The 57,671-nt window shown below is 36.8% G+C and carries 44 protein-coding genes (2 of these 44 running past the window's edge); 16 read left to right on the top strand and 28 right to left on the bottom strand.

Annotated elements, in window-relative coordinates; all coding sequences use genetic code 11:
* The 4 genes from uvrC to AC6CHH_RS04390 all read right to left on the bottom strand — a co-directional run.
* On the bottom strand, window positions 1-679 hold the 5' end (the start) of the coding sequence (gene uvrC / locus AC6CHH_RS04405) for an excinuclease ABC subunit UvrC (RefSeq protein ID WP_498280128.1). 1,133 nt of this gene lie to the left of the window's left edge; 679 of the gene's 1,812 nt are visible here — the first part of the coding sequence; the start codon lies at window positions 677-679; its stop codon lies off the left edge, out of view.
* Between the two features lie 69 nt (window positions 680-748).
* On the bottom strand, window positions 749-3,010 hold the full coding sequence (locus AC6CHH_RS04400) for a penicillin-binding protein 1A (protein WP_498280126.1): 2,262 nt from the start codon (window positions 3,008-3,010) through the stop codon (window positions 749-751).
* Between the two features lie 364 nt (window positions 3,011-3,374).
* The gene (gene ispF / locus AC6CHH_RS04395; RefSeq protein ID WP_498280394.1) at window positions 3,375-3,857 is read right to left on the bottom strand and encodes a 2-C-methyl-D-erythritol 2,4-cyclodiphosphate synthase; all 483 of its coding nucleotides are present in this window, start codon (window positions 3,855-3,857) and stop codon (window positions 3,375-3,377) included.
* A gap of 216 nt (window positions 3,858-4,073) precedes the next feature.
* Entirely contained in the window at window positions 4,074-4,895 is an 822-nt protein-coding gene (locus AC6CHH_RS04390; RefSeq protein WP_498280124.1) for a glycogen/starch synthase, read from the bottom strand.
* A 141-nt stretch (window positions 4,896-5,036) separates the two neighbouring features.
* Here AC6CHH_RS04390 and panC point away from each other — a divergent pair, with 141 nt between their 5' ends.
* The 6 genes from panC to AC6CHH_RS04360 all read left to right on the top strand — a co-directional run bounded on the left by panC (window position 5,037) and on the right by AC6CHH_RS04360 (window position 10,319).
* Window positions 5,037-5,882 carry a pantoate--beta-alanine ligase gene (panC, locus tag AC6CHH_RS04385; RefSeq protein WP_498280122.1) on the top strand — a complete coding sequence of 282 codons (846 nt, stop codon included), beginning with the start codon at window positions 5,037-5,039 and terminating at the stop codon, window positions 5,880-5,882.
* A 47-nt stretch (window positions 5,883-5,929) separates the two neighbouring features.
* Window positions 5,930-6,277: an aspartate 1-decarboxylase gene (panD, locus tag AC6CHH_RS04380; protein WP_498280120.1), complete on the top strand. Its 348-nt coding sequence runs from the start codon at window positions 5,930-5,932 to the stop codon at window positions 6,275-6,277.
* 57 nt (window positions 6,278-6,334) lie between these two features.
* A complete protein-coding gene (locus AC6CHH_RS04375; RefSeq protein ID WP_498280118.1) occupies window positions 6,335-6,697 on the top strand; it encodes a DUF8478 family putative metalloprotein in 363 nt (120 codons plus the stop codon).
* Between the two features lie 107 nt (window positions 6,698-6,804).
* Complete coding sequence (locus AC6CHH_RS04370) at window positions 6,805-9,147, top strand: TonB-dependent receptor (protein WP_498280116.1); 2,343 nt, start codon at window positions 6,805-6,807, stop codon at window positions 9,145-9,147.
* Window positions 9,147-9,620 carry a thioredoxin family protein gene (locus AC6CHH_RS04365; protein WP_498280114.1) on the top strand — a complete coding sequence of 158 codons (474 nt, stop codon included), beginning with the start codon at window positions 9,147-9,149 and terminating at the stop codon, window positions 9,618-9,620. Before AC6CHH_RS04370 ends, AC6CHH_RS04365 begins: the two co-directional genes overlap by 1 nt.
* Before the next feature lie 75 nt (window positions 9,621-9,695).
* Window positions 9,696-10,319: an FKBP-type peptidyl-prolyl cis-trans isomerase gene (locus tag AC6CHH_RS04360; protein ID WP_498280112.1), complete on the top strand. Its 624-nt coding sequence runs from the start codon at window positions 9,696-9,698 to the stop codon at window positions 10,317-10,319.
* A 234-nt stretch (window positions 10,320-10,553) separates the two neighbouring features.
* On the opposite strand, the gene AC6CHH_RS04355 is transcribed toward AC6CHH_RS04360, so the two are convergent.
* From AC6CHH_RS04355 to AC6CHH_RS04340, 4 genes are all read right to left on the bottom strand, one after another.
* Window positions 10,554-10,997, bottom strand: coding sequence for an SRPBCC family protein (locus tag AC6CHH_RS04355; RefSeq protein ID WP_498280110.1), 444 nt, complete (start codon window positions 10,995-10,997; stop codon window positions 10,554-10,556).
* A 5-nt stretch (window positions 10,998-11,002) separates the two neighbouring features.
* Window positions 11,003-11,458, bottom strand: a complete 456-nt coding sequence (locus AC6CHH_RS04350; RefSeq protein WP_498280108.1) for a DUF1801 domain-containing protein — start codon at window positions 11,456-11,458, stop codon at window positions 11,003-11,005.
* Window positions 11,459-11,470: 12 nt separating this feature from the next.
* Window positions 11,471-11,842, bottom strand: a complete 372-nt coding sequence (locus tag AC6CHH_RS04345; RefSeq protein ID WP_498280106.1) for a VOC family protein — start codon at window positions 11,840-11,842, stop codon at window positions 11,471-11,473.
* Window positions 11,843-12,541: 699 nt separating this feature from the next.
* Window positions 12,542-12,787 carry an Arm DNA-binding domain-containing protein gene (locus AC6CHH_RS04340; RefSeq protein ID WP_498280104.1) on the bottom strand — a complete coding sequence of 82 codons (246 nt, stop codon included), beginning with the start codon at window positions 12,785-12,787 and terminating at the stop codon, window positions 12,542-12,544.
* A gap of 308 nt (window positions 12,788-13,095) precedes the next feature.
* Between AC6CHH_RS04340 and AC6CHH_RS04335 the strand changes: the two genes are divergently transcribed.
* Together AC6CHH_RS04335 and AC6CHH_RS04330 are read left to right on the top strand one after the other, a co-directional pair.
* Window positions 13,096-14,745 carry an NAD+ synthase gene (locus AC6CHH_RS04335; protein ID WP_498280102.1) on the top strand — a complete coding sequence of 550 codons (1,650 nt, stop codon included), beginning with the start codon at window positions 13,096-13,098 and terminating at the stop codon, window positions 14,743-14,745.
* Between the two features lie 41 nt (window positions 14,746-14,786).
* Window positions 14,787-15,338 carry a DUF4136 domain-containing protein gene (locus AC6CHH_RS04330; protein ID WP_498280100.1) on the top strand — a complete coding sequence of 184 codons (552 nt, stop codon included), beginning with the start codon at window positions 14,787-14,789 and terminating at the stop codon, window positions 15,336-15,338.
* Window positions 15,339-15,470: 132 nt separating this feature from the next.
* Here AC6CHH_RS04330 and AC6CHH_RS04325 read toward each other — a convergent pair whose 3' ends face one another.
* The 20 genes from AC6CHH_RS04325 to AC6CHH_RS04230 all read right to left on the bottom strand — a co-directional run bounded on the left by AC6CHH_RS04325 (window position 15,471) and on the right by AC6CHH_RS04230 (window position 45,352).
* A complete protein-coding gene (locus AC6CHH_RS04325) occupies window positions 15,471-16,553 on the bottom strand; it encodes a GntR family transcriptional regulator (RefSeq protein WP_498280098.1) in 1,083 nt (360 codons plus the stop codon).
* Between the two features lies 1 nt (window position 16,554).
* Window positions 16,555-16,869, bottom strand: a complete 315-nt coding sequence (locus tag AC6CHH_RS04320; protein ID WP_498280096.1) for an L-rhamnose mutarotase — start codon at window positions 16,867-16,869, stop codon at window positions 16,555-16,557.
* Window positions 16,870-16,872: 3 nt separating this feature from the next.
* The gene (locus tag AC6CHH_RS04315) at window positions 16,873-19,737 is read right to left on the bottom strand and encodes an alpha-L-rhamnosidase (protein ID WP_498280094.1); all 2,865 of its coding nucleotides are present in this window, start codon (window positions 19,735-19,737) and stop codon (window positions 16,873-16,875) included.
* On the bottom strand, window positions 19,737-21,473 hold the full coding sequence (locus AC6CHH_RS04310) for an alpha-L-rhamnosidase-related protein (protein WP_498280092.1): 1,737 nt from the start codon (window positions 21,471-21,473) through the stop codon (window positions 19,737-19,739). Before AC6CHH_RS04310 ends, AC6CHH_RS04315 begins: the two co-directional genes overlap by 1 nt.
* A 128-nt stretch (window positions 21,474-21,601) precedes the next feature.
* On the bottom strand, window positions 21,602-24,394 hold the full coding sequence (locus tag AC6CHH_RS04305; RefSeq protein WP_498280090.1) for a family 78 glycoside hydrolase catalytic domain: 2,793 nt from the start codon (window positions 24,392-24,394) through the stop codon (window positions 21,602-21,604).
* A gap of 214 nt (window positions 24,395-24,608) precedes the next feature.
* Entirely contained in the window at window positions 24,609-25,961 is a 1,353-nt protein-coding gene (locus tag AC6CHH_RS04300; RefSeq protein ID WP_498280088.1) for an alkaline phosphatase family protein, read from the bottom strand.
* The gene (gene eboE, locus AC6CHH_RS04295) at window positions 25,961-27,178 is read right to left on the bottom strand and encodes a metabolite traffic protein EboE (RefSeq protein WP_498280086.1); all 1,218 of its coding nucleotides are present in this window, start codon (window positions 27,176-27,178) and stop codon (window positions 25,961-25,963) included. The genes AC6CHH_RS04300 and eboE overlap by 1 nt, the downstream gene beginning before the upstream one ends.
* Window positions 27,165-28,346, bottom strand: coding sequence for a 3-dehydroquinate synthase (locus AC6CHH_RS04290; protein WP_498280084.1), 1,182 nt, complete (start codon window positions 28,344-28,346; stop codon window positions 27,165-27,167). Before AC6CHH_RS04290 ends, eboE begins: the two co-directional genes overlap by 14 nt.
* Before the next feature lie 16 nt (window positions 28,347-28,362).
* Window positions 28,363-29,238, bottom strand: coding sequence for a UbiA-like protein EboC (gene eboC / locus AC6CHH_RS04285; protein WP_498280082.1), 876 nt, complete (start codon window positions 29,236-29,238; stop codon window positions 28,363-28,365).
* Between the two features lies 1 nt (window position 29,239).
* Window positions 29,240-30,220, bottom strand: coding sequence for a TatD family hydrolase (locus AC6CHH_RS04280; RefSeq protein ID WP_498280080.1), 981 nt, complete (start codon window positions 30,218-30,220; stop codon window positions 29,240-29,242).
* The gene (locus tag AC6CHH_RS04275; protein WP_498280078.1) at window positions 30,205-31,005 is read right to left on the bottom strand and encodes an EboA domain-containing protein; all 801 of its coding nucleotides are present in this window, start codon (window positions 31,003-31,005) and stop codon (window positions 30,205-30,207) included. Before AC6CHH_RS04275 ends, AC6CHH_RS04280 begins: the two co-directional genes overlap by 16 nt.
* A gap of 40 nt (window positions 31,006-31,045) precedes the next feature.
* A complete protein-coding gene (locus AC6CHH_RS04270; RefSeq protein ID WP_498280076.1) occupies window positions 31,046-31,834 on the bottom strand; it encodes a 3-keto-disaccharide hydrolase in 789 nt (262 codons plus the stop codon).
* Between the two features lie 19 nt (window positions 31,835-31,853).
* A complete protein-coding gene (locus AC6CHH_RS04265; RefSeq protein WP_498280074.1) occupies window positions 31,854-33,011 on the bottom strand; it encodes a Gfo/Idh/MocA family protein in 1,158 nt (385 codons plus the stop codon).
* 13 nt (window positions 33,012-33,024) lie between these two features.
* The gene (locus AC6CHH_RS04260; RefSeq protein ID WP_498280072.1) at window positions 33,025-34,062 is read right to left on the bottom strand and encodes a sugar phosphate isomerase/epimerase family protein; all 1,038 of its coding nucleotides are present in this window, start codon (window positions 34,060-34,062) and stop codon (window positions 33,025-33,027) included.
* A 24-nt stretch (window positions 34,063-34,086) separates the two neighbouring features.
* Window positions 34,087-35,301 carry a hypothetical protein gene (locus AC6CHH_RS04255; protein ID WP_498280070.1) on the bottom strand — a complete coding sequence of 405 codons (1,215 nt, stop codon included), beginning with the start codon at window positions 35,299-35,301 and terminating at the stop codon, window positions 34,087-34,089.
* Window positions 35,302-35,320: 19 nt separating this feature from the next.
* On the bottom strand, window positions 35,321-36,385 hold the full coding sequence (locus tag AC6CHH_RS04250) for an aldose 1-epimerase family protein (protein ID WP_498280068.1): 1,065 nt from the start codon (window positions 36,383-36,385) through the stop codon (window positions 35,321-35,323).
* A 7-nt stretch (window positions 36,386-36,392) separates the two neighbouring features.
* The gene (locus AC6CHH_RS04245) at window positions 36,393-39,083 is read right to left on the bottom strand and encodes a c-type cytochrome (protein WP_498280066.1); all 2,691 of its coding nucleotides are present in this window, start codon (window positions 39,081-39,083) and stop codon (window positions 36,393-36,395) included.
* Window positions 39,084-39,126: 43 nt separating this feature from the next.
* The gene (locus AC6CHH_RS04240; RefSeq protein WP_498280064.1) at window positions 39,127-40,608 is read right to left on the bottom strand and encodes a RagB/SusD family nutrient uptake outer membrane protein; all 1,482 of its coding nucleotides are present in this window, start codon (window positions 40,606-40,608) and stop codon (window positions 39,127-39,129) included.
* 10 nt (window positions 40,609-40,618) lie between these two features.
* Complete coding sequence (locus AC6CHH_RS04235) at window positions 40,619-43,879, bottom strand: SusC/RagA family TonB-linked outer membrane protein (protein ID WP_498280062.1); 3,261 nt, start codon at window positions 43,877-43,879, stop codon at window positions 40,619-40,621.
* 741 nt (window positions 43,880-44,620) lie between these two features.
* The gene (locus tag AC6CHH_RS04230; protein ID WP_498280060.1) at window positions 44,621-45,352 is read right to left on the bottom strand and encodes a FadR/GntR family transcriptional regulator; all 732 of its coding nucleotides are present in this window, start codon (window positions 45,350-45,352) and stop codon (window positions 44,621-44,623) included.
* Window positions 45,353-45,473: 121 nt separating this feature from the next.
* On the opposite strand from AC6CHH_RS04230, the gene AC6CHH_RS04225 reads away from it, so the two are divergent.
* The 8 genes from AC6CHH_RS04225 to AC6CHH_RS04190 form a co-directional block, all read left to right on the top strand.
* On the top strand, window positions 45,474-48,764 hold the full coding sequence (locus tag AC6CHH_RS04225) for a SusC/RagA family TonB-linked outer membrane protein (RefSeq protein ID WP_498280058.1): 3,291 nt from the start codon (window positions 45,474-45,476) through the stop codon (window positions 48,762-48,764).
* 10 nt (window positions 48,765-48,774) lie between these two features.
* Entirely contained in the window at window positions 48,775-50,349 is a 1,575-nt protein-coding gene (locus AC6CHH_RS04220) for a RagB/SusD family nutrient uptake outer membrane protein (protein WP_498280056.1), read from the top strand.
* A 68-nt stretch (window positions 50,350-50,417) separates the two neighbouring features.
* Window positions 50,418-51,335 carry a dihydrodipicolinate synthase family protein gene (locus AC6CHH_RS04215; protein WP_498280054.1) on the top strand — a complete coding sequence of 306 codons (918 nt, stop codon included), beginning with the start codon at window positions 50,418-50,420 and terminating at the stop codon, window positions 51,333-51,335.
* Window positions 51,336-51,340: 5 nt separating this feature from the next.
* Window positions 51,341-52,468, top strand: coding sequence for a hypothetical protein (locus tag AC6CHH_RS04210; RefSeq protein WP_498280052.1), 1,128 nt, complete (start codon window positions 51,341-51,343; stop codon window positions 52,466-52,468).
* A gap of 6 nt (window positions 52,469-52,474) precedes the next feature.
* Complete coding sequence (locus AC6CHH_RS04205; RefSeq protein ID WP_498280050.1) at window positions 52,475-53,701, top strand: MFS transporter; 1,227 nt, start codon at window positions 52,475-52,477, stop codon at window positions 53,699-53,701.
* Complete coding sequence (locus AC6CHH_RS04200; RefSeq protein ID WP_498280048.1) at window positions 53,688-55,751, top strand: GDSL-type esterase/lipase family protein; 2,064 nt, start codon at window positions 53,688-53,690, stop codon at window positions 55,749-55,751. The genes AC6CHH_RS04205 and AC6CHH_RS04200 overlap by 14 nt, the downstream gene beginning before the upstream one ends.
* A gap of 17 nt (window positions 55,752-55,768) precedes the next feature.
* Window positions 55,769-56,959, top strand: a complete 1,191-nt coding sequence (locus AC6CHH_RS04195) for an AGE family epimerase/isomerase (protein WP_498280046.1) — start codon at window positions 55,769-55,771, stop codon at window positions 56,957-56,959.
* On the top strand, window positions 56,952-57,671 hold the 5' portion of the coding sequence (locus AC6CHH_RS04190; RefSeq protein ID WP_498280044.1) for a family 20 glycosylhydrolase. 1,239 nt of this gene lie beyond the right edge of the window; 720 of the gene's 1,959 nt are visible here — the first part of the coding sequence; the start codon lies at window positions 56,952-56,954; its stop codon lies beyond the right edge, outside the window. Before AC6CHH_RS04195 ends, AC6CHH_RS04190 begins: the two co-directional genes overlap by 8 nt.

Here is a 57,671-nt window from a genome sequence, read left to right as displayed (position 1 = left end):
CAAAGTTCATATCCTGAACTGCTTGTTGCATCTGATTTTTTAAACGATTGGTGACAACAGAAATCTTACCATTCAAGATATCTTTAATATCAGATAGATTCTGGTCATAATCCTCTACCGATTGATAGCCCTGACAAGGACCTTTACAATTCCCTATTTGGTATTCCAAACACACTTTGTATTTACCTGAAGCGATATTCTCAGCAGAGAGATTGAGGCTGCATGTTCGCAATGGAAATAATTCTCTAATCATATCCAAAACCACATGCATCATACCGACAGATGCGTATGGGCCATAATATTTCGAACCGTCCTTGATGTGTTTTCTCGTCCAGAACACCCTTGGAAAAGGTTCATTCTTAATAACAATCCAAGGATAAGTTTTATCATCCTTTAGCATGACATTGTATCTGGGCTGATGCTTTTTGATAAGGTTGTTTTCTAACAACCATGCATCAATTTCGGTATCTACAATCGTAAATGCAATTCTATGGATTTTGCGAACTAAGACTCTAGTCTTACTATTGAGTTGTTGTTCATTGACAAAATAAGACCCCACCCTATTTCTTAGGTTTTTTGCTTTTCCTACATAAATAAGCGTGTCTTCTTTATCAAAATATTGATAAACACCTGGTTTATGCGGGATTTTTGTAAGTTCCAATTTAAAGTCAAATTCCATTTTTACTCATAAAAAAAACCAGACCAAAAATAATAATATAGGTCTGGTCTAAATGTATAAAAGATAGATTTAAAAACCTAACCGTTCATCTTCAATTAATTCGGGTTCTTGTTTATTCGGATCATTGCCATAGAATTGAGAAAAATTAGCACAATCCATCTCAAATCGTGTAATTCCACCTTCAGGCATCGGAAAATCTTCCTGAGAATAATTTAAATCTTTATCCGCATATACTTTTTTCATAAACAAGCCAAATACCGGCATTGCTGCTGCTGCTCCTTGACCATAACGCATGCTACTAAAGCTAATACCACGATCTTCTGCTCCAGTCCATACTCCGGTTACCAGTTCAGGTGTAATACCAATGAACCAAGCATCTGAATTATCATTTGTGGTTCCTGTTTTTCCTCCAATAGGGTTTTTCAGCCCGCCAAAATTAGGATCCCATCTCAATCTCGATGCAGTACCCCCATCGACAACTCCCTTTAGCATTTCGACCATTGCATAAGCTGTTTCACTATTTAAAGCTTTTAGAACTTTTGGTGCTTTATCATAAATAGAAGTCCCATTCTTATCTTCTACGCGTAATATCATGGTTGGTTCAACCCATGTCCCTTGATTTACAAAAGCAGAATAAGCGCCCACCATATCAAAAAGCGAGGCGTCATACGATCCTAAAGCAATGGATAAATTGCTAGGAATATTCGAGGTCACCCCCATGCGTTTGGTTAAATCCGCGACATTTGCCGCCCCGACTTCCGAAATAAGATAAGCCGTTGCATAGTTTTGAGAATACTTAATCGCATTTTTCAAAGTAACCGGGTCTCCTCCCTGAACAGTACCTTTGGGGTCCCAATCACCATATCGTCGTCTATGATTAGGAATTGAAACACACGGCCCATACCCATTATCAATTGCATAAGCATACACAAATGGTTTCGCTGTCGAACCTACCTGCCGGGTACCCAATCGAACTTGATCATATTTAAAGTGCTCAAAATCAATACCACCAACCCAAGCTCGAATATAGCCTGTTTTAGGTTCCATAGACATCATTGCATTCCGCAAAAACAGTTTCGTAAACTTAATGGAATCCATTGGGGTCATTGTTGTATCAACAACACCTTTCCAAGTAAACAATGACATTTGAACCTTTTTATCAAATTCCTTTACAATTTCAGCCTCGGACATTCCGTCAGCTTTTAAAATACGATAACGGTCTGAACGCCTCATACCCGTTTTTAGCAAATTTGCGTTTTTGCCACTGAAAGCGTTCCTGCTTTTCCATTGTTTATCGAATTCTTGTTGTAAACGTTTCATCCACTCCGCCTGAGCATCTTCTGCATATTTTTGCATCTTATAATTGATTGGCGTGTAGACCTTTAACCCATCTCTATCCAAATCGTATGGGGTTCCATCTGGTTTGGTAATGGCTAAACGTTGAAATTCTTTTTTGATCACATCTTTCAGTTCCGCTCTAAAATAGGGAGCCAAACCTTCTCCATAATTGGAAATGGTCAATTTTAGACCTAATGGTTCCTCCTTATATTTTTCAAATTCCTCGCTCGAAATAAAATTTTGATTCCTCATATTTTGAAGAACCAAGTTACGCCGTCTGAGTGCATTTTCAGGGTAGCGTACAGGGGAATATGCACCAGGTCCTTTTAACATACCAACCAAAAGAGCCGCCTGTGCCGGGTTCAATTTGTCAGGTGTCGTATTAAAATAGGTACGTGCTGCGGATTTAATCCCAAATGTATTATATGCCCCAAAGTCAACTGTATTGAAATACATCATAACAATTTCTTCCTTGGTATAATTCCGTTCCAATCGCACTGCAGTTAACCATTCCTGAAACTTTTGCATGATACGCTTCAACGAATTCCTTGCACGTTGTTCCCCAAATAGATTTAAAGCTAATTGCTGAGTAATAGTACTTCCGCCTTGTTTATTTCCTGAAAGTGTTAATAGTACGGTTGTAATTGTTCTTGAGTAATCAATACCTGAGTGCTCATAAAACCGTTTATCTTCTGTTGAGACCAATGCATGAACCAAAAAAGGTGAGAGTTGGCTGTATTTAACATTAGACCGGTTATGAACATAATAAGTACCTAATACATGATTGTCGTCTGTGATAATCTCGGTAGCGAGGTTACTTTTTGGATTTTCAAGATCTTTGAACGTAGGTAATTTACCAAAAACACCGATTCTTACACTCAACAAAAAAATTGCTCCTAAAAACACCAACCCAATTAAAATCTTCCATATATTTCTGGAATATTTTTTTATATCCTCTTCTGTAAGCTTATTATTTTTTGATTCTCTCTTCATTTGTCAATTTAATGAAACCATGAAATTCTCGTTTTGGAACAATGCCCTATTTTGGCATAAAATACATTAAACATGCCAAATTTTCTCAATCTGATACAAAAGTATCATATTTTTCCAATATAATTCATTCGAGGTTGAAACTGAAGTCCAATTTAACTACACAATTTCCCTCCAACAAACTATATAAATTTGAATAATAAGTACAATATTCACCATGCGTATGTGTTATATCATTTGAAATACGGATTATGAGAGGGCACAATACGAAGAAAATTCGTCCGCTAGGATCGTCTGAGTGTTCTATTTTCAGGCTGTCCGACTTCTAAACTTATCTAAGATCATTGATAGTTAATTTAGCAGATTGTTACCTCATTTTTTGAATAAGACAAACGGCATAGGCAACCACCCCCTCTTCCCTTCCAATAAACCCCATGGTTTCATTAGTTGTTGCCTTAATCGAAATATCTTCAATAGACATACCAGCGGCAAGGGCAATATTCTCTTTCATTTGAGCGATATAAGGTTTAATTTTAGGGGCTTCCAAACACAACATTCCATCAATATTGCCAAGCTCCCATCCTTTTTGCTGAATTAATTTAACGCAATGACTCAATAATGCTAAACTATTAGCACCTTTCCATTTATCATCAGTATTTGGAAAATGATAACCAATATCTTCCATATTTGCAGCGCCCAGAATCGCATCACAAATAGCATGAGCTAAAACATCAGCATCTGAATGTCCAAAAGCACCTGAATGGTGATCTAAAGTTACTCCACCAACTACAAACGGATGTCCTGTTTTCATTTGATGAACATCGAATCCGAAACCTACTTTTATTTTCATCATATCACGAAGATACAGAGTAAATCCTTAGGTTTAAAACGAAATAAATGCGTAAAAAAAGGTTGATGCAATTTGGTTCAATAGAAATAAAATTCCTAACCTCTAGCGCTAAATTTATATGCACTCGCGAGCTCTCTTTCGCTTGATAAAAAATAGACATCAAAAAGGGGCTTTGAATCTATCCAAAGCCCCTTTTTGATATCTTAATGTTGTGATTTACACAGATACTTCTTCGTTTACAAATTCGTCATATAATTCACCAAAAGCTTCATAATCTACATCAGAAGCAGGTTCGAAGATACGGATATTGTTTTTCTGAATGTAATCGTTAATCTGAGGATCAGTTTCCGTTTCAAATTTAACCACCACATCGGTAAAAGACAATGCTCCTTTGCAAACGTCTACATAACTACCAGAGCCGTATTCCTTTAACTTTTCTGCCTCAATGTCTGTTTGAGCAGCCATCTCAGCATACCTACTTCCTAAAGAGTCTGCGTCAAAATCCTCTTTATATAGAGAATAAAAAACTTTAGCATCCTTAAAGGTAGGATCGTTTTGGTATACTGTCTTTAAATACGCAGGTACCATAGCAGTAAACCAACCGTGACAATGTACAACATCAGGCGACCATCCTAGTTTTTTCACTGTTTCCAATGCTCCTTTACAGAAGAACAAGGATCGTTCATTGTTGTCATCAAAAAATTTCCCACTTTCATCCCGAAAAACTTTTTTCCGATGGAAATATTCTTCATTGTCCAAAAAGTATACCTGCATCCTTGCCGCCGGCAATGATGCAACTTTAATAATTAGTGGATTGTCATTATTATCCACCACAATGTTCATTCCCGACAACCTTATCACTTCATGAAGACGATTTCTGCGCTCATTTATGTTACCAAAACGCGGCATAAGGATTCGAATTTCAAATCCTTTTTCTTGCATAGCATGTGGCAACTGGCGTGTTATTTCAGAAATTTTACTTAATTCAAGGAAAGGCGACATTTCATGGGTTACAAACAAGATTTTCGTTTTTGCCATCTCCAACTGTTTTTTTTATTGAATAGTAAAATCGGTCCACAAAGATAGTAATAATATATCAATTTATCAATTGATTAATAATCATGCATTTTATAATTTAAAATTAATTCGTCACTTTTGCCCTAATTTTAACTACCAATCGTGAAAATATTTCATAGTAAAAAAGCGCTACAGCAAGAACTAGATCAGTTACGCAAAAATGATAAAATCATTACTCTCATTCCAACCATGGGTGCTTTACATCAAGGCCATCTTTCCTTGATAAACTTTGCCAAACCAAATACGGATATCACTGTAGCAAGTATTTTCGTCAATCCAACCCAGTTTAATGATCCAAAAGATTTAGCTAATTACCCACGACCAATCCAAAGGGATATTGAATTACTAGAATCTGTTGGGTGCGATATATTATTTCTGCCAGAAATTCAGGAAATGTACCCGGAAAGTGACACCCCATGGCACATTGATTTAGGAAATCTCGACAAAATTTGGGAAGGCGAACATAGACCAGGACACTTTAAAGGTGTTACACAAATTGTTTACAAACTTTTTCGTTTGGTGCAACCTAATAAAGCTTGTTTTGGGCAAAAAGATTTTCAACAGGTAATGGTCATTGAAAAAATGATCAAAATCAAAAATTTGGCTATTGAACTAGTAATATGTCCAATTGTTAGAAATGAAAAGGGATTGGCACTGAGCTCTAGAAACGAGCGTTTATCCGATAAAGGTAGAGAAGATGCACTTGCAATTTTTCAAACTTTAACGTACATAAAAAATCATTTTACAGAAAAACCTATCGAGATCCTTCTACAAGAGGCCCAAGATATTATACAAGCAAATCCCTCGGTTGAACTGGAATATCTAAGCATTTGCGAAACAAGCACATTAAAACAAGCTCAGATTATTGAAAACGACGAATCGTATGTTGCATTAATTGTGGCCTGGGTGGAAAAAGTACGATTAATTGACAATATATTACTAACCTAATACAGAAAGATTAGCGCTGTATTGATACAAAAGATTAACTTTGCATTATGATGATCGAAGTAATGAAATCAAAAATTCATAGAGCTCGAGTGACACAAGCTGAATTGAATTATGTGGGAAGTATAACAATTGACCAAGACTTAATGGATGCTGCTGACATCATAGCAAATGAAAGAGTCCAAATTGTTAATAACAACAATGGTGCACGTTTGGAAACTTACGTAATACCTGGGGAAAGAGGAACTGGGACCATTTGTTTGAATGGGGCTGCAGCTCGTCTAGTTCAGGTTGGTGATATTGTTATTATCATCTCCTATGCTTTTATGGAGCGTGAGGAAGCAAAAAGCTATTCTCCTGCACTAGTTTTTCCTGATGAACATAACAAATTAATATAGTGAAAAACCCCCTAAATAATCACAACCTTAAACGGTCAGAAAATAATTAATAACCGTATGCATAAGCATCGCTCATATCGCCTGATTATTGCCCAATTCCTACTCGTATGGATGTGCGGAATAATCACTAGCGGAGTTATATTTATGCACAAAGAAGTCACCGCTCAAGGGGAAGTTGTAACGCATATTCACCCTTATGATCTGGGCGAAAAAAAACACCACAAACATCAATCGGATGATGAAATCCGTTTTCTCGACGTTGTATTTCAAGGGAGTTATCTTAACTGGAACTCCGTTATCTTTTCTGCTCCGATTGACCAAATCCTTTTTTATATAGATTTTGCCCACGACATAAAAAACGAAATCAAACAAGCCGTTTTTACTGTTGGTGGTCGCGCCCCTCCTATCCATTTAGCTTAATTTATTTTTTATTAACCCCAGAGACCTCATACTTTCTGGATTAGATTACAAATGCCGAGACTAGTACGTTAGGCAATGTTGTACAGTATATTTATAGCTAAATACTCATGATATTTTCACACTTCAGGAATTTCCTGATTACAATAACCCTGTGCTCAGGGGTCCAATTCGCTTATGGCCAGATTTCCGGTAAAATTGTGGATGATAAACAAGAACCGATTTCAAATGCGACAATTTTATTAGAGGGTACAAAAATAGGTACTTCCTCTGATAGTTTAGGAAATTTTGAGATCCAAGCCGCCTCGAATTCAGCAAACAAATTGGTTGTTAGTGCCCAAGGTTTTCAAACGAGTAAAAAGCACTTGACGAACTCAGAGAACCAACCTTTAATTATTCAGCTTCTAACAGACAATTTAAACCTCAATGAAGTTGTAGTCAGTGCATCTAGATACGGAATGGAACGAAAAAAAGCTCCAGTAATTGTTAATGTACTGAGTCCAAAACTATTCAATGCAACCCAATCAGTTGCCATGTCTGAAACCTTAAATTATCAACCAGGTGTCCGAGTTGAAAACAACTGTCAAAATTGTGGATTTACTCAAGTTAGACTGAATGGAATGGAAGGTGCTTATTCGCAAATACTAATCAATAGTCGTTCAGTATTTAGTGCTCTGAACAGTGTTTATGGGTTAGACCAAATTCCCACAAGTATGATTGATCGAATAGAAGTTGTCAGAAGTGGCGGATCAGCTCTATTCGGAGCAAATGCTATTGCTGGAACAATTAATATAATTACCAAAGATCCCGTTGAAAATGACTGGCAAATAAAGACTACAAATTCGCTAATAGAAGGAAAAGCATGGGATCATAGTATAGACTTTAACACCTCGTATGTAGACCATGATTTACTCGCCGGGGTTACCTTTTATGGAATGCATCGTAATCGTGAAGCTTATGATGCTAACAACGATGGGTTTTCTGAAATGACCAAATTAAAGAATCTTACTTTTGGCACAAAAGTATTTTATAAACCATCTGAATATAACAAAATCACCTTAGATCTAAGCGTGCTTGATGAATTCCGCAGGGGCGGTGATCAATTGGACTTAGCACCACATTTCACCAAGGTCACCGAACAATTGCAAACCAACTCTCTAATTGGCGGTATTACATTTGATCAATATTCAAAAGACTATAAGCATAAGCTTTCACTGTATACTTCTGCTCAATTTACAGATCGAGAAAGTTTCTATGGGGGGTTAGGAGTTGGAAATACTCATCAAGACTCAGTTTTGGCAGCTAATTCATATGGATTAACGGATGATTTTGCCATGGTTGCCGGTAGTCAATATACGTATACGTTCGATAGCGATGTGATCACCGCAGGTATTGAATTTAATAGTAATCGGACCAAAGACAACATCCCTGGTTATAAAAGAACCATAGATCAAAAAACCCATGCCTTAGGTTCCTATGCTCAATATGAGTGGCATATAATTGAAAATTTAAAATCATTGTTAGGTGCCCGATATGACTACACTTACGTAGATGGAAATTACAAGTTAGGCGAATTCAACCGCAATTCTTCTGAAAGTTTTGGGACCTTCAGCCCTCGGATTACCTTACTTTATGATATTACCGAATATTTACAATTTAGAGGGGGATACGCCAAAGGCTTTAGGGCTCCCCAGGCATTCAATGAGGATATGCATGTTAGTTCTATAGCGGGTCAGCAAGTATTTGTTTTGATTGGAGAAAATTTAAAGACAGAATATTCGAACGCCTATACAGGTTCTTTTAATTTTACACAAAACATAGGATCGGTTCAGACCAGTTTACTATTAGAAGGCTTCTACACAGATTTAAAAAATCCATTTACAAATATTATGACCTCAAATCAAGATGATCTTATTATCGAGGAAATGCGTAATGGTACCGGGGCTAAAGTCTACGGATCTAATATTGAATTAAATGTGGCACCATCAGCAAATTTCACATTTCAGACAGGTGGTACCGTTCAAAGGTCCATGTTTATAGATGAACAGCTATTATTTGAGGGAGAAGACCCATCTCAAAATATAAGTTCAAAACGCTTTGTTCGTACGCCAAACATCTATGGTTACATGAATGCCAATTGGAAACCAGTTGAGTCTTTTAGCCTTGACCTCACAGGTATTTATACAGGCAGTATGATTGTCCCTCATTTAATCGCCAAAGATCAAATGCAGTTAAAATCGTCTAAGGACTTTATAGAATTAAATTTGCGACTTGGTTATACCTTCTCTTTGAAAGAGAATTTCAACATGGAGGTTTTTGGTGGGGTGCAAAATATGTTCAACGCATTCCAAAGAGATTTTGATCATGGCCCGCTTCGGGACTCCAAATATATTTATGGTCCGTCAAAACCTAGGACAATCACTTTTGGCGTTAAAATTGGGCATTTTCACTAATGTATTTCCGGTATATATATCTTTTGCCAGTGTTTGTGCTCGCCCTATTCTTAAGAGCGAATGCGCAGTCTGAACCGCAAATAAATTGGTTAACATTTGAACAGTTGGACGATTCATTAACGAACAATCCAAAACCTGTTTTAATTTTCTTCCAAACTGAATGGTGTAGCTACTGCAAAAAAATGTTGGCTGAAACCTTTTCAGATGAAAAAGTTGCAGAACGACTAACGTCCACTTATTATGCTGTAAAATTTGACGCAGAATCTGTCGATACGATTTTTTTTGATGGAATTCATTACACCAATAGTGTCAAAAGAAAAACTACAGGAAAAAATCACCAGATAGCCAAAATTTTAACGGGGATGCAAAAAAACCTAGTTTTCCCTGTCACAATACTATTAAATGATGATTTCACAATAAGGAGTAGAAAATTTAACTATTTAAGTAGGAAGCAAATATTAAATATTTTATAAATTTACAACAATTAGTGTAGCGATACCTATAAACCTATCGTATTCACTTACATTATTTACGATACTAAAAATTTTATGAAAAACTTTAAATTACTCTTAGTTGCAATTGTAGCCCTATTGAGCGTTAGTTCATGTATGAAAAATGAATATGTGGAAGATAACTCTTGGGAAGAAAACCAAGCAAGAATTGATTCTGTTTTAAAAGCGCAAAAACCAATATTAGAAGCATATGCAATGGAAAACTTCGGTGAAAACCGTCAATATGATGATTCAACGGGTTTTTGGTTTGAGGTTCTAGCAACACCTGAAGAAGGAACAGAAGACGATTTTGAATATTCAATTTCACCTCAAGGTTCTTTCGTTACCCCAAGTGCAAAAGTTAAATACAAGGGACAATTGTTAGACGGAACGGTATTTGACGAGCCATCCTTAGCAACTGATATGCTTATTCGCGTTGGAAGTTCTTATCAACAAGGTGTTATTGCAGCCTGGACTATCGCATTTTACCCAAAAACAGTTATGTTTAATGGAAAAGAATATCATACAGGATTAATTCCTGATGGATTGAAAAAAGGTCACAAAATTAGATTTGTAGCCCCTTCTCCTTACTGCTACGACAATGCGAAACGAGAAAAAATTCCTGCAAACTCTCCACTAGATTTCACTATTGAGGTTGTCGATATTAAAGAAGCTAATTAATAATAGTTAGACTTTTTAAAAAGGGTGTTCCATATGGACTGTCCCCAAAAGTTTGGACAAATTTAGTTATTAGATTTGTAATAATGAGCCCGATATTCCGTCGGGCTCATTCCATTTAAATTCAATTTTTTTATCCGTTTGTTATTGTGTTATCGTATATACTTTATAATATCTCATTTCAATTGATCTGTCGATTCATATCTGTTTAGATAGAAAAGTTCTGACTTTGCTAAGTCATTTTTTTTCAATCATTTTTTTTAATTCCTGCAAAGCTAATGGGAAGGATTTATTCATAGAATTTATATACTCATCTATCGTATCAACCTTAACAATCAGTTCTATCCCGTTTTCGTTCGGCGTAAGTTCGTAACTTTCCAGAGCGTTAGTCCATTTTTCTGTAGCATCATCCATAGGTTGTTCTTCAAAATTTTTTAATTCACCAATATGCCTAAAAACTAACTTTTGTGGAACTATGATTTGGTTTAATATACTGTACATTCCGTCACCCTGTGGTGTAAGTAGATGTATTTTATTTCCCTGCGAAAAACTATCGGTTTTATAATAGCTGCCTTTACAAAAACTATGAGTCCATTTTGTATAACTTTCTTGTTCCCACAGATTATCCCACACTTCATTGGCAGTAGCATCAATCTGTATTTTAAATTGTAAAGTTTGCATTTTTATTATTTTTTCAATTTACTTTCATATAATTTAATCCACTGTTTTACACTAATTTTTGTCATCAATTCGCCAATAAGTGTAAACGGGATTTCTTCTATGTTTTTAAATCGGATGCAGGATTTACCCATATCCAATTTTTGCTTACTGTGTTTAGGATATTCTACCACAAACCAATCCAATAGCTCAAGGTTAGAATAGATACCCATATGATAGAAATTAATCGAGTTTTTTTGCGAAGCAACTCCGGCAAAAGGTAGGGGTTCGGACGGTTTGCAATGATAACCCGCAGGATATATACTATGTGGTACTACATAGCCCAATCCACCATAACTAATCGCAGGTTCAAAACCTTCTGGAAGATTTTTTAAAATAGTGTTATGTAATTTGTTGAAGGCTTCTGCTCGTTCTGGTGGAACTTTTGATAATATTTCTTCTACTGTGTTTCCTTCTGTTTTCATAAATAAGTCAATTTATCTATGTTGATCTATTAAAATATTGTTTAAGTCCGGGTCTGTCAAAGTAATGTGAGCTGGTCCAGTGGTGTTTGTGTCCGCTTCTGTTGATAATACAATGCCACATCTTTTTAAATGCTCTTGAATTGCTCTTACGTCATCAAATCCTTCAATATTTTGTGCGTTTTCGTCCCAACCTGGATTAAAGGTGATAATGTTGTTTTCAAACATCCCCTCAAATAATCCGATGATGGCGTTTCCATTTTTCATTATGAGCCATTTTTGATTGATGTCGCCACCCAAGTCTGAAAACCCCAAATTTTCGTAAAATCTTTTTGATTTATGAATGTCTTTTACTGCAAGACTGATTGAAAATGCTCCTAATTTCATTGTTGTATTCATTTTTATTAAATTCAAAACCCATTTAAATGTTTGTAAAAGCATTATTTACAAATATATAAAAGTGAAAAAATTATTTAGAGTTTTCATAAGCCTTTTTTAGCCATTTTATTATCTAGCGGTCAATCATGTCAAATTGCTTTTTTCTTCGCACACTCACATAAGTGTTATTATGGGTAATTTCAATATCTTCTCAAGTTGAAATTTCAAAAATAAGTTTGTCGTAAATAGGTTTGAAATGTTCTTTGCCTTGATATTGAGTAATAATTAAATCGTCTGTTTTTTAGGCAGAATCGCCATCTGAATTTCTTACTTTATGAGTCACCAGATTGGTAAAACCGTAAGTGAAGTCGTGTTTTTCTTTAAAGAATTTGATGATTTCCCCGTACTTTTCAAAGGTTTATCCATGTTTATGAACAGGTTATCAATCATTGTTTATGTTGCTTGTTCCATATAGTTTTGTTTGCAGTAATTGTTAAAATGATTTAAGGAACTTCTTAAAGTTTGTTTTGAATACTTTTGGGACAACCATCTACGGCTCTTATCCGCTGTATCGCTCCCAATTTTCCGCTTAGCGATACTACTGTGAGCATTACTGTACCGTTGTCGTGGTTCAGCATTGCTTTATTGGTTGCCATAGCTGCTGTTTATGATAGGTTACCACCATTTAAACTAGTAGCCGGTGGCTATTTAATTAAGGTTCAGGATTTCTGCACCGTCCAAAGCAAATGCGGTACACAATTCAAATGCTTTCTGTGATTTGAGTTTGGCAATGTCCAATGCTTGTCCGCTTTTGCCTCCAACTCTTCCATATTTTAAATCCCAATTATTGACGTTTATTTCTAACTTTGTTCCGAAAATTTTAGCTGTTCCCTCAATGGTAATACGTGCCATAATCGGAGCATAACTATTCTTTTTCAGTTCGTTCTTTTTCAAATATAAAAGTAGTTTGAACGTGGACTTTTTTTTCTGTTCTATAACTCAAATGTTTAAAATTAAACATTTGAGTTATAGGGACCATAAAATGGTTATTAAATACTGAAATACAATCAGTTAATCCATATGGTTACCTTTGTTAATCGGCCATGAATTAGTTACCTGACCTTGTATTTTCAAGCCCAAAATCCATCAAACACCGAGTTCCAAACTAAGACTACTATTTTATAAAGCATTGTATAGTAACGGTTTTAATCGTTTTGCTTATTTTTGCTGTTTATTAATCTTTTTACATAAAAGTCTAACACATGAAAATTGCTTTAGCGCAACTAAACTACCATATCGGAAATTTTGAACTAAATAATCAAAAGATAATACATGCAATCTCGCAAGCTAAAAGCAACGGAGCAGATCTCATCGTTTTTGCTGAACTCGCTATTGGAGGGTACCCAGCTAAAGATTTGCTTCGAAATCCAGCATTTCTAAAAAGTTGTCAAGAAAGCCTCAATGAGATAGCCACGCATTGTAAAGACATTGCTTGCATTATTGGAGCTCCAACTGCCAATCAAGATGGTGAGGGCAAAACGCTCTATAATTCGGCGGTATTGATCGAGAACGCAGTAGTGACCCATATTACAAATAAGAGTTTATTACCAGATTATGATGTCTTTGATGAATATCGATATTTCGAACCAAATAAAACAGTTAAATGTATTGAATTTAAATCCAAAACTATTGCCTTAACTATCTGCGAGGATTTATGGGACGATGACGGATTGAATTCATATGTAGGGGATTTGATGCTTGATTTGGCTAGTCAAAATCCTGACCTGATCATCAACATTGCCGCGTCTCCATTCTCCTACTCTCATTTTGAAAATAGAAAAAGAATTCTACAAAAAAACATAAGCAAGGGAGATGCTCCTTTGATCTATGTGAATCAAATTGGAGCTCAAACAGATATTATTTTTGATGGTAGATCACTTGCTTTTAATAGAAACGGAGAAATTATTCAAGAATTAAAGGGATTCCAAGAAGACTTGCAATATGTGTATTTTCAAGACAAGGAGTTAACTAACCAAGATCAACCTAAAGATTACAAAGAGCCCACAGAAATTTCCTTAATACATGACGCTCTTATCCTTGGTTTAAGTGATTATTTCAGTAAATCTGGATTTAAAAAAGCAGTTATAGGGTTGTCAGGGGGGATAGATTCCGCCTTAGTAGCGACATTAGCATCTAAAGCATTAGGAGCTGAGAATGTACTTTGTGTTTTGATGCCATCGATTTATTCTAGCGATCACTCTATTAAAGATGCCTTGGATTTAGTAGCGAATCTAGGTTGTAATCATCGAATAATTCCAATTAAAGATATTGCTTCTGCGTTCGAGAGTTCCTTGGAAGAAACATTTGCTAATTTACCAAAAGATACTACAGAGGAAAACATACAAGCACGGAGCCGTGGAACATTATTGATGGCTATTTCCAATAAATTTGGTCATATTTTATTGAATACATCAAACAAAAGCGAAGCTGCCGTAGGTTATGGTACCCTATATGGAGACATGGCAGGTTCATTAGCTGTCATTGGAGATATTTATAAAACCCAGGTGTATCAACTTGCCCAGTATATCAATAAAGAGCAAGTAATTATTCCGATAAATAGCATTGTTAAACCCCCTTCTGCGGAATTAAGGCCTGGCCAAAAAGATTCCGATTCACTCCCTGATTATGATCTATTGGATTCTATACTGTTTCAACTTATTGAAAAGGAAAAATCCACTCAAGAAGTTCTTAATTTAGGATTCCAACACGATGTTGTTAGGAGAATCAACAAACTTCTTAACAATGCCGAGTTTAAACGTTTTCAAGGCCCACCTATCCTAAGAGTGAGCTCCAAAGCATTTGGATCAGGAAGGGTCATGCCGTTGGTAATGAAACATTCATTTGGAGATTAAACTTTCATAAAGATTTTTAGTCAAAAAGTAAAACGAGAATTATGAAAACTATTTGGTCCTTTTTCATTACAGGAGTGCTGATTTTATTCGCATCTTGTAGCGGGTATAAATACAATACAACTCGGGTACAGAGTTTAGATTTTTCCCAATATAAAACCTATGGTTGGTTGCCCCCAGTGGACTCTGAATCAAAAAACTATTTTACAAGCGATATAGCAAGAGATAATATCTTATCAACTGCAAATCGAGAAATTGAAACTCGAGGATTAACATATAGTAAAGAAAATCCTGATATTTTATTTCGATATGTAGCTATCGTTAATAATAAAAGCCGAATGGTGTATAGCAATTCAGGTTATTACGGCATGGGTTGGGGTCGTCCTTTTGGATATGGTTGGGGCTTTGGTACCGGATTTCCAATTGGGAAAGAAAAGGTTCGTTATTCCCACCTGATCATTGAAGCACTTGACCGGAATAAAAATTCCGTAATATGGCAAGCTAGAGGTTCAGGAATAATTGACTCGCCGGAAAAATCCATTAATAAATTACCAGAAGTGGTAAAGGGTATTTTTAAAGAATATCCATTAAAATAAAGGACTCAATAGAAGAATAAATGTTTTTTTAGACTCTAATTCTGAAGGATTCAAACTTTTAGTATAAGATTAAAGAGTTTCCCCTTAAATAGTTAAGGGGAAACTCTTTTTTTATGACCAATTGAAAACAGGCTAAATTGATGGACGTTGCTTCAAATAAAATGGGACTTCAACATGATCTTTGGATTTATTTTTAATAAGTTCCGCAGCCAATTTCCCCATTTTTTCAAAGTCAGTGGAAATAGTTGTAATTCCATTCAAAATAAATTGTTTCAAAGGTGTTTCATTGTATGAGATAACACCTACGTCTTTGCCAATTTGCCGTTTCTTACTAATGATCATATCAAGTAATTTAACAAGATCGTCCTCAGCAATATTTATATAACACGTTCCATTGGATATCTTTTCTTTATCTAATTCGCTAACTAAACTATGGTTAAACGCGTATTGTTGAGCAAATTTGTAGAAGCCTTTGATAATGGCTTTGGGATAATCACTATTGTCAGGGAAAATTAATTTTATAGTGTCATATTTACTTAACGCCGGCAAAGCCTCTTCCAAGGCGCCATAAATATCCTTTTCATAATTTTCGTAAACTGCAGCAAAATCTCCGGCTATGTCACCTATGAATTTACCAAGCAACACGAGCTTTTCTTTCGGAATGAGTTTATTGATTACTTCGGAGGCTTGGTCTCTCCCCTCTTTAAAATGAGGGAATAACACATAGTAATCGTAAGTTTTCGTGAAATTCCCTAATAAGGTTCGCAGATACGATATATCACTATTGTAAACAAAAAGATCGATTGCAGCGTCATCTTTTAACTCCTCTGCAAATGAATCATAAACTATCTTCTTATGAGCACTTAGCTTATTGAGCAACAGCGCAATCTTCTGCCTTTGTTTTACATCAATGGTTGCTACATAATACCCTTTTCCAGGAATAGAAGCTATTACCTCAGAATTCTTTAAAAACTTATATGCCTTCTCAACAGTGTCTCTAGAAATATCCACATAAACACTCAGTTCATTAATAGATGGCAACATATCGTCCTTTTCAAGGGTACCGTGTTTTACAGCATCTATAATTGCACTGGCTAATTGTTGATATTTTGGTGTGGCCGAAAAATCACTAATTTGAATAGTTTTCAAAAAATCATTTACCTTACTTGTCATGTTCTGGTCAGAGATTCGATATAGGTTTATACTCTTTTCCATCCTAAGGTAAGTAAAATACTTGTTTTAATGGAGTACAAAGAGGAGAATTATCTGAATTTGTTTCCATCAAATCTTTCATATATGCCCACCATTCCTTCATAATAGGATCTTCTTTTAAAGAATCCTCGTTAAAATAATCGTGTCTTTTTTGTATAGCAAAGAGGTCCAGTGTTTTGGGATCAAGAAATATTGCATAGTCATAAATGCCATTTTCTTCAAGAAGTGTTAATAGTTTAGGCCATATTTCCTGATGTCTCCGAAAATATTCACTTTCAAATCCATTCTTAAGTTTCATTTTAAATGCAATTTGTTGCATAGCCTATCCTTTAGAATCAACATTAAATTCATATTTACCAGACCCCAATTCGACGATTACGAATCCGTCCTTTTGGCTAATTGATCGAACGTAGGATTGTTTATTTAGTCCTTTTCCATTCAATAAGATAGCACTAGGTTTATCCGTTTTAATGTAGCAAAATGCGGTAATATTTATCGGGATTTCAATATTTTGAACACGCTTACCCTTTGAAACTTTCCACGAACTTGAGATTTCCCCTGCAATAGAACGGTAACTTCCTTCAACTTTAGTTACACTATAATCACCAATCTCAGGCTTGATTATGATTTGTTGGTATCCATTTTGAATGGCTTTAATACCAATCATATTTTCGAACATCCATTCATTCACAGATCCAAAGGCATAATGGCTAAAAGAATTCATTGCGGCATTATGGACAAATCCCTTATCCTTAGTAAAACTATCCCAACGTTCCCAAATGGATGTTGCTCCATTAGCAACCTCATAACCCAAAGAAGGATATTCAGTACTCAACATCAGACTATACGCTTTATCTGTTGATCCTGAAAGCGATAATGCTGGTAATAAGGGCTTAAAACCTAAGAAACCAGTACTAAGTTTATTTCCATTTTTTTCAACTAATTCTCTCAAATATTTACCCGCAATTTCAGAATCCTTGTGGTCTAGTATTCCAAAATAAAGTGCATTAGCATAAGCAGTTTGAGTATGACCGTAGAATCCATTCTGTCCTTCTACATACCCTGCTCCATTTCCATAAACTTTGGCATCAGTCTTTAATGTGCCATTCTCTTGCATATAATGTTTTTTAAATCCTTGACGAACCAATTCCATTTCATTTTCATAGGTTTTTGCAAGATTTTGTTCATCAATAGAATGGCACATTTCTGCCATAAGTTTATTACAATAATAGTAATACATAGTGGCCAGTAAATCAGGACTGGTTTTATCTCCAACAGACAACCAATCACCAAAACCACCCTTAGGTGTAACGTCCTCAAAGGACCCCTCTACCAGAACGTGGTCTTTGGTTCTTTTCTTTAAAAACTCCATAAACTTGCGCATATATGGAAGTGATTCTTTGACGATTAGACGGTCATCATAGGCTTTAAAAATCTCATAAGTACAAATGATGCCGGCCTCAGACCAACCTGGTGAAAAAGCATCATCTGCACGAATGGCAGCTACGCCCTTTTCATTAACTGGCATTGGAGCATAAACAGGGAATGCCCCATTTGGCCATTGTGCATCATTTAAATCTTTGATCCATTTTTTATGGAAAGGTGCTACATCAGCATTATAGATTGCTGATCGCATATAAATTTGTGCATCCCCTGTCCAGCCCAAACGTTCATCACGTTGCGGACAATCGGTAGGTACATCCAAATAGTTAGCCCATTGCGTCCAAACGATATTACTGTATAACTGATTTAACATTTCGCTATCTGAGGAAAACTTCCCGACTTGCTGAAGGTTAGAACTCAGCGCAAGACCTGTTAAAAAATCCTTTTGAGGAGCAGATTTCAACCCGGAGATTTCTACATATTGAAATCCATGAAAAGTAAAACTAGGGCTCCATATCTCTTCCTTGTCCTGTCCAGAAAAAACATACGTGTCTGTTCCACGCGCCCTTCTTAGATTCTCTGTCATCAAACTCCCATCAGTATGTAACATTTCGCCATATCGAAAAACTAATGAATCCCCTGCTAAGCCCTTCATCTTCAACCGAACTATTCCAGCAAAGTTTTGACCGAAATCAACTATATACTTTCCTTGGGCATTTTTTGTAATGGATTTGGCAGATAACTCTTTAATCACCCGTACTGGATTACTCGGATATAGCTCTAATAACTGATTTTGTTGATTTGGAAATTCATTCACATTTTCCCAATTCTTATCATTAAAACCGATGAGATTCCAACCATCAGGTTCTTTGTTAGCATCGTGTGTTTCACCTTCTAAGAAATCAGATTCCTGTACTGCTCCTGTCGAGGTCTTCCAAGAATCATCCGTGTAAAAAATTTCCTTTGAACCATCTTTATATACAACATCTATTTGTGCTTTTAATAAGGGAAATTTTCCGTAAAATTGATTTACCTGTGGAGAGCCAACTAATAATGCATACCCCAGATAACCTGCATACCAACCGTTTGAAAGAATAGCGCCTAAAGCATTTTCGCCAGATTTTAAATGATGACTCACATCATAAACATTATAATAAACTCGTTTATTATAATCTGACCAACCTGAAGCAAAGTAATCATCGCCTATTTTTTCTCCATTAATATAAAAATTATGTAGGCCTAAAGAACTAATATAGAGGCGAGCAGATTTAATCTCTTTTTTAATCTGAACTTCTTTCCGGATATATGGTGATGGGGGTAAATGGTACTCTCCTTTCTTCGCTAGATAATTCAAATCCTTACCGATCCATTTAGCTTGCCATTGTGTGGCATTAAGTTTTGCCATCTCCCAGCTTGAAGATTCACTCCAAGCTCCTGATTGATCCTTTTGGTTCCAGGCCATAGTTTTCCAATAGACCTTTTGTCCTGATTCTAGAGGTTTTCCAGCATATGGGATCTGATTAGTCCTTGTACTAATTATTTTCTTCGTATCCCAAAGATCCCCTTGGTTCTGCTTGATTTTTTCAATAGAAGAGGCGACAATGATTCGATAAGCCGATTGATACAAGTTATACCCATTTCCTTTAAGTTCCCAACTCAATCTTGGACTTATCTGCTCAATAAATGGTTGCTCCTTATACTCTACCCTAAGATAGGATGGTTGAATTCCCTGGGCAAAACTTTCAGCAGTAACTACCCAAAAAATTAAGGAAAGTAATAGGTAGAAAAAATTCTTCAAATTCATTATTTTATAATTTTAATTTCTTTAGGAGCATCTATTTCAGAAATAATTTTTCCGTTTGCATCCTTGGTATGTTTAACTCGAATGGTTCCATATTTTGTCGGAAATGTACCTTCGGCATAACTCAAATGGCCAAGATTTGGTTTAATACGATACGCCTTTCCACCTGGCTGAACAACCTTTATTCCTAAGACATGCTCCGATAACCAGATTGTAGGACCAGATGCCCATCCATGGGCAAAACTATGGCGATGTCCAACATAACAATAAGCGCCAAAATCACCATGGATATCCACCTTACCTTCCGGCACTAGCTCATCTATTCGGCTAGCATTCGGCAGCCAATCCATATTAAAATCCTCCCAGAAAGTTGTTGCCCCTAAATCCAACATCGCTCCCCAGTATTCTGAAATGATATCCATTGCTTCGTCATATTTCCCGGCTTTTGCCATAGCCTCCAACATATAATACCCATAAAAAGTTGAAAACTTCTTAGCGCCTCCTATTTTTAGAACTTCATGATAAGCTTTGTCCTTATCCATCAACCCCACCAATGACATCAACGCAGCCGCCTGTTTGGAATTATTATGCTTAGGCACCACTTTTCTCATTTCCAAAACCGTTTGATCGCATAATTTTTTCGTTTGTTGATCGTTCAAAAACGAACTAATTTCTGACGCTTTTTCCAACGCCAATATGGTCATCGCTTGCAATCCAGCATGAACAGCTAAACTATCCTCACTAGATGGCCAATCCAAAAATCGAGTTCCATCCATATGTTCTTTACCATCAACTACTTTAGTCAGAATTTGCTTTACAAGACCCTGCAAATAAGGCTTTTGAGCCTTCAAGTATTCTAAATCCCCATGAGCCATATACCAATCATAATGCAGAACTATCCACCACATGGAATACGTACTTATTCCGCACATCCATCCAGGTAAAGGAGTTGACTCTCTTGCTAAATCCAAACTTTTTGGTACAACCTCATTATAGCCAAATACAGTATTAACGGTTGCAACCTCTGGATGCAGGTCACCGACCCAAACCAATCGGTCCCGCTTAATAGCATCCCATAAGTAGTCTTGCATATTTAAATGCACTGTATATGCTCCTACGTCCCATATTTTATTCAGCCGTTCGTCACTGCTTTTAAAAGAACCTATATAAGGTAGGTCACGATAAGTAGAAATCACTCGAACCTCTCTTAAATGAAGCTCCGCTTCCGAATCCAAAAAATCAATTCTGACAAATCTGAACCCAGATTCACCACTCTGATTTTTACCTAACCAAGGAAGTTGCATTTTAAAATCGCGCATTGCATGATCATTTGTTGCACCTTTATCACCAATATTTGACATGGCCTCACTAACCGATTCACCAAAGCGAATACGAACATTCCGCGGAACATTTCCACCTGACCACATTCCAGTAACGATTTCAACAGCGCCATTAAGTTCCTTTCCAAAATCCAACAGAATCGAGCTTTTTTGCTCTCCCTTGTTCTTTAAGATTGTGATTTGATCATTCGTAAGATTTGCCTGCCCATCTCCATCAAGCATAAGATTTTCACCTTTTTGAATATCACCTTGTTGCCATATAATCCGAGTGGGGTAAACATATTCCCTTGTTAAAGGGCTGATATGTTTGGCATTATCGCTTAATTTGGTTTGTGCATGCCCACTCAGGGCGATAAAAAAAATACAATAAATAAGAATAAATATAGAATTTGTCTTCATGGTTACTATAGGTTTGATCAGCATTAATGCCTAAATGTATACATTGAAAATGATATGACTATCCTGCACCCTCATGACGAAACAGGAGCTTAATGAATTGGGAGCTTCAAAACTAATATTCAGAAGTCTTACAAACTGTACTTCCCAGAAAGTACTTCGTACGTTTTAAATCCCTCTTCCTGAGAAGGCAGTTCTTTAATGCTTTTGGGATAGCCAGATATATTTACATTTTCATTCTTTGGAATTTTTAAGATAGCGGTTGAATTCACGGGAACATTAATTTCCAAGAATAAACGTTCTTTTGTTCTCTTCCAATGACAGGTAATTAAGCCAACAGGTGAATTAAAACTTGCATTCACCCAATCTAGGTGTGTTTCTTGCCCAGTGGGTGGTTGTACCAGAAATTTTGTATACCCTGGTTCCAACATTTTGATACCTCCTAAACCGTCTATCATCCATGCCCCTGGGTAGAGATAGGAACTATGAAGTAACGAATGTCCAGGTAAATCCTTTTCCCACATTTCCCAAATTGTTGTGGCATCATTTTCTTTCATATAACCCCAACTTGGATAATCCGTTTTACTGGTCATACTGTATATTAAATCATTACGATTATTGTCTCGGAGCCATTTAAAAAGCAACGCACCGCCGGTAATTCCTGCATGAATATGTCCTTTACGGGTTACTAAAATTTCCTTCTCCAAACTCGCTATTATTCTAGGTTTTTCAAAATCTGGAGGTACATCGGCTAATAATGCTGCCGCTAAGTTTGCCATTGACCCATCGGCATAGTTGGCTTCTTCTTGATTGTAGAATCTTGCATGGATAGCCGCCGAAGATGCTTCAGCTTTATCAATCCAGGTTTTGGCTTGTATTTCCTCCCCTAACAAAGTGGCAATTTTTGCCGCTGTACGTAAATTATATACCCGATAGGAATTATTTAAGGCCAGTGTTTCTTCTTTGTCATTATTCATACCCTCTGCTGTTGCATTTGGCCATAACCAATCCCCAAGAAAATCCCAGGTGCCCCCAAAGCGTTGCAATAGATCATTTTTTACCTCAGTATCTAAAAAAGCAAGCCAAGCTTTTATTAGCTCATAATTTTCGCTCAGCACTTTTTTATCTCCATAATGCTGATACATAAAATATGGGAGAGAAACGACAATTCCACCCCATGATGGACCTCCACCACCCCAATAGGTTGGTGCAGTATGTGGTAATATGCCATTATTCATAACCCTTCCACTTGTTACAGCCTTTCGTGCATAATTTTTATCACGCATATTTCCAACCATTGGTTCTGTGCCCTGAACATCTCTCCAATCCTGCATCCATTTAGAATAAAAAGCCCCAAGTTGATAATTCATCATTCCGGTCTCACTGGTGGCGTGAGCATCACCTCCATAGCCCATTCTTTCCCTTTGCGGGCAGTCTACAATAAAACCTCCAATTGATAAATTTTCGAATGTCCACTTTATGCGCTCGTATAACCAATTTTGCAATTCATCTGAACTTTGAAAGGTTGATGCATTCTGAAAATCAGTTCGGATCATCCATCCTTTAATGTCTTCTAAATCTGGCTTCTCAGAGAGCCCTTTAATGGTGATCCAACGCCCTGAACTATAATTGAAACGGTTTCTAAATACTCCTTTTAATCCCTCACCAATAATAAAGGCACTGTGTAGATTAAATGTCTTTTCCTCTAATTCTCGTTCGGAATATAAAAACTCAACGGTATCTCCGGGGTTACCTTTCACCTTTATTTGCGTCCATCCTGCAAAGTTTTCTCCCATGTCAACACGAAAACTGCCATCGTTTTGCTCTTTAATACTAATGGGTTTGATTTCTTTTGCTTTTATATTCCCATGGGTATTGGACGCTGAAATATTTAAGTTTAGTGTATACTCCTTGGCATTTCTCCATTTGCTATCATCAAATTCAGGGGTATTCCAATCGTGTTCATTTTTTCTATCATCCCATAATTCTCCTCCCATTTTGCCAAAATCCCATGAACCAATTAGTCGGTTTGGAGAATCTTGATGTTTCCAACTATTGTCAGAAACTAATTTATGCATTACTGTATTTGCTTGCTCTCCTTTTGAATACAGATTAGCTTGAGCAGTAAACATTGGCAGCAAAGGTCTAGAACCATCTAAATCATAGGCAGGAAATATCGACCAGGAGGTCCCCAGCCATACGCCAATCACATTCTTGCCTTTTTTAAGAAATGGTGCTATATCATATACCACATAACGAGCTCTTTTGGTATGATCGCTCACCGTCGGAGCTAAAACTTCATCGCCCACCCGAACACCGTTCACATACAGTTCGTGATAACCAATTGAGGCCAAATAAAAATTTGCTTTTTCAACAGATTTCGGCAGTTCGAATGTTTTTCTAAACCATGGATCCCAAATGTTACAATCAACCTGATTTGGATCATAAAGCTCAGTTCCGCCAATCCATTTACCTTCCCATAAATTATTTTCCATTAACCCAGTTGTCCATTTTGAGATCTGACTCCAAGCGGATTGCTGATCATCCTGGTCTTTAACCGACACTTTCCAATAATAGGTTTGGTCAGAAAGCAAATCAGCTCCCTGATAGGTAATCTGACTCATGTCATTGGAACTAATCCAACCCGAATCCCAAGATTCTGCTTTATCAGCCAAAAGGTATTCCTTTGACTTTGAAACCAAGATTCGGAAGGAACGTTGATTTTGCGCAAATTTATTTTTTTTCTGACTCAGTAAAGTCCAGCTAAAACGTGGTCTTGGTTGATCTAGTCCAATGGGGTTTGTTAAGTATTCTATTTTCAGATCCACAGGTAATAGTGGAGATTTTGCAACACTCATTCCATAAATACTGAACAATAAAAGTATGATAATAAAACATTTGTTTGGACGATTTACTTCAAGCATGGTATTAGAATTAGGTTAGATTCCTAAAAATATAAAATCCAACCAACAAATGTTCGAAATCTTAAATTTTGTACAGCAGGATAGTACATGATAGATGCTGGCAAACAAGGGGAAGAATGCAAATTTGTTTATTACAAAAATGAGTTGATTGACTGGTTAAAAAAAACAGTACGATCAACTCATAATTTGGTTTACCCAAAATATTCAAAAACGCTTAGGCAAATATTCTATCCAATATTATTTGTTTAATATGGCAAGGGTCAACAGTAGCATCCTCAATATGTTCCTTTGTAATTAAAACTGGATAATATTGGGGTTCAATATCAATGCTTCCATGAGAGCCTTTTACTAAGTTGGCATCCAAAGGAATTATATCTAAAACTGCACGGAATCCAGCTTTTTTCATTAAAAGTTTAAAAATAGCTCTTGATTTGGAACTCATAAACATTTCTACAGGGTCATATCCGGGTTTTTTGTGGATATCAACCATACGGGCATAATCCGGAGCCAATTCATCATTCATCCAAAAATAATAGGTAAACCAGGAATCTTGATCACTTAATAACACTAAATCTCCAGATCGTTCATGCGCAATTCCATATTCTTTTTGTTCCTTTTTATCCAACACCTTACCAATCCCCTTAATCGTTTTTAAGAGGTCTTTAAGATGGTCTCTAACTTTTTCGGTTTTTGTGTATACATGGGCAATCTGATGGTCAGAAACTGCAAAAGCCGCTGAAGCTCCCGCATCTAGGAGTTCTAGACCTCTTTCAATTCGTATATCTAACAGACCTTCTTGACGCAAAATCCGATTAATGTGAATTGGGTTATTGACAGGTGAAATACCATATTCTGATAAAAGAATTACCTCTACATCTCTAGATTCAAAAAAATTCACAAGATTTTCAAGGAGCTGATCTATCTTGAGAAGCTCAGGTTTAATTTCCTCTCTATTAGGACCAAATTTTTGCAAGCAATAATCCAAGTGTGGCAGGTAAATTAAGTTCAATGTTGGCTGATGTGTTTCCTCCACATACATTGAGGCATCAGCTATCCATTTTGAGGATGCAATATTTGCATTCGGCCCCCAAAAACTAAAGAGGGGAAATGGTCCTAACTTTGCTGTTAACTCGTCCCTTAGCGTACTTGGAAAAGCATAACAATCCGGAATCTTACGACCATCTGCTAAATAATTAGGTCTAGGGGTTACCGAAAAATCAGTTTCATTGTACATGTTATACCACCAAAACATTTGAGCGCACGTAAAATCAGGATTAATCTTTTTTGCGGTAACCCAAATGTTTTCTCCAGAAACTAATTTATTAGATTGTTTCCAAAATTTTATCTCAGAATCTACATGATCATACCAGCCATTTCCCACTATCCCATGTTCACTTGGCAAAGATCCCGTTAAATAGCTCGTCTGAGTTGAAGTAGTTAAAGCCGGTAATACCGGTTTAATCTTCTTCAACTTATTCTTGGCTATATATTTTTTTATAAATGGTGTGTGATCACCAATAATTGAACTGGATAATCCAACTACGTCAATAACGGCAATTCTATTCATTAATCTTTTTTTAAATATTCAAGCATCCAATTAATTTCACGTGAAATTGAATCTTCAATTGGGATTTGTAATCCTTTTGGCAGCACATTCCAAGTGTACGTTTCAACTTCGATATGGGCTGTTCTAGCGCTTTGCTTTTGAAGATTCAATACGTCTAAAATATCCGATTGAGTTGAGGAAATCTTCCCGTAATTCTCCAAAAAAATAGGAACGTGGAAATGACTGCGCCATTCAATTTGGTTCAGATCAGTTAAATAAGGTAAGGCTTCCGAGAGATCACGATATTTTATAAGTTCGCTTTGGTTTGTTTTTGCAATAACTTGATGCAAATAAATAGGTTCATCAAATTCCTGAAGAATTGATTTTATTGCAATGCGTTCATCTATCGAGTTACGCAAATTAACCTTTAATGCCGAACTAACCTGGAATTTTCCAATGTTAATACCGTGACTTTCTATTTCTTGAATAATTTCTTGATGATTCTCGTATTCTAACGCAAAATGGCAAACATCATAACAAATACAGATATAACGGTTAATCAGGACCTGGATTTGCTGCTTATCTAAATTGTATTTTCTATTAAAATAAGAAATAGCTTCCGTAAGCAAATCATTTTGATACCATTCTATAAATTCCTTTCCATTTTCCAAAACCCCATCTGGCTCAGGCTCAATATCAAGGTGCATATAACAAGCAGTTTTTAACTCCTTTTGATAGAGGTAATCAGCAATTTCCACGATGTGCCTCGTCGCACTTGCTCTCATTTGCTGCCATTGGATAGATTTTTCATCAAACCAATAGCGATAAGACAATGGCGATGTAGAAATACCACCTTGTATACCATCCTTTAATAGAGTGCTAAGAATCTCAAATAGCTCTAATGTATACTCTAAACGCTCCCTTGTCGTCCAATCTGGAAAATGCACTTTATCTTTAACTCGATTAAGGTGAAAATCTCCAAAAGGGAATCCATTAAGGGTAAAAATATAAAGATCGTTATCTGTTAACCAATCGCTAAACTCCTTCAAGGTTGAAGCCTTCATCAATTCTTTGGCTCCCTTTGCTGACAATCTTAATCCTAATCCAAAGGATTGATTAGGTGAAACCGACTTTTTAATAGATGGCACAAATGCCTTGAGTTCCCGAAAATGATCCAACCAAGATTCTCCTCCATGGATATTGGTACAGTATGAAATATGTGTCTTAGCTAACTTCATGAAGACGTTTATAATCTTGCTGAAAAATTTTCAAAAAATTTAAACAGGTAAGGATCTTCTCAAAGTCCAATTCATGGTAATCCTTCCCTTTTCCTAAATCCTCCAACAATACAACAGTTAATCGACCTCCTAAATGCTCTTGAAAATCCAATAATCCTGACAGTAATAATTTCCTACTTTCAGTTGAATCAAGAATGGAATGGTAAATAGGCAGTCCCAGTTTGTGTATTAAATTAATAACGCGGACGGCCTGACTTTCCGTAATATTCCCAATTAAAAAAGAATAATATACATCAATAGCAAGTCCAATTGCAACGGCCTCACCATGCAATAATTTGAAATCAGTCATTTGTTCCAACTTATGGGCACTCCAATGTCCAAAATCCAATGGTCGTGAGGATCCTAATTCAAATGGATCTCCATTTCGAATATGAGTCAGGTGTAAGTCTGCACATCTAAAGATTAAATCTTTCATCTCGACAGAAGAACGTAAAGGCAATACAGTTGCTTTTTGCTCAATCCATTCAAAAAAAGATAAATCCTTTATTAAAGCAACTTTAATTGCCTCTGATATTCCCGCCAACCAAGAACGATCATCTAGGGTTTTCAAAAAATTGAAATCATTAAAAACAGCTACCGCTGGAGTAAAAGTTCCAATAAAATTCTTCTTTCCCTTGTAATTAATTGAATTCTTGACCCCAACACCTGAATCATTTTGTGATAAAACCGTGGTTGGAATTCTAATATGACGTATTCCTCGATGAGATATAGCTGCCGCATAACCCACTAAATCGAGTAAGGCACCCCCACCAATTCCTACTACATAAGAATGTCGATCTATTCCGTATTGATCAACAGCTTGAATAATTAGATCAAGGCATTCAGGTGAATTTTTACAGTACTCTCCTCCGGGAATTATTACAGGATCTAATACCAAATCAATGGAATCAAGCTCCATTAAATACCCTGAAATATCTTCTTTTAAATTTGGAAATTCCTTCCAGACAGATTCATCGATTATAAAAAGAATTCTTTGTTTAAAATTTGAATTAGAATTGGCAGACAAAAACTCTTTAAACAAACCATTTGAGGTTGAAAAAAGATTTTCTGTAAATAAGATATCATAAGTATAGTTTATGGCAAAACTTTGTTTCAATACGCGATTCATGAGAAATAATTTTATTTTAAGTTACTGCATATTTTTTAGCTAAAAAAATAGAAATTGGAAGAATTGCACAAATACAAATTGCTAACAATGAAAATCCTGAAAGTGCAATCCAACTTGCATTCATAAGTATTAAGGCCAATACCCCGGATTTTACCGCAGCACGAATATCATCCGTTTTTTGAGATTTAAGGGCCTTAAACAATGGTCGGAAAATCATAATAGCAAAAACAAAAATGAATGCAAAGGCATAAAAATGATCGCTTAAAAATGCACAGTATACCAAAGCCAAGACAACCAAAGAATATAAAAAGACAGAAACCAGCATGGCCGTTCGATTATTTCCATACACCTCGCCTCGACTGACGTTGGTTACAGAAGCAATATAGATAATTGGAACTATGGCTATATACCAATAAGATAATGCATTAGGAATGAAGGACACTCCTAACAACAAATTTAATCCCCTGCACGCTCCCATCACAAGAGGACCTAATATGTAATGATGCTTAGCTTTCCCATTATATAAAAGACACATCAGTACAATTGCTAACGAAATCAAAAAAACCGTTGAGTTTACGAAATAAGCTAAAATACAACCTAAACCAAATGCTGTGCTAGCCAATATAATCGCTGCTTTTTTTCTTACTTTAGCGGATGGTATTGGCCTTTCAGGACGCTCAATAGCATCCAATTTTGCATCAAATACATCATTAAAAACAATTCCACCCGTGTATAAAAACATGCTGGATAAACTGATGCACGCTAACAGCGAATAATCGGGAAGTCCTATTTGAAACAATAGACAAGCTATGGCCACTCCTGCTAAAACATCTGAAATTGCTGTAAGGACGTTTGAGGGTCTAATTAGCTGAATCCAAGCCTTAATTTGCATATTAGGATATAATAATAGAGCTTTTATCTAGCTTAGGTTGTTGACCTCCCCTAAGAATTGTATTTCCCTCAAATTTCTCATTTGGATCTGCATTTAAAGTTTCATTCAGCAAGTCCAATTCAATGTGTTTATTCAATTGAAATGCCTCAATAGCATTTGAATAAGTTGTTTTTTCAACATCTTCCCGACTGACTTGTTTTTGCAACATCAAGGCGGCTGTTTTAGGTACGGCAAGTGGATCACTAATTCCCCAGTCCGCGGCAGAATTTACCATGATTCGGTCTGAACCATAGGTTTTAACAATGTCTACCATTCTTTCATTTCCCATTTTGGTAAAAGGGTAAATCGTAAAGCCCGCCCAAAAACCTCTATCTAAGACTTCTTTTACGGTCTCTTCAGAATTATGATCAATGATAACCATAGAAGGATCTAAGCCATGTTCTAATGCGATATCCATGCTCCGGGTAGTCCCACGAGTTTTATCACGATGAGGTGTATGGACCTGAACAGGAATTTGAGCGATCTTTGCCAACTCTAATTGCGCCCTGTAATATTTTTCCTCGGCGGCAGTCTGATCATCAAAACCTATTTCTCCAATCCCCAAAACACCTTCTTTATAAATAAAATGGGAGAGTAAATCCATAACTTGTTCTGCTAAAGGTTCGTTATTTGCCTCTCTTGAATTTAATCCAATGGTGCAAAAATGTCTAATGCCAAATTGTGAGGCGCGGAATCTTTCCCAACCAATCAAACTACTATAATAATCTTTAAATGTATCCAGACCTGTACGCGGCTGACCAACCCAAAAAGCAGGTTCAACTACGACCAATACCCCGGCATCAAATAAGGCTTGGTAATCGTCTGTGGTTCTAGATACCATATGAATATGAGGATCAACAAATTTCATCCCCTTAATTATTTCCAAATCCAGTGGCATGGGTTTACCCATACTAGCAAAATCTCTATTTAATTCTGTGCACATACACTTTTGCTTTTAATATCATCTAACAGTCCTTCTGCCATTTCTGTTAGGTTATCTTGTTTAAATTTCTTAATATTCAGTAAAAATTCTTCCTGTATTGAAAATAGAATACTGCAAGCTCTCTTTGGCAAATGATCTTTAGCTAACAGCCATAATACAGGGTGAATTTCTCTTTTGGCCGAATCTCTTTCGTAAATATAGTCAACAACAGAGTCCGATAAAGATTGATTATTTTTTTCAAATAACCCATAAATATTTAAAACCTCTCTTGCTGTAAAAAAACTTTTTAAAACCATTTGGTTCCAAGCCTCTTTGCTCAGATATTGAAAGGGGTATCGGTTATTTTCAATAATAGCTTCTTGAACTAAGCCTATATTACTGCGAATTCCCTCTTGGCACCTGGCTTCCCACGATTTTGGATGATCCAAAATACTAAGAGCAGAATATAAAGCCACTAATTCCTGCATATCTGCATAGGCAAATAACTTGTCTATGAATTTACAATAAGAATCTTGCTCATCATTAATTAAACTTAATAACCACACTCTTGCTAACCGAAGAACACTCCAATTTTTAATAATAAGCACATCAGCATCCCCAATGGGGATGCTGATAATTTTCTCTCTATTTGTAACTGATATCTTACGGTTTAACGTAGAAAATAGGCGAACAAAATGTGTCTTATAATCTTGTTTAATTTGCTCGCTAGCCAATGCTAAATATGTTTTCTCTTCACTATTTAAATTTTGCATTAGCTGCTCTACCACTCTATCATTCAACTTCATAGCTTTTACTCTATCACTTTAGGCCTTCAATTTAAAAATATTATTTCAGAATTTTAATTTTCATCTCTTTATATTCTATTTTCATTGGCGGACCAACATGAACTTGCACGCCAATGAGCCCCCTTTCCTTGCGATTTACTTGGTCATTATCAACAACTTCGGAAATCAATTGCCCATTTACAAAATGTGACAATTTATTGCCTTTAGCCACAATTTCGATTTCATTCCAATCTTCAGCTTTTATTGCAGCTTTCAATTCAGCATCACTTGCAACAGTATCTGTTACTTGGAGCGTAGACCAAGCATTCCCTTTAGACTCACCTTTGTTTTGCTCGGTAGGGTTTGGGATTTGGGTTTGTTGACCACGGTAAGCTAAAGTTGTTCTGTTGCGCTCTTCATAATTTTGACCAGTGTAATTGTTTTTCCCATCAATATCTGCCTGGTAGCCCTTTAGAGCAAATGGAATTTCAGTATAACGCTCACTACGGTAATTTATACCACTATTGCCATTGGCAGAAATTCGGAATTGAGATTTTAAAATAAAATCACCAACATCCTCATTTTTCCAAATTAAGAAGGTATTATTTTTTAATGGTTCAGCATCCGCCTTTATCTCTCCAGTTAATACTCCATTTTTTACGTTCCAAATTAATGAATCTCCTTCCCAACCCGCTAAAGAGTTTGGGTCTAACATTGTAACAAAACCATCTTGTGAACTTGTTGAATCAGACTGGGTTTGGCTCTCAGTTTGTTTTGCATTGCCATTGCAGGAAGCCATTAATATAACTGCTGCAAGGCTAAAACAGCTGGATTTTATAATCTTGTTCATTATCTTATGCTTAAATTTATCAATCGTTCCAGTTCACTTCTGTATTTTCCCAACGTCTGTTTTTAGCAGAAGAAAGGACCGCTTCACATACTTTTTGCGTTTCGTAGGCATCTTTAAAGGTTGGGTGACATTCTTCTCCAGTTTCAATTGACTTTAGAAAATCAGCTACCTGATGGATAAACGAATGCTCATAACCAATAGATAAACCTGGAACCCACCATTTGCTCATGTAAGGTTGATCACCGTCGGTTACATGGATTGATCGCCAACCTCTCACTGTAGAATCATCAGCATTATCAAAGAATTCTAAGCGGTTCAAATCATGTAAATCCCAACGTAAGGAACCATGCTCACCATTAATTTCAAAAGTAAACAAGGCTTTGTGTCCCCTTGCATACCTTGTAGATTCAAATAAACCCAATGAACCATTTTCAAAATGGCAATGAAAAAGGCAAGCATCGTCTATTTTTACCTCTTCCATTTTACCGGTTTCCTCATGTAGCCTTTGCTTTACGAAAATCTCAGTCATGGAAGAAACATCTTTAATTCCTCCATTTAACCACATCGCTAAATCAATACAATGCGCCAATAGGTCACCTGTTACCCCAGATCCCGCAGCTTCGGCATCCATCCGCCAAAATGCAGCACCACCTTGTGGTAAATTTTCATTAATTGTCCAATCTTGAAGAAAATTGGTTCGATAATGAAAAATCTTTCCTAATTTACCACTATCAACAATCTGCTTTGCTAAAGTAACCGCTGGTAATCTGCGGTAGTTATACCAAATTGTATTTTTAACTTTAGCTTCATCAACAGCCTGGACCATTTCTTTTCCTTCATTCAATGTTCTGGACAAAGGTTTTTCGCATAGAACCATTTTCCCAGCTGCTGCTGCAGCGACAGCGATCTCTTTGTGCATATTATTAGGTGTACAGATATCAACCGCATCTATATCATCTCGATTAATTAATTGCCTCCAGTCAGTCTCATAGGATTCATATCCCCATTGCTCAGCAAATGCTTTTACTTTATCCTCGCTTCTAGAGCATACAGCCTTCAATATTGGTGTATATTCCAGTTCTGGAAAAAAATTACTGACTCTTCTATACCCATTGGAATGGGTTCTTCCCATAAATCCGCATCCAATTAATCCAATTCTTAATTCTTTTTTCTTCATAACAAATTAGCTTTTATTCTGACCAGCCATGGGAATCCCTAACTTTAATCATAGATTCTAAAATTGAATTCCAAGTTTGGGCTTCGTGCATTACCTGATTTGGGAACATGCAACCATCCCAACAAATGTGATTCAATTTATTGGTTAAATTGCCTTGTTCGTCTCTTAGCCAAAAACCTGCATCTTTAGCAATATTTAATCTACCATTTGGATCTGTTGGTAAACAATGTCTACCTGTTTTATCATGAGATCCAGAACCATACACCGTTCCATCATTTTGGGCAACATGAAAATCTATCATCCATGGACGCAATTTAGCCGTCAAGAATTTTAAACCTCTTTCAAGCTCTTCTCTGTCATCCCATTGAAAATCGGCTTTCAAAATACGATCTTCGGGAGCATTGTAACCCAAAAGGTATAAAAAAGTATGTGACATATCTGCTTGAAAACCGATATTATCGCGATCCACTAATTCCAGTGTATCCAACATGGCCTTCCAGCTATGCATCCCACCCCAACAAATCTCACCCTCTGCAGCCAATCTTTCTCCATATTCGGCAGCCACATCGCATGCTTTTCGAAAAGTTTCTGCAATTATCTTTGTGTTTTCCAAAGGATTTTTTGCCCATTCTTGGACACTTGTCGCGGAGTCTATTCGGATAACGTTCCCGGTTCTAATACCTTGTTTCCTTAGCTTATACCCCATCTCACTCGCCTTTTTTACAACAGAGACAAATTGATCTCTATCGTGTTGAGTTCCCATAGCCGATCCTCCATCGGGTGGCCAAATTGGCGCGACTAAAGTCCCTATTGCTAAACCATATCCCCCTACTTTATCTACCAAAGCGCTGATGTTATCATCCGAGGGGTCGAGTTTTACATGAGCCTCAAAAAGTCCTAAATCAACGCCATCAAATTTTACCCCATTAACATTTGCATTCGCCGTGCTCTCCAAAAGTTCATCTAGTGAAACAATTGGCTCATGGTCACCTTTACCGACAATGCCTGGCCAAGTAGCATTGTGCAATTTTGGAAAATTGTTCTTGCTCATATTTATCGTTTAAAATTTATGGAATTATTTTTTTATTTCTAAATCAGGATTGTTAGGTCCAAAATGTTTTAACATAACAATCGGATCAGTACTTGAATGATTATGAATAACTACCCCCGTTTTTGCCGCCTGATGAGAAACAAAATATTCATCGAAAGTTAATTGCCCGTACCGAATGGAAGCAGGAGTTTCCAGTGTCAAATCATTTAATTTTCCATATCCCTGCATCATAATTAAACCATATGCTGCATTATCTTTTATTGTAACGCTTTGTCCAGGATAAACTGTTAACTCTTTTGCACTGAAAGCTGTCGATTTATAACAAATCCATTTTTCATTGTATCCAGCTCTTTCCATCTCTTCCTCGGGATGAACTCCAATTGGACTCATAAATCTGTTTTGCATCATGTTGGGATCAACGTTCAAGTCCCAATCAATAATATCCATCAACGCATCATAATTTCCTTCATCCTGCTCGGGAACTCCTTTCCATAATAGTTCCTCAGGAATGATCGCCTCGTTCACCAAAGACTGATACATTGCAAAAACATCAGAGGCTTTCTGCGGTTCATAGGTACACAAACTTCCTGGAGCGTGCAATAATCCAGGAGGAACATCCCAACCAGTGCCTGGTTCTAAACGATAGGCTTGGGAATAGTTGGTTATTTTATTATCTCCTTTTGAAAAGTTCTCTAAGCATTCTTTTATTTTTTCCTTTGGTGTACCCGGAGCGATACCTATAAATGTATAAGGAAAATCTCCTCCGTGGTTATTCAATTGGGGAGGAAAATAATAGGCCTCAGGTTTACCTGCCTGACCAATTAACGCGGCCTTTTCGTCGTTATGATGGATATGGTGGGGTAATGGCCCCATGTTGTCAAAAAATTTAGAATACATAGGCCAAGCCTTATATTCATTCCATATTTCTTCACCGACTAGCCTGCCTTTCAAATGTTCAACACAATCCGATAAGAGAATTTGTTGCGTTTCTCCATTATCATCCTGGTAAACTACAAAACTTAAACCTTCAAATTCACCAGTTAAAGGACCATTTTTAGCTGGTGTTGTCGAAGATAACCAACGTTCATCAATCCCCCCTCTTTCTCCCCCTAGAACATAATAATCATCTGGATGCAACTTAATTCTTCGACCTGGCACACAAAATGACCTAGGTACCCAGGTCGGAGCAAGTCTGAATATTCCTTTACCTTGTTCAAAAGCTTTTTCTATATTTTCCATCAAAAAAATTTTATAGGTTTTACATGTTATTTACAAATTCCTGAATAGCTTCAGGTTGATTTATTATTGATAAAGAAAGATTGTATACTTTCTTTTCATCCGGTTTCAGAACGATAAGCTCTTTTCTTTCACGCATCTCTCGCTGTCCTAAGGGTGGATTTGTACCAGGCTCCAATCCAGTAACATATTCACCTTTCCCCCAATGTTGCCAATTGGTTAGCCAAGGTAGTTGTTCGTTAATGAAAGCTAGTTTTACAGCAAAACCTAGGTTTTCATTAAATATACCACAATTACTCTTACCTTCATTGTCACAATTTGGTTTGATAAAGACGGCTTCTTCTCCGGAACCTCTGTGATCTTCCCTAGGTTCCTGGCAAGTCTTGAAATCATTCCCTTCTTTAAATATTTTATTTGCCAGACCACTTTCTCTTGGTTGCCACTGACCCTGCCAAAGTAATTTTGTTCCTCCATCAATTAACGGCCATCCAAAATTAAAATGATATAAGATCATATGGGGAGAATCAATATTACCGATATTCTGAACTTGGTCATCAATGTATACGGTTGGGTCTCCTAAATAACATCGAATAGTACGTGTCAATTCTAAAATCTGTCCTAAAGGATGTCCTTGAATCATTTTCCCTGTAATCGACATCTCTAAATCACCATTCGCTGGATCAGGTTGCTTGATTTGGACAATTTCAGCGGGTGTATTACTAATTAGATCATGTAATCCCCTGGTGCCAAATTCATCTTTTTCAGGTCCGCCAACGTGACTAAGTCCGCAGGTCACCAACAAACCACCTGAAAACGTACGTAGCCAATCTGTTCCTTTGTCCGAGAACGGTTGTGCCGAGGTGACTCCCAACTTGCTAATCCAACTCAAACTGTATTGGCCAAAATAAGCATCGGCAATATCCATAGCGCGGTCGATGACAACTTTAAATCGAAAACCTGTACCGGTATTGATCCAAGCAATACGGGTACCTCTGCCCTTTCCATTGTCTAAGACAGAGGTTTCAATGCCACCGACTTGTGCCAAATTAGACACTTTATTCAACCAATCTTTCTTTGAAAAATCCACTAGTATATTATTTTTTGTCTTTTTTATACACGTCACTATTTTCGTTTCCACCGGCCATTAAATAAGCCATTAGATCTGAAAGCTCATCAGCACTCAAAACATTTAAAGTGCCTGGAGGCATGATCGATACTTCGGACACCTTGATGTCTTGAACTTGTTTTTTTGGAATTTTAATCGTGAGTTGTGGGGCATACGGATTCTGAGAAATAATATAATCTTTCTCATCTTCGCCCATCAGCCTACCCATTTGTTTTGTTCCATTATCTAAGTGAAATACTTTTGATTCATACTGATCTGAAACTACTTTGCTAGGTTCAATAAGTGCTTCTAACATGTCTTTCTTAGAGAACCGTGTTCCAAGTTGCGTTAAATCTGGACCAACAGAACCACCCTCCCCTTTCATCGTATGACAAGATGCACATTTCAATGCCACAAATAATTCATCTCCACGTTTGAAATTGCGTATTCCCTGATTTATTTCAATGTATTTTAATGCCGTATCTATTTTCCAATTTCTGCCTGGACCTTTCGCACCTACAACATTTTCGGCCAATCTATTTCCAGCTTGGTTAACTAGGGAATCTCCTGATATTTCACCAAAATGCGCTCTTTTATCCACTGGTACTTTTTCTAATGCAATCTTTCTGGCTTTATCAATAAATCCGATGTAACTATTCCCGCCTTTGTATCCAAACCCTTTATAGAACCATTTAAAATATTGTTCCTGCAATTCAGGTGTCCAACCTTGAGTTGCGGTACTCAACATCGTCGCCAAATAAATCTGTTGAGCAGGAGGAATATTAGCTAACATGTTTGCAATATCTAAACCATACTGTGGATTCCTCAAAATCAAATTCGATGAACTCATAAAATTGGAAGAACTAGTTGAATCATCTTTGGCCGTATATAACATTTCGATCGTACTATTGACAATCTTAGGATCTCCAATGGCAACTAAAACTTTTCCCACAGAACGATTGATCAAATTAATTTTTGAAGGATATAATCCAGAAAACCGTTTGATCAATACCTCACTCTGAGCTAATGATGGTTTCCCCATTCTAGAGATCGTCACTTCATACACCCGCATCAGATTTAATAACATAGCCGGCGGAAGCTTATCTATTTCAATGGTTCCAAGTTTAGCATACATTAGACCTTGTAGTGAAGGGTCTCCATTTCTAGCCAAGGCCATCATCGCTTCGGTTAAGCGAACAACATTTTTTTCTTTAAAAACTAAATCTTTCCATGAATCTAATGGTTGATGCTCGATCGCAACACGTGCTGCATAACGAATAAATCGATCCTGGTGACCTAGATATTCCCACATTTTTTCGGCAGTTCCAGCAGCTGATGGTTTATGAAACTTCTCAATTTCTCTACGCAAAGCGATGTCTTTTGATATTTTCTTCGATCCTGGATTAGCATTTTCTTTAATATCCTGATGTCCTTTATAATAAACTCGATATAAATCGGATTCCAATCTTCTGCCCCCAGTAAGAAAATATAGAGCACCGTCCGGACCTATTTCACCATCGGTTAATGGAAGTGGCGAACCCGAGATAAATTCCTCAGCCGTTGCTTGATAACTTGCCCCTTTTGGATCCAGACGAACGGAATAAATAATTCCAAAACTCCAATCAAACGCCAATAAACTATTTTTGTATTTTTCTGGAAACTTAGCCTGACTAGCATAAAGCAAATTAGTCGGAGATCCCTGTCCGATATTTAAGACTGCAGGAAGGTTATCCAAGTAAGCAGGATCCCATTTGCCATTCCCGGTTCTCCATCCATATTCACTTCCACTTGTAACGTGATTAATTCTGGTAGGTCTATACCAAGGCATTCCGAAATCCCATTCCATATCTGAATCATATGTGAATAATTCGCCTTCATCATTAAAGGCAATATCAAACGGGTTTCTATATCCTGAACTAATTAATTCCCAATGCTTCCCCTCAGCGTCTGTTTTGGCAATCCATCCCCCTGGTTCTTTACGGTCGGTAGCATGGCCTTGTGGGTCCAAAATATGAGGAAACAAATTATCGTGTTTCCAATTCGGAGGAAGACGGTAAGCATCCATCTTTGGTAGATCAGTATGATTTCCAGCAACGATATAAAGGGCAGAATCCGGCCCTTGTATAATGCTGTGTGGTCCATGTTCACCCTCTCCGTTTAGAGCTAGTAATTGGGTGATTTTATCTAATTTATCATCTTTATCAGTATCTTCTAAACGGTATAACCCACTTCCTTTTGAGAGCTGATCGTTTGGAAAATGGTTAACAACAACATACAAACTATTGTTAGCCCAAAGCAACCCTTGTGCAAAACCAATCCCTACCTTCTTTGAACTTGTATCCGCTGGATTCCCTTTTGGAAAATCAATTGGTTCAATTTTTGGTTTTACTGTACTATCCGAACCAATCGGGGGCAATTCTATACGAAATAGACCGCCATATTGATCTGATGTAATCATTCTACCTTTATCATCAAAAGTCATAGAAACCCAAGAACCTTTTTCATTATCCGACGGACTATAAATATGATCAATTGCAAATCCTTCTGGTAAAACGATTTTTTTTGTTTTGGGATTATTATCCTCTACGACCTCTTTTTTTTCAGGGTTATTACATGATCCTACCGATATGAGCAGAACCATGGAGAATAAAAACATGTGTACATTTTTGATTTTTCTCATTTTGGTTAATATAAGTTGTTATACTGTTTTGATTTCTGATAAGTTAATACCCTTGATTTTGTTCAATTCCATTTACTTGGACCTCTCTTTGTGGAATTGGAAACAAAAGTTTAAAAGCTTCCACATCATAAGAAGCTGCACTTAATCGAGAAAGGCGTTGTTTTTCTTTTACTCCGTGAGCATTCATCACTTGAGCTGCTTGACCTGTTCGTAACAACTGGAACCAGCGGTGATTTTCAAATGCAACTTCTAGTCTTTGTTCTTTTGCAATAGCTGTTCGTAAGTTTTCTTTCGACAAGCCCGATATAGGTGCTAACCCAGCTCTTTTTCTCACCAAATTAATGTTTACATATGGATCTCCGCTACCCGCTTCGTTCTGAGCCTCTGCCAATAACAATAAAACATGTGCATAACGATATATTGGCATGTTTTCATTCGAGCGTCCATCCTCAATATATGGAGCATGGTAAAACTTCTTAATAAAAGGTAATTTTCCTCCAAATGCTACCGCTTCCTGGTAATTTGAATTGGAGGCATCATCAAATAATGCTATTGATTTATTTTTCCTTAAATCCCCGGTTTCATATAAATTATAAAGGTCCGGAGTAGGAATATTACTACCTCCAAGATTACCCGAAAAACCCACCAATTTTAACTTGCCATTTCTTGGCCCAAACATGTAAATAAAGTTACTGTTTTCCCCTTCCACGGCTTGATCGTATTGAATTTCAAATATTGATTCAACATTGTTTTTTGAATTTGGATTAAAACAGTTCGCATAATCCGCAAGCAAAGAATAGCCCAAAGTTTTAACTTCTTGGAATGCCGCTATCGCCTCCGGGTATTGTTTTCTTGTCAGGTATACATCACCTAATAATGTCAAAGCTGCACCCTTAGTCACTCTGCCTGTGTTGTTGCTATCGTAGCTAGTAGGTAGATTTGCGATAGCGTCTTTAGCATCCTGAATGACAAAGGTATACACCTCTTCCACACTTGCCTTTCCCTCGGTAAATGCATCTGTAGGATTTATTACTTCTGTGGTGTGAAGAGGAATCTCACCGAATAAGCGTACTAAATGGAAATAAGTAAGTGCTCTAATGAACTTAATCTCGCCTATGTATTGTTTTTTTATTGACTCATCGGTAAATGTCACCGGATCGATTCTGCTCAAAACGACATTGGCTTGTTGCACAATTCCATATAAATTAGCCCAAGCTGTGTTTACATAGGTATTGGAAGAAGTAATTAAAAATTCATCAATTTCTTCCCGCTGCTGAGCACCTCGATCGCTTTCATCATATTGATAGTTGGTATTATCCGCCACCATTTCAGTAAGCGCCCAAAAATCACTGGTGTATAAGCCTTGCAATCGCCCGTAAACACCATTTACCGCACGAAGCACTTGACTTTCATTTTCATAATAGTTATCTCCACTTGAAAAGGTATAGGGTTCTACATCCAATAAATGGTTGCAGGAAGAAAGACTCATCAAACTTAACCCTAATAATATATATCTTAATTTCATAGTTGTGTTCTTAAAAATTGAAATTTAATCCTAAAGTATAGATTCTAGGAACTGGATAGGCGGAATAATCAATACCTTGTACCAATGGACTTATGTCGCCTCGATTAATATTTGTTCCCTCCGGATTACCATCATATCCTGTGAATAACAAAGGATTTTGAAGATTAGCGTAAATACGGACATCATTGATTACACCTTTTATGCCTTTAGGCAATGTATACCCTAAGGTAATATTTCTAATCCACAGATAATCTGTTTTTTCAACAAATAAGGAGTGCGTATCACGGTACATCACACGTCCTCTTCCTGTTCCATTTGTTGTAGGCACTAAACCACTGCCTGGATTCTCTTCGGAACGCCAGCGATCGGCCACCTCTTTTCGAACATTAAACACACCATCAATGTTATCAGTATAGAATCTTGTGGCATGTAACATTTCTTGCCCCATGGCGCCAACCACCATAACTCTAAAATCAAATTTCTTATATCTTAAGGTATTGGTCATTCCCCAAGTAAAGTCTGGATATGGGTTACCAATGACGTCAAAATCATCATTTGGCGTAATTTCTCCGTCTCCATTAACATCACGCATACGTAAATTACCCGGAATTGCCCCTGGGAAAGCAGGGTATTTATCCAAATCGGCTTGATTTTGATAGATGCCATCTACGACATAACCGATAATCATACCAACTGGTTCTCCAATTCTAGTTATGTTGGTGAAATTACCTTCTGAACTAGCTCCAGAGTAAATTGGATCGGTACTTCTTCCTAAGGTAATAACTTTATTGCGGTTGAAAGAAATATTGAAATCGGTACTCCAATTGAAATCATCTCTTACAATATTTGCTGAATTAATGGAAAATTCAAATCCTTTATTCTCAACATCGCCGCGATTTTCTGTTACATTCGAAAAACCTGATGACTGTGGAATTGGGGTGTTCAACAACAAGTCCAAAGTATTACGTTTGTAATAATTAGCGGATACCGTAATACGGTTATTCCATGTTGAAAAGTCCAAGCCAATATTTAGCTCTTTCATTCTTTCCCATCCCAGATAACTATTCCCAAGGCTATTCATCGTTCTTCCAGGAGCTAAACTTCCACCAAATATATAGTTACCTGTTCCAATGCTACTCAACGAGGCATAGTTTGAAATGTTGAAGTTTCCGCTGCGTCCATAAGAAGCTCTCAGTTTCAATTCATCTATCCATTCAGTGTCCTTTAGGAAATCTTCCTCAGAGATTCTCCATCCTAAGGCAACAGATGGGAAAGAACCCCAGCGGTTGTCTTTACCGAAACGTGATGAACCATCTGCACGATAAGAAGCGGTAAGAATGTACCGATCTTGATATGAATAGTTGATACGAGCCAAATAGGAAATCAATGCCCAATCTTCAACTCCAGTACCTCCTGTAATTCTGGCGGCTCCATTTAAGGTTTGAATATCATCATCTGGAAATTGCGACCCATTGAATCCTGCCGTTTGATTTTTTTGAGATTGTACGGAATAACCAACTAAAGCATTGACGGTATGACCATTCTCGGAAGAATAATCATAATTTAGGGTATTCTCATTCGCCCAGTTAATATACTTGTCTCTCCAGTAACTTCCACTAGGAATTGAGAGCCCTGGTGCGTTTTGGTTTGGAAGCGTTGATGGTCTAAAGGTTTCACCGCTCTCATCTTGATAATCCACGTTGAATGTAGTTTTGAATTTTAGATTATCCAAAATACTATATTCAGCATAGGTACTCATCAACATTTTTAGTTCACTGTTTTTATTAACCCGTTGATTCATATACATCACAGGATTTGGATTACCGAAGGTACCAGCGGAAGAAACATAAGGGTTATAACTTCCGTCAGGATTATATATCGTTGAAACCGGAGAGGCGATTTCGAAAAACTCATCTCTTCCTTGTCCATTGACTCCTCCTTTTAGATAAGAAAGTGTCGGGGCTACATTCATTCCCAACTTAAGTTTTTGATTAATATTTCCATCCACATTTGCCCGTATTGAAAATCGATCAAATCCAGTGTTCAGCATAACTCCTGTTTGGTTCAAATAACCCGCAGACACAAATGAACGAATATGTTCATTTCCGCCACTTAGACTTAAATTAACATCTGACATGGGTGCAACCTGTGTAACCGCATCATACCAATCTACACCTTCGCCTAAAGCTGAAGGATTCCTATAATCTTCAGGAATGTCCTCTAATGTCGGTTCTCTGCCTTCCTCATATCGTATCTTATCTTCAATTGCTTCTTTTCTAAATTGAGCAAATTCAGATGCATTCATCATGTTTGGACGTCCCTTTTGCGGCACCTCCTGAAGGCCTGAACTGGCTGCGACATCCATGCGCATTTTTCCGATAGTACCTTTTTTTGTATTAATTAAGATCACACCATTTGAACCTCTAGAACCATAGATAGCCGTCGCCGATGCATCCTTTAATACAGTCATCGATTCAATATCGTTCGGATTTATGGTTGCAAGTGGATTCCCTCGTTCACTCGAAGAAGAAGGAACTGGAAAGCCATCAATTACATACAAAGGAGAAGCACCGGCACCAATAGCACCAATACCCCGTATTCGGATCCTTGGACCTCCACCGGGTGTACCATTTGAGGTACTTACTTGAACACCAGAAATTTGCCCGGTTAAGGCCTGATCAGGACTTGAAATTGCTTGTCCACGAACATTTTTCATAGAAACCGTAGCAACAGATCCGGTTACATCTTTCTTTTTCTGACTTCCATAACCAACAACAACGACCTCTGTAATGTCTTCTGAAGAACTAACTAGGGTGACATTCTGCTCTCCAGCGGCATTAATCACAACCTCAAATGATGAATAACCGATGTTATTAAATGTCAAGGTCTGTCCTTTGGTTACTTCAATTTCATACTTTCCTTCTTTATCAGTAGAAGTGGCAATCGAAGTGTTCTTTACACGGATTGATACCCCAGCAATAGGCTGATTCTGCGAATCCCGAACAATACCGCTTACAGTAATTTGTTCTTGAGAAGAGAAAACGTCTAAATTGGATACCCCGTTCATTACTTCATATTTAGTATTCTCCATATTACCTTTAATCAAATGCTCATGCTTTTCCGTGGAATGCGCTAATGAAATCTGTGTTAAAAATAATGCTGGAAAAATCAGCAGCGCCCTCAGCGTATTATTTCTACCCCGAAGGAATGTTAAATCATTTACGATCTGTGATCTTTTAGTTCCCGAGACAGTAAAATGCTTGATTAACATTTTGTTAAAATGATCATATTGCATACATTTGCAAAGTTTAATGGTTTATGATTAAGAGTTTCGACCCTCTTGTTATAGTGTAAGACCTTAAATTTTGGCCGGTAATGCGCAAACATTATCGGTTTTTTATTAAGATTTAATAGTAAAATTCATATCTAATACTTAAACCCTCCTTTTTATTTCAAACAAATTCTTGTGTATATAATGCTAGATATGGCCTCGCTAGGTTGATAGATGCCAAATAGTATTGTTTATAATCAGTGTCTTAAAAAATTAAGACGATTTTCAAATATATAAATCCCCAATATTAAAGGCATCCTGCTCTATCCTGACCTGATCAGAAAAATGAAATAAACAGGCAATAAAATGTTATAAAATCGAATTAGCTCAGAAAAGAATCCTTGAAAGTCGGCAAAAAGATCGTCCGTAATTGATAGAGTACGGACGAGGAAAACGCCCTATAATCAACTCTATTTTAAATCAATCTGGTGGAGAAAAATTAGAGAAAGAATTAGCGCTAAAAGCTATTTTTTATGTGAGTCGGAGACAAAGTCTCAATCTTAAATTAACGTTTTTGATTTGTCTTATGATGTTAAAAATGAGCGCGGTCTAAGACGGGGGTGACTTGGTGGAAAATTGTCGATCTGAGATCCCCTTTAATTGCATCTGCTGCTTGTAATGGCCAATTAGGCATATGCATTATTTGTTTATAAAGAGGTTTGCGTTTGTTCTAAAAACAATCTACCCTTTAGTAGTTGTTAAAACATCCAATATGCGCATAAAATGATTGTTTAGATGTTTACGTATGGCAATTCTGTACAAATTTGCATCTCGTTTTTTTAGCACTTCAACAAGTTCTTTATGTGAAATAAAATCGCCTTCGATTACAGGTCTTTCTAATAACCCACTTTGATGTACATATTGAAATATTGGAAAAAGCATTTCTTGCAATTCTAAAAGGATCTTATTTTTAGAGATTTTGTACAATTTCCCATGGAATTTGATCTCATCATCAATTTGCCAAGGATGTGCTGTATCACCTGAAACAATGTGATTTGCAATTTCTTCTAAATCAATCAAATCCTGATCAGAGATTTTATTTACGATAAAATCTGCCATTCCAACCTCAAGAGCGAGGCGCATTTCAAACATATCCTTTAATGTATCCTTATCTAAAATAGAGGGATGAAAAACTTTTCTTAAAGAGCCCAAAACGTCAGGATTCGTTAAAACAGCACCTTTATGTTTTTTTGACTCAATTAAACCAATTGTTTTAAGTCGCAATAATGCCTCACGGATAACAGTTCGACTTACCCCTAGATCTTCTGCTAAATCAAGTTCCTTTGGTAACACATCGCCTACTTTCAAGTTACTCTCCCGAATATATTGAATAATACTCGCCTCGGCCTTATCCACTAAGCTCGAAGTATCAATACTTGTTAATTTTTGAACGAATTGTCCAGATTTTTCCATGAATAAATAATTAGCAAACTAAATACTATGCAATTATATCAAAAAAAAAATGGAAATAAAGTGATAAGTATTATATTTGAATTATTATTATGTTATACATAATCCAATTTAAATTAAATTAATGATGAAAAACCAATTAAACAAGCATTTAAAAGAGCTTTCTATAATGCTCTTTTTTCTCCTGCTGCAATCTGCAGTATGGGCACAAACAGTTGTGAAGGGAACTGTAACTGATCAATCAGGAAAAAAACTTCAAGGGGTCACGATTAAAAATATCAATACAAAAAGTAGTGCTCAAACAAACTCCGAAGGAGATTTCACGATCTCCTCTGGTGTATCGGATGTATTAACTTTTAACATTCTTGGTTACAAATCAGTTTCAAAAACGATAGAATCGTTATCTGTTTTAAATGTAATACTCGAAACTCAAGACGAAAATTTAGAAGAGGTTGTTGTACTTGGCTATGGTAGTATTAAAAAATCAAATTTAACAGGTTCTGTTTCTAGACTTGATAAACGTGTTCTAGAAACTGGGGTTCGATCAAACCCAGCTTCTGCCTTAGCAGGAACTATTCCAGGACTTCGTGTTACACAATCTTCAGGAAGACCTGGAGCCGTTCCGAATGTCGTTTTAAGAGGGGGTACAACCTATGGCGCATCGGGTTCGCCTTTGGTGATTGTTGATGGTTTGGTTCGTTCTGGATTTAGTGACATCAATCAGGATGATATTGAGTCAATTGACGTCCTCAAAGACGCCTCAGCTACAGCTATTTATGGTGCTAGGGCAGCCAATGGCGTGGTTTTAATTACAACCAAAAGAGGAAAAGAAGGTGTTTCAAACATTACGCTCAAATCCAAAACAGGATTAGGATACCTTAACCAACCTTTCGAATTCTTAAATGCTGAAGACTATATTTATTGGTCAAGAAAAGCGGTAGAAACCTCTGGTTTTTACCAACCCAACCAATTAAACCAACTTACAGCTGTAAGTCCATTTGGGACAGGCAATTTGTACAAAGATGCCAATGGTCAAATTTTAGATGGAAATAAAGTAAACACTGCGGTTTGGAGCACGATGTTTTTAGGGGAAGACAATAAAGAATTGTTGGGTCAGGGTTGGCAACAAATGGTAGATCCAGTAACTGGGAAAGATATTATTTTTAAAGACTTCAATTACAGTGATTATGCAATCAGAGATCAAAGTGTAACCCAAGACTATAATATCGCAATGCAAGGTGGTTCTGAAAAAAGCAAATACTATGCAAGCCTTGGAAAATATATAGAAGAGGGATTACCAATTGATACTAAATACGATCGCCTCACTTTTATAATTAACGCCGATTATAAAATTAAACCTTGGCTGAACTCAAAATCCGGTTTAAATTTTGCAAACACGAAGTGGAAAGATGCCATTAACAATGAAGGTAATTATTTTACCAGAGCGTTAGGTGCTCCTCCAACCCTAAGAGGCACTAATCCACAAGGTGATTTACTAGTGGGAAGGGATTTTAACGATGGTAACCCATTGGTTAATATTGACAAATTTATTCGAGACAATCAAAATCAAAAATTCACGCTATCTCAAGGTTTCTTGATTAATATTTTTGATAATTTAAATTTGAGCACAAGTGGAAGTTGGTTTTACAATCAGACTAATAATGAAAGCTTCAACAAAGACTACCTTAGCTCACCGGGCAACTGGGTGAGAACACGATCAAGTTCAGCGGGCTATGATAAAATTTTGAATCAAACCTATAATGCCGTTTTAAACTACAACAATACCTTTGCTGAGAAACATAATTTCGATGCAATGGTTGGTTGGGAATTCTTTGATTCCTACAATACAGGATTGTCAGCTTCTGGATCAGGTGCACCAACTGATGATTTCATGGATTTAGCTTTAACAAACTCCGAAGCAAATAGGAGGTCAATTGATTCGTATCATGTTCGTAATAGAATCAACTCTTATTTTGGCCGTCTGAATTATGACTTTGACCAACGGTATTTAATGACCTTAACACTTAGAAGAGATGGTTATTCAAACCTGTTGAATAATCGTTGGGGTACATTTCCTGGTGTATCAATGGGTTGGAATATACATAATGAGGATTTCTTTGCCTCAACAATTGGTGCGGGTAACATTGTAAATAGCCTGAAATTACGAGGAAGTTATGGAGCCAACGGGAACATCGGAAATATTGGTGCTTATTCACTTCAGGGAACATATGGCACCTCAAAATATGATGGTTCAGTAGGTTATTCGATGACCAACTTAAGTATTCCTAACCTCAAATGGGAAAGCCTCATCACAAAAGAAATAGGACTTGAAACACGATTAATAAATCGAATAGACCTGTCTTTGGCTTATTACCATAGAACAACTTCTGATAAAATTGCCACTTTGCTTCTTCCCTCCTCAGCTGGTTTTACATCTGTTACCACCAATAATGGAGATATGCAAAATCAAGGTGTAGAAATTGATGTGAACTATGCGGCTATTAGAAAAGAGAATTGGGACTTATCATTTAATTGGAATACAGCCTACAATGAGAACAAAATACTGAAATTACCGGAGAATGGGGTTGAGAACAATCGTCAAGGCGGTTTTCAAGTATACAACCCAAGCAGCAAAGAATTGGAATGGGTTGGTGGTTATCAAGAAGGTTATGATCCAAGTGTGGCCTATGCTTATGAAGCCATTGGAATTATTCGTACCCAACAGGACTTAGATAATTATGCATTAAAACTAACTGATTTAATTGGTGCTCGAACTTTAGTACATCCAGATAAATTTAATGAAATGACGGATAGTGACAAAAAGACTCATTACCCATTAGCATTAGGAGACGTAATGTGGAGAGATGTGAATGATGACGGTATCATTAATTCTTACGATCGTGTTTTTATGGGAAGCACAATTCCAAAATGGACCGGTGGTTTTGGTCTTCATACTCGATATAAAGACCTAACCTTAAGTGCGCGCTTCGATTACGCCTTAGGTTATGTTGCTTATGATGGACCAAAATCATGGTTTCTAGGAATGATGCAAGGTACATTCAATACTACCTCCGCCGTAAAAGATACGTGGACTCCTGAGAACCCAAATGCAAAGTACCCAACTTATTATTGGGCAGATCAATTGTTTAAAAACAATATTGCCAGAGAAAGCAGCATGTTTTACAACAAAGGAAACTACCTCTCATTCAGGGAAATATCCTTAGCATACCGTTTGCCTTCAGCTATTTCAAGTAGATTAAAAATGGAAGACCTAAGTTTTTCAGTAACAGGACAAAACCTATATTATTGGACAGCGAATACTATTTTCTCTCCAGAGAGTGGAAGTATTGGCCAAGGTGGTGGGGGTTATCCATTGCCAAGAACTGTCATCTTTGGTGTCCAATTAACCTTTTAATTCACAAATCATGAAAAAAATATTTTTAACTATAGCTATCGCAACATCTTTTACATTATTCAATTCATGTAGTAAGATGGAATTAGATTTAACTCCAGAAGATTATTTTGCTAGCAGTACATTTTGGAAGAACACGGATCAAGTGAAAGGCGCAGCAATAGGCCTTCATAAGCAACTAAGAGATGCTCAAAATACTCTTTGGAATTTTGGAGAGATCAGAGGGGGTACCTTGCGAGATGGAACTTCCTTCACAGGTACTGCTTCTTTAAATGCAGCATCTTTAATCATCCAAGATATAAGAGAAAGTAATCCAGGTTTCAGAGCTTGGGCTGGATTATATGGAAATATATTCCACATCAATAATTTTATCTACCAAGTAGAACTTGCCGAATACATGTCTGTGGAAGAAAAAAGCTATTTTTTAGGTCAAGCATATGGTCTAAGAGCTTATTATTATTTTCAATTATTCCGTATTTGGGGTCGTGTCCCTATTGTTACTGAGGCGAAAGTAGCAATCAGCACACCGAATTCAGCTGAGGAGGTTTATTCCCCGAGAAGTAAAACTGAGAAGGAAATATTGGATTTAGTTAAATCAGATATAGAAAAATCCGAAAAAAGCTTCAATGGCGATTACACAACACTCAATCAAAAAGGTCAATGGTCACTAGGTGCTACTCAGATACTTAAATCTGAAGTTTATCTTTGGTCGGCGAAAGTAAAGTTGGATGGGTCTGCCCCAATTTCTACCGCACAGGATTTACAAATAGCAAAAACCGCTGTTGAGACTATTATTCCGAAATATACACTTCAAGAAAAATTCGCCAATGTATTTGCTTCAGCCAGCTCCCCTTCTATTAAAGGAAACAATGAAATAATTTTCACTATTCGTTACCAGAGTGGAGAAGCTACTAACTTTTTTAATAATTTCTTGTACGCACAAAGTGATGATATATCTGGATATATAAACGATAAAGGAGAACCTATTCCAAACGATCCTTTACGAGTTGCCTCCAGTGGATCTATCATTAGATATGAATATAAATATGATTTATATACATTATTTGATGCTGAGGATGAACGTGCTAATGTAACCTTTTTAAACTTTAACAAAGGAAATACAAAAGCAGTAGTTATGCGTAAATTCTTAGGAACCATCATTGAGGGGGTTCGAAGTTATTCGGATGATTACCCAATTTATAGGCTCTCAGATGCATACCTAATTTTAGCGGAAATTAAAAACAAATTAGGACTAGACCCAACTTCTGAGATTATGTCGGTAAGAAATAGGGCCTATTCAAATGCCGCTCCGATGTTTGTTAACGGATCATTTGAGGCTAATGAAATTGCTATCTTTTACGAGAGAACAAAAGAGTTTGTTTCCGAAGGAAAACGATGGTTTGATCTAAGGCGGATGCAAGACGCTTCGGGGAATCCTCTAGTTTTCAGGAAAGACTTACCCTTGGTTGGTGTACTTGAAAACAGCGACTCACAAAGACATAAAATTCTTTGGCCGGTTGATTTAGAAACCCTCTCTTCTGATCCTACCTTAACTGGAGATCAAACACCAGGGTATTCAGGAACTTAATATTATTTTATACCTTCAAGGTATTCTTTGTAGTCCTTGAAGGTTCACATCTATTTAACTAAATTATTATGCTATCACACAAAATTGAAGGATTGATTTCAGCTCCTTTTACCCCATTTCATAAAAATGGTGAGTTAAACTTAGATTTAATTCCAGCCTATTACCAGTCTTTAAAGAAAAATAAGGTAAAAGGAGCATTTATCTGCGGATCAACCGGTGAGGGAGTATCTTTAACATTTGAGGAAAAAGTTCAGACACTAAAGGCATGGACTTCTTTAAGCAAAGACGATAATGATTTCGCCTTAATCATGTTTTTAGGAGGAACCAATATAAAGGAATGCAAAGAGCTAGCAATCCTAGCTGAGGAGCATGGGGCCGATGCAGTATCCTTTACATCTCCTTATTATTTTAAACCAGCGAACGTACAACAACTCGCGAAATGTTGTCAAGAAATTGCCTCAGTAATTCCAAATACAGCTTTTTATTATTACCATATACCAGTACTTACCGGAGGAAACTATTCGATGCTGGACTTATTAAAAGAGGTTGACCAGTCCATCCCTAATTTTAAAGGGATAAAATATACACATGAGGATTTTATGGATTTTCTTTCATGTTTAAATTTCAATAATAAGAAATACGATATGTTATGGGGTAGAGATGAAAACATGCTTTCTTCGTTAATTTTAGGAACTAAAGGCGCCGTGGGAAGTACCTACAATTATGCAGCTCCATTATATAATGAACTGATCTCTTCATATCAACAAGGTGATTTTGAAAAAGCAAATGCTTTGCAGCAAAAGTCGATCGAACTTATCACATTACTTGGTAAATATGGTGGTATTGCAACTGGGAAAGCATACATGAAATTAATTGATCTAGACTGTGGTGAGTTTAGATTACCTATTGCTAACATGTCAAATGAAAAATTTGAAGAATTTAAAAAAGAGGTAAACTCGCTCGGATTTGAAAATTTTAAATCATAAATCGTATGCAACATAATTCAGCACTACTTTTACTTTCAATATTAGTTAGCGGATGTGCTAATACACGGGTAGAACATATTCAATGGGAAATTGGAGAGCGATTACCAGCAATTCAACAGCAACCAAATATAGGTGTAGCAGGTCCAGTTACTGGTTTATTAAATTCCCGATTATTTGTTGCCGGCGGTGCTAATTTTCCAGATGGAATGCCCTGGGAAGGGGGCAAAAAACACTATCAAAAAACGGCTTATCTCTTTGATATAAACGCAGGAAATCTTGCTTATAAAAAACAGTTTATTCTCGAAAAACCGATAGCTTACCCGGCGAACGTTAGCCATGGAGATTATCTATATTCTGCAGGGGGTGAGAATGAAAATGGCGCTGTAAAATCTGTTCATAGATATCAAATAGATAAAAATGAAAACTTAGCTATACAAGAGCTCCCTTCATTACCCGTGGCCCTAACAAACGCAGGAATGGTGTATGCAAACAAGGCTTTGTATTTTATAGGTGGGGAAAATTCAGAATTTGTGTCTGATAAAATCTATCGATTGGATTTAACAAACCAAAAGGGTACATGGTCAGAATTTATGGTTTTAAATCAACCTATTTGCCATGCTATAGTTGTTTCCGACCAAAAACAAAAAATCTATGTCGTTGGCGGTAGAAAAAGAAATCTAAATCAGAAAAGCGACATTTATGACCAAGTCGTTGAGCTTAATTTGATAAACAAAGAACAAAAGGTTGTTACCAAACTAAAGCAAGCATTAGCGGCGGGTACAGGTATATACTACCAGAACCAACTCATCATCATCGGCGGCGACAACGGTTCTACCTTTCACCGTGTTGAAGACTATATTACGGAGATTAATCAAAGTGCTGATCCATTAGAAAAACAACAAATGACTAAGCACAAAAATCTTCTACAGTCAAATCATCCTGGATTTACACAGCAGGTATGGGCATTAAATTTAGAAAACTATTCCTGGAACCTATTAAATTCATTGAACATGCAAAGCCCAGTAACGACTACCGCTTTATTACAGGATAATACTATTATAATTCCAAGTGGGGAGGTAAAAGCGGGAGTACGAACAAGTCAAATTGTAACTGGACAAATCAATAAAAAGTAACCTATCATGAAAATTAAAATCAAATACTCTTGGCTTGTTGTCGCGCTACTATGGTTTGTTGCCTTATTAAATTACATGGACCGACAGATTCTTTCTACCATGCGGCCAACCATTGCCCAAGACATAGCAGAATTACACAGTGCGGAGGTATTTGGTAACTTAATGGCCATATTTTTATGGATATATGGATTCATGAGTCCAGTGGCAGGCATGATTGCAGATAAATGGAATCGAAAATGGATTATTGTAGGAAGTCTGTTTGTCTGGTCAACAGTTACCTTATTGATGGGTTACGCAGAAACTTTTGAACAACTGTATGCTTTAAGGGCAATGATGGGGATAAGCGAGGCATTATATATCCCGGCGGGATTGGCGTTAATTGCTGATTATCACTCGGATAAAACACGTTCATTGGCCATTGGTATTCATATGACAGGATTTTATTTCGGTCAAGCCTTGGGGGGGTTCGGTGCCACTATAGCCGTATCGCATACTTGGCAAAATACCTTTTCTTTGTTTGGATTAATAGGCGTACTGTATTCAATTGTACTGGTATTCCTTTTGAGAGAAACGGATTCCCGAATACAAGAGAAAATAGTCTCACAGCAAAAAGTACCTGTTTTAAAAGGTATTTCTGTGTTGTTTAGCAACATTGCTTTTTGGGTCATCTTGTTGTATTTTGCGGTTCCCAGTCTTCCAGGTTGGGCAACAAAGAATTGGTTACCCACCTTATTTTCCGAAAATCTAAATATTCCAATGGAACAGGCAGGTCCGATGGCAACCATCACAATCTCGGTTTCGTCATTTTTTGGGGTTATTTTGGGTGGTATACTCTCGGATAGATGGATTCAAAAAAACATCAAAGGGAGGGTTTATACAAGCGCAATTGGTTTGGCTTTGACGATTCCAGCGGTCTTCTTAATGGGGTATGGTAACGATGTTATTGCAATCGTATCAGCAGGGTTACTTTTCGGTTTTGGTTTCGGTATGTTCGATGCGAATAATATGCCGATCTTATGTCAGTTTGTATCCTCAAAATATAGAGCAACGGCTTATGGCATTATGAATATGGTAGGCGTATTTGCAGGAGCATATATTACTAAATTATTGGGGGCTTCCGCAGATCAAGGAGATTTAGGAAAAGATTTCGCTTTGCTGGCCATTATTGTATTTGTTGTTTTAATCATCCAACTTACTGTATTAAGACCAAAAAATAATCATGAAACAAATTAATTTATTCATTATTCTGTTTCTATCCGTTAGCTTTCTTTTTGCAAATCAGAAAAAAAGAATTGCTTGTATAGGTGATTCAGTAACAAAAGGAGCTGGAATAAAAAGCGATCATTCCTATCCCCACGTTTTACAAGAGTTATTAGGGGCTGACTATCATGTAGCAAATTTCGGTCGTAATGGTGCGACCTTACTCCATAATGGACATAACCCATACATAAAATCACCGGAATTTGAACAAGCCATTGCCTTCAGACCCGATATCCTAATTGTGTCTTTAGGATTAAATGACACCGACCCTAGGAACTGGCCAAATTATAAAAACAAGTTTCAACGTGATTATAAAGCGCTTATTGATTCTTTTAAAATAGTTAACCCTCATGTTGAAGTATTTATTTGTGAAATGACTCCAATATTCAGCGGTCATTCACGATTCTTGTCAGGCACTAGAATTTGGTATGATCAAATTCAGCAAGAGATTAGGGACTTCGCTCATGTGAACCAATTTAATTTGATAAAAAATCACGCCGTGTTAGCTCACCGAATTGATTTATTTGAAGATTATTTACATCCAAACAAACAAGGAGCAGGCTTGCTAGCACACTTTATCTATAGGCATTTAATCCAGATTGAACAACCGTTAACCTTGGGTGAAACGATTGGTTCAAATATGGTTTTACAAAGAGATGTAGAGAATCTCATTTATGGGAATGGCGGAGCAAATCAAAAGATTACTATTTCCTACGGTAATACCGTAAAAAGTACGGTAACTGATCCTTTGGGAAAATGGGAAATTAGCATTGATGCCTTTAAAGCTGGTGGACCTTATCATTTCAAAATTTACAGTCAAAAGGACACCCTCCATCTTCGAGAGGTGTATTTTGGCGACGTTTATTTGGCGAGCGGACAATCCAATATGGCCTTTGAACTACGCAATGCAACTAATAGTGAAGGTTTAATTCATGGAGCTCGCGAAAAATCAACCATCAGATTATTTAAGAATGCCGTAATAACAGGAACAAATAACAAAGATTGGGATACCCAAACTCTACAGAAAGTTAATAATTTAAATTATTTTACGGGAAATTGGCAGGTTCCTAACCCTGAAAATGTCGCGAAATTCTCTGCTATTGCCTATAGCTTTGCACATGAATTAAATAGAACTGAAAATATCCCTATAGGTATTATTGAACTCTCTGTTGGTGGCTCAAATACAGAATCATGGATCCCAAGATATGATTTAGAACATGATGATTTGTTAGCAACCTATATTCATAATTGGAGAACTTCTGATTTCATACAAACATTTTGTAAAGAAAGAGCAGCAGTTAATCTCAAAAATTCAACACTAAAAAACCAAAGACATCCCTACGATCCAGCCTATAATTTTGAAGCAGGTGTGTCCAAATGGGTCCGTACAAAAATCAAGGGGATCTTATGGTATCAGGGGGAAAGCAATACTCATAATATTGAACTTCATGCTCATCTTTTCCAGAAAATGGTTCAGTCATGGAGACGAGAATTTAAGCAGGAATTACCCTTTTATTTCGTTCAACTATCAAGTATAGACCGCCCAAGTTGGCCTTATTTTCGTGATAGTCAACGTCAACTAGCGAATGAAATTCCCTCGGCATATATGGCCGTTTCCTCTGATTTAGGGGACTCCTTAGATGTACATCCTAAAGAAAAAATAACTATCGGAAAAAGAGTAGCAAATTTAGTCAGAAAACATGATTTTCACAGGAACATCCAAGCCGACTCTCCTGAGCCGGTCTCTATCAAGAGAGAGGGTAAGACGAAATATATTCTAAGATTTAACAATTGTAAGTACCTAAAAACCGGCGACAAAAAAGAGGTAAAAGGTTTTCAAGGAAAAGATGAATTTGGAAATTTAATAGACTTCAAATCCATAAAAATAGCAAAAAATCAAATCATATTAACGAGTGAGAAACCTGTCCGAAAAATACTTTATGCCTATAAAGCATTCACTCAGGCGAATTTAGAAAATCAAGATTCAACACCCGTATCGACTTTTAGCAAAGAAGTCCAGTAATATTTAAAATGAAAGTAATGTATAATAATAGAGAAATAGAAGATTTAGCACTTTTTTATAAAGACCAACTCTTAAATGACACCATCCCTTTTTGGTTTCCAAAATCCTATGATCAGGAGTATGGAGGGTATTTACTCATGGTTGATTCCGATGGTACCTTAATAGATACTGATAAAGCCGTTTGGATTCAGGGGAGAGCATGTTGGTTATTATCCACACTTTATAATACCATTGAACCTAAGCAGGAATGGCTGGATGGCGCAAAATTAGGGTATGAATTTTTAAAGGAAAAATGTTTTGATGCGAATGGAAAAATGTATTTCCATGTAGACCAGAAAGGTAACCCAATTCGATCAAGACGTTACTTTTTCTCTGAAACATTTGCCGTTATTGCATTTGCCGCTTATGGTAAAGCAAGTGGAGATCAACAGGCAATCAGTTCTGCTAGAGCACTATTTTCTACCTGTATAGAATATGCTTCTGGGGAACGGAAAATGGAACCTAAGTTTGAAAAGACAAGACAAAGCAGAGGGATAGGAATCCCCATGATTATGTGTAACACAGCCCAACAACTTCGAGAAACCATAGGCGACCCACGTTGTGATCAAGCTATTGAAAAATGGATTAAAGAAATTGAGACCTATTTTGTCAAAGATGATATTCGTTGCGTAATGGAACAAGTATCACCCGAAGGAGAAATTATAGACCATATTGATGGCAGAACGCTAAATCCAGGCCATGCTATTGAAGGAGCTTGGTTTATTCTACACGAGGCGATATACCGTGATTTTGATCCACACTTAATTGATCTGGGATGTAAGATGTTAGATTATATGTGGGAACGAGGATGGGATAAGGAATATGGCGGAATTTTATATTTCAGAGATGTATACGATAAACCTGTTCAAGAATATTGGCAAGATATGAAATTTTGGTGGCCACAAAATGAAACTATTATTGCGACACTCCTAGCTTATTTAATCACCAAAGATGAAAAATACGCAGTCATGCATAAACAAGTTCACGATTATGCCTATCAACATTTCCATGATAAGGAAAATGGAGAATGGTTTGGTTATTTGCATCGTGATGGGACTGTGGCTCAAAGCGCTAAAGGAAATTTATTCAAAGGTCCCTTTCATCTACCTAGACAAGAGTGGTATTGTTGGACAATAATTCAAAAATTTAAAAACAGGAAAAATGCATAATACACTAAAATTCAGATACATACTGATTATTTTTTTTGTATTCAAATTGGTCAACACTCAGGCTCAACAAGCTTTAATTCCCTATCCTCAATATGTAAAATGGGCAGAGGGTAGCTTGGCTTTAAACAAGGGTGTTCTTATAGAAATTCATGATGAACAATTAAAGGGTCATACTGACCTTGTTCGTGAAATTTTTACATCCAAAGGAATTAAAGTGCTGTCTAAATATACTGCCCAAAAAGCAGTCAAAGTACAACTTAGTCTAGTTTCAAGTCTAACAGGTACAAAAGGCGATCAAGGGTATTCCTTAAAAATTGATGAGCATGGAATCCATATAACGGTCCAAAAACCTGAGGCAGCATTCTATGCATTGCAGACTCTTGAGCAATTTACTTTTGAGGATAAAAAAATTAATTTCTGTGATATTCTAGATTTTCCAGCTTTTTCTTGGCGCGCATTTTTACTGGATGTGGGCCGTAATTATCAACCCATGGAAATGCTCAAAAGACAAATTGAGGTCATGGCAAATTATAAGTTGAATGTTCTACACTTTCACTTCACAGAGGATATCGCTTGGAGATTAATGAGTAAACGACATCCAGGACTCGCCGCTGCCTCAAATATGACCCGCTGGAAGGGCAAGTCCTACAGTATAGAAGAGTTCAAAGAGCTTATCGAATACTGCAAAAAAAGACATATTCTTTTATTACCA

This window comes from Sphingobacterium sp. GQ94, assembly GCF_059758715.1.
The sequence above is the reverse complement of the archived record's forward strand: the minus strand, read 5'-3'. Positions and strand labels throughout refer to the sequence as shown.

Coding starts and splice junctions, on each gene's coding strand:
- AC6CHH_RS04400 (WP_498280126.1), bottom strand. CDS start 3,010: ATGAAGAGAGAATCAAAAAATAATAAGCTTACAGAAGAGGATATAAAA.
- ispF (WP_498280394.1), bottom strand. CDS start 3,857: ATGAAAATAAAAGTAGGTTTCGGATTCGATGTTCATCAAATGAAAACA.
- AC6CHH_RS04390 (WP_498280124.1), bottom strand. CDS start 4,895: ATGGCAAAAACGAAAATCTTGTTTGTAACCCATGAAATGTCGCCTTTC.
- panD (WP_498280120.1), top strand. CDS start 5,930: ATGATGATCGAAGTAATGAAATCAAAAATTCATAGAGCTCGAGTGACA.
- AC6CHH_RS04375 (WP_498280118.1), top strand. CDS start 6,335: ATGCATAAGCATCGCTCATATCGCCTGATTATTGCCCAATTCCTACTC.
- AC6CHH_RS04370 (WP_498280116.1), top strand. CDS start 6,805: ATGATATTTTCACACTTCAGGAATTTCCTGATTACAATAACCCTGTGC.
- AC6CHH_RS04365 (WP_498280114.1), top strand. CDS start 9,147: ATGTATTTCCGGTATATATATCTTTTGCCAGTGTTTGTGCTCGCCCTA.
- AC6CHH_RS04360 (WP_498280112.1), top strand. CDS start 9,696: ATGAAAAACTTTAAATTACTCTTAGTTGCAATTGTAGCCCTATTGAGC.
- AC6CHH_RS04355 (WP_498280110.1), bottom strand. CDS start 10,997: ATGCAAACTTTACAATTTAAAATACAGATTGATGCTACTGCCAATGAA.
- AC6CHH_RS04350 (WP_498280108.1), bottom strand. CDS start 11,458: ATGAAAACAGAAGGAAACACAGTAGAAGAAATATTATCAAAAGTTCCA.
- AC6CHH_RS04345 (WP_498280106.1), bottom strand. CDS start 11,842: ATGAAATTAGGAGCATTTTCAATCAGTCTTGCAGTAAAAGACATTCAT.
- AC6CHH_RS04335 (WP_498280102.1), top strand. CDS start 13,096: ATGAAAATTGCTTTAGCGCAACTAAACTACCATATCGGAAATTTTGAA.
- AC6CHH_RS04330 (WP_498280100.1), top strand. CDS start 14,787: ATGAAAACTATTTGGTCCTTTTTCATTACAGGAGTGCTGATTTTATTC.
- AC6CHH_RS04325 (WP_498280098.1), bottom strand. CDS start 16,553: ATGGAAAAGAGTATAAACCTATATCGAATCTCTGACCAGAACATGACA.
- AC6CHH_RS04320 (WP_498280096.1), bottom strand. CDS start 16,869: ATGCAACAAATTGCATTTAAAATGAAACTTAAGAATGGATTTGAAAGT.
- AC6CHH_RS04315 (WP_498280094.1), bottom strand. CDS start 19,737: ATGAATTTGAAGAATTTTTTCTACCTATTACTTTCCTTAATTTTTTGG.
- AC6CHH_RS04310 (WP_498280092.1), bottom strand. CDS start 21,473: ATGAAGACAAATTCTATATTTATTCTTATTTATTGTATTTTTTTTATC.
- AC6CHH_RS04305 (WP_498280090.1), bottom strand. CDS start 24,394: ATGCTTGAAGTAAATCGTCCAAACAAATGTTTTATTATCATACTTTTA.
- AC6CHH_RS04300 (WP_498280088.1), bottom strand. CDS start 25,961: ATGAATAGAATTGCCGTTATTGACGTAGTTGGATTATCCAGTTCAATT.
- eboE (WP_498280086.1), bottom strand. CDS start 27,178: ATGAAGTTAGCTAAGACACATATTTCATACTGTACCAATATCCATGGA.
- AC6CHH_RS04290 (WP_498280084.1), bottom strand. CDS start 28,346: ATGAATCGCGTATTGAAACAAAGTTTTGCCATAAACTATACTTATGAT.
- eboC (WP_498280082.1), bottom strand. CDS start 29,238: ATGCAAATTAAGGCTTGGATTCAGCTAATTAGACCCTCAAACGTCCTT.
- AC6CHH_RS04280 (WP_498280080.1), bottom strand. CDS start 30,220: ATGTGCACAGAATTAAATAGAGATTTTGCTAGTATGGGTAAACCCATG.
- AC6CHH_RS04275 (WP_498280078.1), bottom strand. CDS start 31,005: ATGAAGTTGAATGATAGAGTGGTAGAGCAGCTAATGCAAAATTTAAAT.
- AC6CHH_RS04270 (WP_498280076.1), bottom strand. CDS start 31,834: ATGAACAAGATTATAAAATCCAGCTGTTTTAGCCTTGCAGCAGTTATA.
- AC6CHH_RS04265 (WP_498280074.1), bottom strand. CDS start 33,011: ATGAAGAAAAAAGAATTAAGAATTGGATTAATTGGATGCGGATTTATG.
- AC6CHH_RS04260 (WP_498280072.1), bottom strand. CDS start 34,062: ATGAGCAAGAACAATTTTCCAAAATTGCACAATGCTACTTGGCCAGGC.
- AC6CHH_RS04255 (WP_498280070.1), bottom strand. CDS start 35,301: ATGGAAAATATAGAAAAAGCTTTTGAACAAGGTAAAGGAATATTCAGA.
- AC6CHH_RS04245 (WP_498280066.1), bottom strand. CDS start 39,083: ATGAGAAAAATCAAAAATGTACACATGTTTTTATTCTCCATGGTTCTG.
- AC6CHH_RS04240 (WP_498280064.1), bottom strand. CDS start 40,608: ATGAAATTAAGATATATATTATTAGGGTTAAGTTTGATGAGTCTTTCT.
- AC6CHH_RS04235 (WP_498280062.1), bottom strand. CDS start 43,879: ATGTTAATCAAGCATTTTACTGTCTCGGGAACTAAAAGATCACAGATC.
- AC6CHH_RS04230 (WP_498280060.1), bottom strand. CDS start 45,352: ATGGAAAAATCTGGACAATTCGTTCAAAAATTAACAAGTATTGATACT.
- AC6CHH_RS04225 (WP_498280058.1), top strand. CDS start 45,474: ATGATGAAAAACCAATTAAACAAGCATTTAAAAGAGCTTTCTATAATG.
- AC6CHH_RS04220 (WP_498280056.1), top strand. CDS start 48,775: ATGAAAAAAATATTTTTAACTATAGCTATCGCAACATCTTTTACATTA.
- AC6CHH_RS04215 (WP_498280054.1), top strand. CDS start 50,418: ATGCTATCACACAAAATTGAAGGATTGATTTCAGCTCCTTTTACCCCA.
- AC6CHH_RS04210 (WP_498280052.1), top strand. CDS start 51,341: ATGCAACATAATTCAGCACTACTTTTACTTTCAATATTAGTTAGCGGA.
- AC6CHH_RS04205 (WP_498280050.1), top strand. CDS start 52,475: ATGAAAATTAAAATCAAATACTCTTGGCTTGTTGTCGCGCTACTATGG.
- AC6CHH_RS04200 (WP_498280048.1), top strand. CDS start 53,688: ATGAAACAAATTAATTTATTCATTATTCTGTTTCTATCCGTTAGCTTT.
- AC6CHH_RS04195 (WP_498280046.1), top strand. CDS start 55,769: ATGTATAATAATAGAGAAATAGAAGATTTAGCACTTTTTTATAAAGAC.